Annotated in this window: 51 protein-coding genes (1 of these 51 only partly in view); 25 read left to right on the top strand and 26 right to left on the bottom strand. The window is 70.7% G+C overall.

What is annotated here, in order from left to right; all coding sequences use genetic code 11:
* Positions 1–161 precede the first annotated feature (161 nt).
* The 3 genes from ACN20J_RS30835 (at position 162) to ACN20J_RS30845 (ending at position 3,752) form a co-directional block, all read left to right on the top strand.
* On the top strand, positions 162–824 hold the full coding sequence (locus ACN20J_RS30835; protein ID WP_419667284.1) for a PH domain-containing protein: 663 nt from the start codon (positions 162–164) through the stop codon (positions 822–824).
* Positions 825–1,154: 330 nt separating this feature from the next.
* Complete coding sequence (locus tag ACN20J_RS30840) at positions 1,155–2,819, top strand: hypothetical protein (RefSeq protein ID WP_419667285.1); 1,665 nt, start codon at positions 1,155–1,157, stop codon at positions 2,817–2,819.
* A gap of 84 nt (positions 2,820–2,903) precedes the next feature.
* Positions 2,904–3,752 carry a hypothetical protein gene (locus ACN20J_RS30845; RefSeq protein ID WP_419667286.1) on the top strand — a complete coding sequence of 283 codons (849 nt, stop codon included), beginning with the start codon at positions 2,904–2,906 and terminating at the stop codon, positions 3,750–3,752.
* A gap of 81 nt (positions 3,753–3,833) precedes the next feature.
* On the opposite strand, the gene ACN20J_RS30850 is transcribed toward ACN20J_RS30845, so the two are convergent.
* From ACN20J_RS30850 to ACN20J_RS30860, 3 genes are all read right to left on the bottom strand, one after another.
* A complete protein-coding gene (locus ACN20J_RS30850; protein WP_419667287.1) occupies positions 3,834–5,465 on the bottom strand; it encodes a phospho-sugar mutase in 1,632 nt (543 codons plus the stop codon).
* Positions 5,466–5,706: 241 nt separating this feature from the next.
* Positions 5,707–6,531 (bottom strand): purine-nucleoside phosphorylase, encoded by an 825-nt coding sequence (locus tag ACN20J_RS30855; RefSeq protein ID WP_189837315.1) that lies wholly within the window; start codon positions 6,529–6,531, stop codon positions 5,707–5,709.
* Between the two features lie 148 nt (positions 6,532–6,679).
* Positions 6,680–7,117, bottom strand: a complete 438-nt coding sequence (locus tag ACN20J_RS30860) for a gamma-glutamylcyclotransferase (RefSeq protein WP_055615596.1) — start codon at positions 7,115–7,117, stop codon at positions 6,680–6,682.
* 152 nt (positions 7,118–7,269) lie between these two features.
* Here ACN20J_RS30860 and ACN20J_RS30865 point away from each other — a divergent pair, with 152 nt between their 5' ends.
* Positions 7,270–8,718, top strand: coding sequence for an NAD(P)H-quinone dehydrogenase (locus tag ACN20J_RS30865; protein ID WP_189837316.1), 1,449 nt, complete (start codon positions 7,270–7,272; stop codon positions 8,716–8,718).
* 191 nt (positions 8,719–8,909) lie between these two features.
* Positions 8,910–9,872, top strand: coding sequence for a DeoR/GlpR family DNA-binding transcription regulator (locus ACN20J_RS30870; protein WP_189837317.1), 963 nt, complete (start codon positions 8,910–8,912; stop codon positions 9,870–9,872).
* Between the two features lie 109 nt (positions 9,873–9,981).
* Here the strand turns inward: ACN20J_RS30870 and ACN20J_RS30875 are convergent, their stop codons facing one another.
* Both ACN20J_RS30875 and ACN20J_RS30880 read right to left on the bottom strand, forming a co-directional pair.
* Complete coding sequence (locus tag ACN20J_RS30875) at positions 9,982–10,548, bottom strand: TetR/AcrR family transcriptional regulator (RefSeq protein ID WP_259333317.1); 567 nt, start codon at positions 10,546–10,548, stop codon at positions 9,982–9,984.
* A 223-nt stretch (positions 10,549–10,771) separates the two neighbouring features.
* Positions 10,772–12,544 (bottom strand): acetyl/propionyl/methylcrotonyl-CoA carboxylase subunit alpha, encoded by a 1,773-nt coding sequence (locus ACN20J_RS30880; RefSeq protein ID WP_189837318.1) that lies wholly within the window; start codon positions 12,542–12,544, stop codon positions 10,772–10,774.
* Between the two features lie 373 nt (positions 12,545–12,917).
* On the opposite strand from ACN20J_RS30880, the gene ACN20J_RS30885 reads away from it, so the two are divergent.
* Positions 12,918–13,451: a hypothetical protein gene (locus tag ACN20J_RS30885; protein ID WP_190229617.1), complete on the top strand. Its 534-nt coding sequence runs from the start codon at positions 12,918–12,920 to the stop codon at positions 13,449–13,451.
* A gap of 45 nt (positions 13,452–13,496) precedes the next feature.
* On the opposite strand, the gene ACN20J_RS30890 is transcribed toward ACN20J_RS30885, so the two are convergent.
* Together ACN20J_RS30890 and mmpB are read right to left on the bottom strand one after the other, a co-directional pair.
* Positions 13,497–14,117 (bottom strand): Maf family protein, encoded by a 621-nt coding sequence (locus ACN20J_RS30890; RefSeq protein ID WP_361916849.1) that lies wholly within the window; start codon positions 14,115–14,117, stop codon positions 13,497–13,499.
* 31 nt (positions 14,118–14,148) lie between these two features.
* Entirely contained in the window at positions 14,149–14,277 is a 129-nt protein-coding gene (mmpB, locus tag ACN20J_RS30895; RefSeq protein ID WP_143636837.1) for a morphogenic membrane protein MmpB, read from the bottom strand.
* A 174-nt stretch (positions 14,278–14,451) separates the two neighbouring features.
* On the opposite strand from mmpB, the gene ACN20J_RS30900 reads away from it, so the two are divergent.
* Positions 14,452–15,627 (top strand): SGNH/GDSL hydrolase family protein, encoded by a 1,176-nt coding sequence (locus ACN20J_RS30900; protein WP_419667288.1) that lies wholly within the window; start codon positions 14,452–14,454, stop codon positions 15,625–15,627.
* Here ACN20J_RS30900 and ACN20J_RS30905 read toward each other — a convergent pair.
* Both ACN20J_RS30905 and ACN20J_RS30910 read right to left on the bottom strand, forming a co-directional pair.
* The gene (locus tag ACN20J_RS30905; protein WP_190229761.1) at positions 15,577–15,786 is read right to left on the bottom strand and encodes an acyl-CoA carboxylase epsilon subunit; all 210 of its coding nucleotides are present in this window, start codon (positions 15,784–15,786) and stop codon (positions 15,577–15,579) included. The two genes, ACN20J_RS30900 and ACN20J_RS30905, sit on opposite strands and share 51 nt — an antisense overlap.
* Before the next feature lie 46 nt (positions 15,787–15,832).
* Positions 15,833–17,431 carry an acyl-CoA carboxylase subunit beta gene (locus ACN20J_RS30910; protein WP_189837323.1) on the bottom strand — a complete coding sequence of 533 codons (1,599 nt, stop codon included), beginning with the start codon at positions 17,429–17,431 and terminating at the stop codon, positions 15,833–15,835.
* Positions 17,432–17,608: 177 nt separating this feature from the next.
* Between ACN20J_RS30910 and ACN20J_RS30915 the strand changes: the two genes are divergently transcribed.
* Positions 17,609–18,520 (top strand): biotin--[acetyl-CoA-carboxylase] ligase, encoded by a 912-nt coding sequence (locus tag ACN20J_RS30915; protein ID WP_419667289.1) that lies wholly within the window; start codon positions 17,609–17,611, stop codon positions 18,518–18,520.
* 597 nt (positions 18,521–19,117) lie between these two features.
* The gene (locus tag ACN20J_RS30920; RefSeq protein ID WP_246575285.1) at positions 19,118–20,218 is read left to right on the top strand and encodes an adenylate/guanylate cyclase domain-containing protein; all 1,101 of its coding nucleotides are present in this window, start codon (positions 19,118–19,120) and stop codon (positions 20,216–20,218) included.
* A gap of 33 nt (positions 20,219–20,251) precedes the next feature.
* Here the strand turns inward: ACN20J_RS30920 and ACN20J_RS30925 are convergent, their stop codons facing one another.
* Both ACN20J_RS30925 and ACN20J_RS30930 read right to left on the bottom strand, forming a co-directional pair.
* Positions 20,252–20,968, bottom strand: coding sequence for a hypothetical protein (locus ACN20J_RS30925; protein WP_419667290.1), 717 nt, complete (start codon positions 20,966–20,968; stop codon positions 20,252–20,254).
* A gap of 376 nt (positions 20,969–21,344) precedes the next feature.
* On the bottom strand, positions 21,345–22,169 hold the full coding sequence (locus tag ACN20J_RS30930) for an enoyl-CoA hydratase/isomerase family protein (protein ID WP_190229623.1): 825 nt from the start codon (positions 22,167–22,169) through the stop codon (positions 21,345–21,347).
* 152 nt (positions 22,170–22,321) lie between these two features.
* On the opposite strand from ACN20J_RS30930, the gene ACN20J_RS30935 reads away from it, so the two are divergent.
* The 4 genes from ACN20J_RS30935 (at position 22,322) to ACN20J_RS30950 (ending at position 27,223) form a co-directional block, all read left to right on the top strand.
* A complete protein-coding gene (locus ACN20J_RS30935; protein WP_246575247.1) occupies positions 22,322–23,464 on the top strand; it encodes a sensor domain-containing diguanylate cyclase in 1,143 nt (380 codons plus the stop codon).
* 116 nt (positions 23,465–23,580) lie between these two features.
* A complete protein-coding gene (gene hutH, locus ACN20J_RS30940) occupies positions 23,581–25,119 on the top strand; it encodes a histidine ammonia-lyase (protein ID WP_189838412.1) in 1,539 nt (512 codons plus the stop codon).
* 199 nt (positions 25,120–25,318) lie between these two features.
* Positions 25,319–25,522 (top strand): cold-shock protein, encoded by a 204-nt coding sequence (locus ACN20J_RS30945; protein WP_053661143.1) that lies wholly within the window; start codon positions 25,319–25,321, stop codon positions 25,520–25,522.
* A gap of 123 nt (positions 25,523–25,645) precedes the next feature.
* Complete coding sequence (locus tag ACN20J_RS30950) at positions 25,646–27,223, top strand: DEAD/DEAH box helicase (protein ID WP_190229624.1); 1,578 nt, start codon at positions 25,646–25,648, stop codon at positions 27,221–27,223.
* Positions 27,224–27,287: 64 nt separating this feature from the next.
* On the opposite strand, the gene ACN20J_RS30955 is transcribed toward ACN20J_RS30950, so the two are convergent.
* Both ACN20J_RS30955 and ACN20J_RS30960 read right to left on the bottom strand, forming a co-directional pair.
* Positions 27,288–29,375 carry a glycosyltransferase gene (locus ACN20J_RS30955; RefSeq protein WP_419667291.1) on the bottom strand — a complete coding sequence of 696 codons (2,088 nt, stop codon included), beginning with the start codon at positions 29,373–29,375 and terminating at the stop codon, positions 27,288–27,290.
* Positions 29,376–29,553: 178 nt separating this feature from the next.
* Positions 29,554–29,892 (bottom strand): LPXTG cell wall anchor domain-containing protein, encoded by a 339-nt coding sequence (locus tag ACN20J_RS30960; RefSeq protein ID WP_079053019.1) that lies wholly within the window; start codon positions 29,890–29,892, stop codon positions 29,554–29,556.
* Positions 29,893–30,002: 110 nt separating this feature from the next.
* On the opposite strand from ACN20J_RS30960, the gene ACN20J_RS30965 reads away from it, so the two are divergent.
* From ACN20J_RS30965 to ACN20J_RS30990, 6 genes are all read left to right on the top strand, one after another.
* Entirely contained in the window at positions 30,003–30,344 is a 342-nt protein-coding gene (locus ACN20J_RS30965) for a hypothetical protein (RefSeq protein ID WP_189837329.1), read from the top strand.
* A gap of 250 nt (positions 30,345–30,594) precedes the next feature.
* The gene (locus ACN20J_RS30970; protein ID WP_189837330.1) at positions 30,595–31,863 is read left to right on the top strand and encodes a L,D-transpeptidase; all 1,269 of its coding nucleotides are present in this window, start codon (positions 30,595–30,597) and stop codon (positions 31,861–31,863) included.
* A 161-nt stretch (positions 31,864–32,024) separates the two neighbouring features.
* The gene (locus ACN20J_RS30975; RefSeq protein ID WP_419667292.1) at positions 32,025–33,497 is read left to right on the top strand and encodes an ABC transporter permease; all 1,473 of its coding nucleotides are present in this window, start codon (positions 32,025–32,027) and stop codon (positions 33,495–33,497) included.
* 76 nt (positions 33,498–33,573) lie between these two features.
* Positions 33,574–34,257, top strand: a complete 684-nt coding sequence (locus ACN20J_RS30980; protein WP_419667293.1) for an ABC transporter ATP-binding protein — start codon at positions 33,574–33,576, stop codon at positions 34,255–34,257.
* A gap of 211 nt (positions 34,258–34,468) precedes the next feature.
* Entirely contained in the window at positions 34,469–37,723 is a 3,255-nt protein-coding gene (locus tag ACN20J_RS30985; RefSeq protein WP_189838413.1) for a S8 family peptidase, read from the top strand.
* Between the two features lie 124 nt (positions 37,724–37,847).
* Positions 37,848–38,618, top strand: coding sequence for a group II truncated hemoglobin (locus tag ACN20J_RS30990; protein ID WP_189837333.1), 771 nt, complete (start codon positions 37,848–37,850; stop codon positions 38,616–38,618).
* Positions 38,619–38,854: 236 nt separating this feature from the next.
* On the opposite strand, the gene ACN20J_RS30995 is transcribed toward ACN20J_RS30990, so the two are convergent.
* On the bottom strand, positions 38,855–39,763 hold the full coding sequence (locus tag ACN20J_RS30995) for a helix-turn-helix transcriptional regulator (protein WP_189837334.1): 909 nt from the start codon (positions 39,761–39,763) through the stop codon (positions 38,855–38,857).
* Between the two features lie 174 nt (positions 39,764–39,937).
* Here ACN20J_RS30995 and ACN20J_RS31000 point away from each other — a divergent pair, with 174 nt between their 5' ends.
* Positions 39,938–40,978, top strand: a complete 1,041-nt coding sequence (locus ACN20J_RS31000) for an NAD(P)-dependent alcohol dehydrogenase (RefSeq protein WP_361902713.1) — start codon at positions 39,938–39,940, stop codon at positions 40,976–40,978.
* Between the two features lie 94 nt (positions 40,979–41,072).
* Here ACN20J_RS31000 and ACN20J_RS31005 read toward each other — a convergent pair whose 3' ends face one another.
* From ACN20J_RS31005 to ACN20J_RS31015, 3 genes are all read right to left on the bottom strand, one after another.
* A complete protein-coding gene (locus ACN20J_RS31005) occupies positions 41,073–42,215 on the bottom strand; it encodes a FecCD family ABC transporter permease (RefSeq protein WP_419667294.1) in 1,143 nt (380 codons plus the stop codon).
* Positions 42,212–43,180, bottom strand: a complete 969-nt coding sequence (locus tag ACN20J_RS31010) for a FecCD family ABC transporter permease (protein WP_419668995.1) — start codon at positions 43,178–43,180, stop codon at positions 42,212–42,214. Before ACN20J_RS31010 ends, ACN20J_RS31005 begins: the two co-directional genes overlap by 4 nt.
* A gap of 90 nt (positions 43,181–43,270) precedes the next feature.
* Complete coding sequence (locus ACN20J_RS31015; protein ID WP_419667295.1) at positions 43,271–44,329, bottom strand: ABC transporter substrate-binding protein; 1,059 nt, start codon at positions 44,327–44,329, stop codon at positions 43,271–43,273.
* 136 nt (positions 44,330–44,465) lie between these two features.
* Between ACN20J_RS31015 and ACN20J_RS31020 the strand changes: the two genes are divergently transcribed.
* On the top strand, positions 44,466–44,855 hold the full coding sequence (locus tag ACN20J_RS31020; RefSeq protein ID WP_362000801.1) for a VOC family protein: 390 nt from the start codon (positions 44,466–44,468) through the stop codon (positions 44,853–44,855).
* 6 nt (positions 44,856–44,861) lie between these two features.
* Here ACN20J_RS31020 and ACN20J_RS31025 read toward each other — a convergent pair whose 3' ends face one another.
* Both ACN20J_RS31025 and ACN20J_RS31030 read right to left on the bottom strand, forming a co-directional pair.
* Positions 44,862–46,457 (bottom strand): protein kinase domain-containing protein, encoded by a 1,596-nt coding sequence (locus ACN20J_RS31025; protein ID WP_419667296.1) that lies wholly within the window; start codon positions 46,455–46,457, stop codon positions 44,862–44,864.
* 192 nt (positions 46,458–46,649) lie between these two features.
* Positions 46,650–47,210 (bottom strand): SAM-dependent methyltransferase, encoded by a 561-nt coding sequence (locus ACN20J_RS31030; protein ID WP_419667297.1) that lies wholly within the window; start codon positions 47,208–47,210, stop codon positions 46,650–46,652.
* 172 nt (positions 47,211–47,382) lie between these two features.
* On the opposite strand from ACN20J_RS31030, the gene ACN20J_RS31035 reads away from it, so the two are divergent.
* Positions 47,383–48,603: an FAD-dependent monooxygenase gene (locus ACN20J_RS31035; RefSeq protein ID WP_419667298.1), complete on the top strand. Its 1,221-nt coding sequence runs from the start codon at positions 47,383–47,385 to the stop codon at positions 48,601–48,603.
* 55 nt (positions 48,604–48,658) lie between these two features.
* Here ACN20J_RS31035 and ACN20J_RS31040 read toward each other — a convergent pair whose 3' ends face one another.
* Positions 48,659–49,648 (bottom strand): LLM class flavin-dependent oxidoreductase, encoded by a 990-nt coding sequence (locus ACN20J_RS31040; protein ID WP_364194941.1) that lies wholly within the window; start codon positions 49,646–49,648, stop codon positions 48,659–48,661.
* Between the two features lie 152 nt (positions 49,649–49,800).
* Complete coding sequence (locus ACN20J_RS31045) at positions 49,801–50,736, bottom strand: SDR family oxidoreductase (protein WP_419668996.1); 936 nt, start codon at positions 50,734–50,736, stop codon at positions 49,801–49,803.
* Positions 50,737–50,901: 165 nt separating this feature from the next.
* On the opposite strand from ACN20J_RS31045, the gene ACN20J_RS31050 reads away from it, so the two are divergent.
* Complete coding sequence (locus ACN20J_RS31050; protein ID WP_361916814.1) at positions 50,902–51,468, top strand: TetR/AcrR family transcriptional regulator; 567 nt, start codon at positions 50,902–50,904, stop codon at positions 51,466–51,468.
* A 12-nt stretch (positions 51,469–51,480) separates the two neighbouring features.
* On the opposite strand, the gene ACN20J_RS31055 is transcribed toward ACN20J_RS31050, so the two are convergent.
* From ACN20J_RS31055 to ACN20J_RS31075, 5 genes are all read right to left on the bottom strand, one after another.
* Positions 51,481–51,843: a hypothetical protein gene (locus ACN20J_RS31055; protein ID WP_419667299.1), complete on the bottom strand. Its 363-nt coding sequence runs from the start codon at positions 51,841–51,843 to the stop codon at positions 51,481–51,483.
* A gap of 468 nt (positions 51,844–52,311) precedes the next feature.
* Positions 52,312–53,235, bottom strand: a complete 924-nt coding sequence (locus tag ACN20J_RS31060; protein WP_361916808.1) for a DUF5829 family protein — start codon at positions 53,233–53,235, stop codon at positions 52,312–52,314.
* 278 nt (positions 53,236–53,513) lie between these two features.
* Positions 53,514–54,107, bottom strand: coding sequence for a DUF4291 domain-containing protein (locus ACN20J_RS31065; RefSeq protein WP_419667300.1), 594 nt, complete (start codon positions 54,105–54,107; stop codon positions 53,514–53,516).
* A 155-nt stretch (positions 54,108–54,262) separates the two neighbouring features.
* Complete coding sequence (locus ACN20J_RS31070) at positions 54,263–54,688, bottom strand: WD40/YVTN/BNR-like repeat-containing protein (RefSeq protein WP_419667301.1); 426 nt, start codon at positions 54,686–54,688, stop codon at positions 54,263–54,265.
* Positions 54,689–54,711: 23 nt separating this feature from the next.
* Positions 54,712–55,137 (bottom strand): hypothetical protein, encoded by a 426-nt coding sequence (locus tag ACN20J_RS31075; RefSeq protein WP_419667302.1) that lies wholly within the window; start codon positions 55,135–55,137, stop codon positions 54,712–54,714.
* A 208-nt stretch (positions 55,138–55,345) separates the two neighbouring features.
* On the opposite strand from ACN20J_RS31075, the gene ACN20J_RS31080 reads away from it, so the two are divergent.
* The gene (locus tag ACN20J_RS31080) at positions 55,346–55,633 is read left to right on the top strand and encodes a DUF1905 domain-containing protein (RefSeq protein ID WP_362000828.1); all 288 of its coding nucleotides are present in this window, start codon (positions 55,346–55,348) and stop codon (positions 55,631–55,633) included.
* Positions 55,634–55,873: 240 nt separating this feature from the next.
* Positions 55,874–57,054: the 5' portion of a hypothetical protein gene (locus ACN20J_RS31085; RefSeq protein ID WP_419667303.1), read on the top strand. Its footprint extends 214 nt past the window's final position; only the first 1,181 of its 1,395 coding nucleotides appear in the window; it begins with the start codon at positions 55,874–55,876; its stop codon lies beyond the right edge, outside the window.

A 57,054-nucleotide genomic window follows, 5' to 3' on the forward strand; every position in this document is an offset into this window, starting at 1 on the left:
CCCGAACCCCCGCTCCTCAAACGCCGGAGGGGCTGAAATACCCGGCGGAGGGGCTGAAAGGGCATGTGCCGACGGGGCTGGAAGCCGTGCGACGGAGCTGGGATGCCGAGTGTGGGAGGGGCTGGAAATCGATCCTCGGTGGCGTCGGGCAGAATCGGGGTATGACGACGCCCGACCAGCAGCCGACCGTGCCGGAGACGCCGGATCCTCAGTTCAAGGATCGGGTCTATCGGTCGCCCTCCGGTATCGCGGGTGGGGTGCTGTTGCTCGCGATCGCGGGGTGGCTCGGGATCGATGCGCTGGTCACGGGTGAGGGGCGGGCGCCGTGGGTGGCGCTGGCCGCGTTGCTTTTTCTGGTTCCGCTGGTGCTCGCGTTCACCGTGCGGCCGGCCGTGTACGCCAACGAGCAGCGGCTGCGCATCCGTAACCCCTTCCGGGTGATCGCGCTGCCCTGGGTGACGGTCGAGTCGTTCCGGTCGGGCTACTCGAACGAGGTGCTCGACAAGGCCGGCGCCAAGTACCAGGTGTGGGCCGTGCCCGTCTCGCTGCGGGGCCGCAAGCGGGCGGCGCGGCGAGAGGCGCGCGGGGAGGCCCGCGGGGCCGCGGCGGCGGCCCGTGGCGGTCAGCAGCATGCCGCGGCGGTGGCCACCGGACCTGTGCGCTCCGCGGGCGACCAGATCATGGAGGAGCTGCGCGAGCTGCTGGAGGCCCGGGGCAAGGATCCGCGGGCGCAGGGCGAGGTCTCGGTGCGGTGGGCGTACGAGATCGTGGCGCCCGCGGCGGCGGGGGCCGTCCTGCTGGCGATTCTGCTGGCCATCGGCTGAGGCAGGGTGAAGTCGGCTGACGTCGGCCGGCCCGGCGAGGTTGCCGGGGTGAGGCCGTCGAGATCGCGCTCCTGCTCTCTCCCGCTCTCTCGTGATCTCTCCGGCTCTCTCGTGATCTCTTGTGATTTCTTGAGCCTTCTCCTCGCTTTTCGTGGTCTGACGTCCCCGCCCGTTTGAGGCGATGGGCGCGTCCGGCCGTACGAGAGGGCGGCATTTCGGTGGGGGCGGAAGCGGTCCGGTGGCCCGGGCAGGGGCGTTCGGTCGCTACTGTCACCACCTGTGCCGGCGCCGGTGTCATCACCGGCGTTCCCACGCGATCCAGGAGTGCATGTGTCGTACGACGAGCCGCTGCGACTGCCCGTGGCCGCGATACCCAACGGCTGCCGGGACTGGACGGCCGGGCGGGCCGGTGTCTGGTCGGCCGCGCTGCCTCCGCGCTGGTCGTTCCTGGGGGTGCGCAGGTCGGTCGCGGCAGCCTTGTCCACCTTCGCGCTGTGCGCGGGCGCCTGGGCGGCGATGCTCGGCGGACTGTGGCCGTTCGTCGCGGCCGGGTTCGCGGTGTACGTCCTGTGGGTGCTCGCACGGCCCGAGCTGGTCTGGGCCGGGGCACCCGCCCTGCTGCTGGCGCTCGCGTTGGAGGCGCGGTCGCTGCCGTGGGTCGTGACCGCCGTCGTGGCGTTCGTCGTGGTGGTCACCTGGGCCGCCGTCGCCGTACGCCTTCGGGCCCGGAGCGGTCAGCTCGAACGGGCGCTGGAGGCCGCCGGGGACACCACGGCACGCACCCCGGACGCGGACGCAGTGCTCCGGCGTGGCCGTTTCCTGCTCCCGGTCGGCCTCACGGTGCTCGGGCTCGGCGTGCTCACCGGCGCCACCGCGGGCCTGTGGGGCACGCCCGACGACCAGCGGGGCTCCTGGGTCGTGGCCATCTACCTGGCCGGGCTCGCCGTGACCGCCCTGGCCTCGGCGTGGCTGGGCCGCCACCGGGCCCTCGCCCTGCGCCGGACCCCCGCGCCCGTACTGCGCGTCCTCGTGCGCGACGACGCGCAGGGCACCACGGAGGTGTACGCGGCGGACGACCTCGCCGCGGTGCGCCCGCTCTTCACGGTGGACCTGACGTCGTACGACGGTGAGGAGCCGGACGAGGACGAGGACGACGACGAGGACGACGCGGACGGCGAAGCGGGCGACGAGGAACTGGAGCGGCTCCTCGACGCGGTCGACGACGACACCCCCGGGCCGGTCCGCGAGGCCGTCCTCTACGGCGCCCCCTTCGACGGCGCCGAACTCGTGGTCGTCAGCGCCGACGAGGACCCGGACCAGCCGCCGCTCACGGAGTGGTCGACGGGACCGGTCCGGCCGCTGTCGCCGAGCGCGGGCATGAGACGGGCCGCCAAGGAGAAGGCCCGCGAGGAGCAGAGCCGCCAACTGGAGGAACAGGCGAGGGAGTTGGTCGTCGACCGGCCGCCCGTCCCGGTCCGCCGCTGGCGTGCGGGCTGGCTCGACTGGCTGGCCGCGGCGCTGCTCGTGCTCTGGGGTGCCTGGTTCGTCGGGCTGTGGCTCTCCGAGTCCGGAGCGCCCCTGTGGAAGCTGGCACTCCTCGGCGTACTCGGCCTCTACGGAGTCGTACGCGTCCCCATGAAGCTCGCCTGGCGCATCACCGCCGACCGCTCGGGGCTGTGGGTCACCGGGCTGCGCGGCCCCCGGCACGTCCCCTGGGACGACTTCCGCTCCGTACGCCGTCAGTCCTTCGAACTGAAGCTCCGCTGGCGGGGCGACAACTGGTCGGTCGCGGCGCCACGCTGGGCGTGGTTCGAGCGACGCCAGGGCCTGGTCCATCCCTACGACGCCCTGGCGGCCGAACTCACCGCCATGCGTACGGACCCCGCACTGCGGCCCACCGGAGAGAGCACCGCACCCGAACGGGGGCGCCCGCTCTGGCCGTTGGTGCTGGTGCTCGGAGTGGTGTGGGCGGCGGTACTGGTGGTGTGGGGCTGAGGCCGCGGTGACCGACCGGCAACCCTCGCGGGGGCCGGCGGCGACCTGAGGGTGAAATCCCGTCCCCCACCAAGGGAGTTCACCGTGCACAGACACTTGGCGCGTCTGGTCACCGTTCTCGCCGCCCTGGTCGCATTGGTCGCCTCGCCCCTCACGTCGGCGTCCCCGGCGAAGGCCGCCGACCAGTGGAACCCGCCCGCGAACCTCGTACAGCCGCTGGGCGAGGTGTGGAACCACGTCTCGACCACCTACCCGGACCTCTACGGCTTCCGCAACTACGGCTGGGACCAGGTCATGGCCAACCGGGGAAGCATCAACTACTGCGTCCGCTGGGAGTCCGACGCACCGGTCAGCACCGATCTGCGCGACCGGATCCACGCCGCCCTGAAGAAGCAGTTCGGCAAGTGGACGGCCGCCATGGTGGACAACGGCACGGGCCACAACGCCTGGCCGTACACCAGCGTGCCGGTCAACATCGTCGGCTGGGCGGTGAAGAACCGCTCGACCCTCCAGTGGACCGACAACTCCGTCGACATCTACACCGGCCTCGACGGCGGCGGCGCCCCGCAGTGCGCGCCCGACTGCGGCCGCTTCTTCCACCAGGACGGCAACTACTCCCGCTGTCCGGGCGGCGCGGCCCGCCACTACGACCAGTCCCTCTGGCTCACCAAGGGCTTCCAGGGCGGCGCCGGCGGCGACTGGGGCCAGCGCGTCGGCCAGGAGTACTTCACCGGCGCCCTGGCGCAGGAGAACATCCACATCTACCTGCACGAGGTCGGCCACACCTTCGGCCTCGACGACTTCTACGACTGGACCCCGACCGGCCAGTGCTGCTTCCTCATGAAGGCGGGCAGCGCCGCGCAGATCACGGAGTTCGACAAGTGGATGTACCGGGACTTCTGGCGCCACTTGAAGAGCAGGTACGGCCTGTGACGGCTGCTGCCTGAGAGAGGCGTCCCGACGGGTGCGCGCTCAACTGCGCACACCCGTCGGGTCGTTGGACCCCCTGGCCGTTCAGATGCCCGCGGCCACCGACAGGTCCCGCTTGATCGTCGTCAGGAGTTCCGTCGCCTTCGCGCGGGCCGCCGGGAGGTTGTCGTGGGTGCCGACCGGGACCACGACCTCCAGGTAGCACTTCAGCTTCGGCTCCGTACCGCTGGGGCGGACGATGACGCGGGCGCCGTCCAGCGTGTAGCGCAGGCCGTCGGTGGGCGGGAGCGTGTCCGTGCCCTTCGTCAGGTCCTCGGCCTTGGTGACTGACAGGCCCGCGAGCCGTGTGGGCGGCTGCTCGCGCAGACGGCGCATCGCGTCCGAGATGAGGGACAGGTCGTCCACGCGGACCGAGAGCTGGTCCGTGGCGTGCAGGCCGTGCTCGACCGCGAGGTCGTCGAGGAGATCGAGGAGCGTACGGCCCTCGGACCTGAGCCCCGAGGCCAGTTCCGTGATCAGCAGGGCGGCCGTGATGCCGTCCTTGTCCCGTACGCCCTCGGGGTCGACGCAGTAGCCCAGCGCCTCCTCGTAGCCGTACCGCAGGCCCTCCACGCGGGCGATCCACTTGAAGCCCGTCAGCGTCTCCTCGTACGGCAGTCCCGCCTTCTCGGCGATCCGGCCGAGCAGGGAGGACGAGACGATCGACTCCGCGAACGTGCCCCGCGCGCCCCGGCGGACGAGGTGCTCGGCGAGGAGCGCGCCCACCTCGTCGCCGCGCAGCATGCGCCAGGCCCCGCCGTCCTTGACGGCCGCCGCGCACCGGTCCGCGTCCGGGTCGTTCGCGATGATCAGGTCCGGGTCCGTCTCACGGGCCTTCGCGAAGGCCAGGTCCATCGCGCCGGGCTCTTCCGGGTTGGGGAAGGCGACGGTCGGGAAGTCCGGGTCGGGCTCGGCCTGTTCGGCGACGAGGACCGGCTCCGGGAAACCGGCCCGGGCGAACGCCGCCAGCAGTGTCTCCTTGCCGACGCCGTGCATCGCCGTGTAGACCGTGCGGGCCGTACGCGGGGAGCCGGCGGCCAGTACCTCGTCCGTACGGGCCAGATAGGCGTCCAGGACACCGTCGTCGAGGGTCTCCCAGCCGCTGTCCGGGCGGGGGACGTCGGCCAGGCTCGTGATCGCGGCGATCTCCGCGGCGATCTCTGCGTCCGCCGGGGGCACGATCTGGGAGCCGTCGCCGAGGTAGACCTTGTAGCCGTTGTCGCGCGGCGGGTTGTGGCTGGCCGTGACCTCCACGCCCGCCACCGCGCCCAAGTGCCTTATGGCGTACGCGAGTACGGGCGTGGGGAGGGGGCGGGGGAGTACGGCGGCGCGCAGGCCCGCGCCCGTCATGACCGCCGCCGTGTCGCGGGCGAAGTCGGCGGACTTGTGGCGGGCGTCGTAGCCGATGACGACGAGGCCGCCGGTCTGGCCCTTGGACTTGAGATACGCGGCGAGGCCCGCGGCGGCGCGGATGACGACCGCGCGGTTCATGCGCATCGGGCCGGCGCCGAGTTCGCCGCGCAGGCCGGCCGTGCCGAACTGGAGGGTGCCGCTGAAGCGTGCGGTGAGCTCCGCCGTGTCCTCGGCGTCGATCAGCTTGGCGAGTTCCTCACGGGTTTCCGCGTCGGGGTCCTCGGCCAGCCATGCCTTGGCCCGGGCGGTGAGTCCGTCCTGCACGTCGGGTCAACCTCTCTCTTTGCCTTTTGTCCTGTGGTGCCGCGTAGCCGTCCCGTCCCTGGGGGCTCCGCCCCCAGACCCCCTTATCGGCCTGAACGGCCTCGTCCTCAAACGCCGGACGGGCTGATGGTGGGCCCGGGCTGCGAAATCTTCAGCCCCTCCGGCGTTTGAGGAGCGGGGGTTCGGGGGCAGCGCCCCCGAAAGGGACGGGAATGGGTAGGGGCGGCGGGGGCGAAGAAACCTACAGGCGGTCCAGAACCTGGGTCAGCAGCGCACCCATGTGGGTGGCGGAGTCGCGGCCCGCCTGGAGGACCTCCTCGTGGTTGAGGGGCTCGCCGGTCATCCCGGCGGCGAGGTTGGTGACGAGGGAGATGCCGAGCACCTCCGCACCGGCCTCACGCGCCGCGATGGCCTCGAGGGTCGTCGACATCCCCACCAGGTCCGCCCCGATGACCCGCGCCATCCGAATCTCCGCAGGCGTCTCATAGTGCGGCCCGGGGAACTGCGCGTACACCCCCTCTTCGAGGGTCGCGTCGATCTCCTTGCACAGCGCGCGCAGCCGCGGCGAGTACAGATCCGTCAGATCGACGAAGTTCGCGCCGACGATCGGAGACGCCGCCGTCAGGTTGATGTGGTCGCTGATGAGGACCGGCTGCCCGGGCCGCATGCCCTCGCGGAGCCCCCCGCAGCCGTTGGTCAGCACGATCGTCTTGCAGCCGGCGGCCACGGCGGTACGGACGCCGTGCGCGACGGCGGCGACACCGCGGCCCTCGTAGAAGTGGGTGCGGCCCAGGAACACGAGCGCGCGCTTGTCGCCGATCTCGTACGAGCGGACCTTGCCGCCGTGTCCCTCGACCGCCGGCGGCGGGAAGCCGGGCAGCTCGGTGACCTGGAACTCGGCCGCGGGGTCGCCGAGGGCGTCCACGGCGGGTGCCCAGCCGGAGCCCATCACGAGGGCGACGTCGTGGGTCTCGGCGCCCGTCAGTTCCCGTACGCGCACGGCGGCGGCGTCGGCGGCGGCGTACGGGTCGCCCTGGATGTCGTCCGGAAGAAGAGATGCGTTCACGCGCACGAGGGTAGCCGGTCCGGGCCTACGCGCGTAGATGGTGATGGTCACGGGATTGCGATCGTTGTCTTGTTGTTTCCGCCGAAGATCCCGGAGGCCGTGCGAGGAAGGGGCGGGCGTGGGGCCCCGCCCGCGGGGAGCCCGTGCGTCAGCAGGGGCGCTTGCGCAGCTCCATCACATAGTCGTGCGGGGCGCCCGCGGATTCCGCCGCGTCGGCGATCTCGCCGAGGTAGCGGGCCGAGGGGAGCCCTCCCTCGTAGCCGTTGAGGACGTAGACCCATGCGGCCTCCTCGCCCTCCAGCGTGTGGATCCGTACCCGCATCCGCCGGTAGACGTCCAGGCCGACGCCCTCCCAGCGGTCCATGGACTCCTCGTCCGGGGGTGCGATGTCGTACAGGGCGACGAAGACCTGCGAGCGCGGGGCCTCCACGATGGTGGCCAGCGCGCCCTCCCAGCCCATGTGCTCGCCGCCGAACGTCAGCCGCCAGCCGTTCAGCCATCCCGTGGCGCGCAGCGGGGAGTGCGGAGCGCGGCGCGTCATGAGCCGCGGGTCGAGATTGCCGGCGTACGCGGCGTAGAGCGACATGGATCGAGGGTACGGCAGCGAACGCGTACGCCTCTCCCGTAACCGGAGCACCCGGATTCCGCACTCGGATTCCGTACCCGCGCCGCCCGGATCCGGTGATCCTCGCCCCGTCGGCGGCCCCCGGGCGGAAGCACCTTGAAGCGTGCGGGACAATGGAGTACGTGACTCGGATCGTGATCATTGGTGGCGGACCCGGCGGATACGAGGCGGCCCTGGTGGCAGCCCAGCTCGGCGCGGAGGTGACCGTCGTCGACTGCGACGGTCTGGGCGGGGCGTCGGTGCTCACCGACTGCGTCCCGTCGAAGACCCTGATCGCGACGGCGGAGGTGATGACCACCTTCGACTCGTCGTACGAGGAGCTGGGGATCATCGTCGCCGATGACACTCCTCACATCGACACGCCCGCGCGGGTCGTCGGTGTCGACCTCGGGAAGGTCAACCGCCGTGTGAAGCGGCTCGCGCTCGCCCAGTCGCACGACATCACCGCCTCCGTGACGCGCGCCGGTGCCCGTGTACTGCGGGGCCGCGGGCGGCTCGAAGGCATGCAGGCCCTGGACGGCTCGCGCAAGGTCGTCGTACGGGCCGCGGACGGCAGCGAGGAGACGCTCGTCGCCGACGCCGTGCTCATCGCCACCGGCGGACACCCCCGCGAGCTGCCCGACGCGCAGCCGGACGGGGAGCGGATCCTCAACTGGACGCAGGTCTACGACCTCGACGAGCTGCCCGAGGAGCTCATCGTCGTCGGCTCCGGTGTCACCGGTGCCGAGTTCGCCGGCGCCTACCAGGCCCTCGGCTCGCGCGTCACGCTCGTCTCCAGCCGCGACCGCGTGCTGCCGGGCGAGGACCCGGACGCGGCGGCCGTCCTGGAGGACGTGTTCCGGCGGCGCGGGATGAACGTCATGGCCCGCTCGCGCGCCGCGTCCGCCAAGCGCGTCGGCGACCGCGTCGAGGTGACGCTCGCCGACGGCCGGGTCATCACCGGCTCGCACTGTCTGATGGCCGTCGGAGCCATCCCGAACAGCGACGGCATGGGTCTCGAAGAGGCCGGGGTCAAGGTCCGGGAGTCCGGCCACATCTGGACCGACAAGGTCTCCAGGACCACCGCCCCCGGCGTGTACGCCGCCGGTGACGTGACCGGCATCTTCGCGCTGGCCTCCGTGGCCGCCATGCAGGGCCGTATCGCGATGTACCACTTCCTCGGCGACGCGGTCGCCCCGCTGAACCTCAAGACGGTCTCGTCGAACGTCTTCACCGACCCCGAGATCGCCACCGTCGGCTACTCCCAGGCGGACGTCGACGGCGGCGTGATCGACGCCCGGGTCGTCAAGCTGCCCCTGCTGCGCAATCCGCGCGCCAAGATGCAGGGCATCCGCGACGGCTTCGTCAAGATCTTCTGCCGTCCGGGCACCGGGATCGTCGTCGGCGGTGTGGTCGTCTCGCCGCGCGCCTCGGAACTCATCCATCCGATCTCGCTCGCGGTCGACAACAACCTGACCGTCGAACAGATCGCGAACGCCTTCACCGTGTACCCGTCCCTGTCGGGTTCGATCGCCGAGGTGGCCCGGCAGCTGCACACCCGGAAGACCGAGGGTGAATCCTGACGGTGAAGGACGGTTCCCCGCTGGTCACGGGGATCGTCGGGCCTTTGGTGACGGTGAGTCGCCGCCCATTCGTGCGGCATAGGCGCCGTGATTAGGCGCGTATACCACTTCGTGCCCTGCGGTGCGAACAACTTCTGTTATTCGGCGCAAACTGCTGAAAGCAGACGGTCGTTGGGGTTACTGTCAGTTTCGTGTTCGCTGCAGAACGTCGCCAATTGATCCTCGAAATGGTGCGAGCGAATGGGGCCGTGTCGCTCCGTGAGCTCGCCCGCGTCGTCCAGACCTCCGAAGTGACCGTACGGCGGGACGTGCGCGCACTGGAGGCAGAAGGACTCCTCGACCGCCGGCATGGCGGTGCGGTATTGCCGGGCGGGTTCACGCGGGAGTCCGGCTTTCCGCAGAAATCTCATCTCGCGACCGCCGAGAAGACGGCCATCGCCGATCTCGCCGCAAGTCTCGTCGAAGAGGGCGAGGCCATTGTGGTGGGGGCGGGAACCACGACACAGGAGCTGGCCCGCCGGCTCGCGCGGGTCCCCGGTCTGACCGTCGTCACCAACTCCCTGCTGGTGGCCCAGGCGCTGGCCCACGCCAACCGCGTGGAGGTCGTGATGACCGGCGGCACCCTGCGCGGTTCCAACTACGCCCTGGTCGGCAGCGGGGCCGAGCAGTCCCTCCAGGGGCTGCGGGTCTCCCGGGCCTTCCTGTCGGGGAGCGGACTGACCGCCGAGCGCGGCCTGTCCACCTCCAACATGCTGTCGGCGTCCGTCGACCGCGCGCTGGTGCAGGCGGCCGCCGAGGTCGTCGTCCTCGCCGACCACACCAAGCTCGGCACCGACACGATGTTCCAGACCGTGCCGACCGACGTGATCACCCGGCTCGTCACCGACGAGCCGCCCGCCCACGACGACCGCGCGGGCACCGAGCTGCAGGCCCTGGCGGATCAGGGCGTACAGATCGCGGTGGCCGGAGCCGGTGGTTCGGGCGGGGATACGGTCCCGGCGGGGCGTCAGCCGCCACGCCGGGACGTGCCGCTCCCCGGCCCCAGGCGTGGCCAGGTCCCCGGCGGAGGCCCGCAGTTGCGCAGCGCGGCCGCGGTTCTGGGGGAACAGCCCCAGAGCGAGCGGGCGCGGGTCGCGGACCTGCGCCGACGCTGACGGGCGGTCGGCCGCCCGGCCCGGATCCTGACGGACGACGGTCCAGTTCGTACGTCGGGAAGCGCGGCCACGGCAGAACGTAGGTCGGTGGTACGTACGTGTCGGGGCGTCAGGCCTTGAGGCCCCGTAGCGTCAGTGTCAGCAGGCGGTCGGCCAGCTCCGGATCGTCCGGGGTCTCCTCGGCCGCCAGCGCGATGGCGTTGGTCAGCTGGAGCAGGTCGCCGATGGAGACATCGGAGCGCACCGCGCCCGCCAGCTGCGCACGGGCGAGCAGGGCGCTGCCCGCCTCACGCATCGGACCACTGCACCGGGCGAGCTCCGACGCGTCGTCGTGCGAGGCCGCCATGAGCGCCCGCGCCAGACCGCGGTACTCACTCGCATGAGTGATGATGGCGCGCAGCCACGTCACGAGCGCCGTGCACGGCTGCGGGTCGTCCAGCAGTTCGCGTGAGAGGTCGAGGAGATCGCTCACCGCGTCCGAGAAGACCGAGCTCAGCAGTGCCTGGCGGTTCGGGAAGTGCCGGTACAGGGTGCCGATGCCCACTCCGGCCCTTCTGGCCACGTCCTCCAGAGAGGCGTCCGCGCCGAACTCGGCGAATGCCGTCCGGGCCTCGGAGATCAGTCGCTCGTGGTTGCGGCGGGCGTCGGCGCGCATGCCTGCCGGCGGCTTGGCCATGTGAATCACCTCGCCTCTCCTGCGTGCCGGGGGTGGGACGTGGTTGCCCGATCCCAACTCGTCTGCCCCATTGTTGTTGTTCGGGGGGTGCGGATGCGTTGTGGCTTTGCGCAGTTCCCCGCGCCCCTGACGGGGCGCTTGCCCTTGACCGGGCTCTCAAGCCGAGGCGCCCGGCGGACAGGGTGAACCTGTTCGTCGGGCGCCTTGAGGCTGTGCGGGCGGGTCAGTCCTTGATTTCGCAGATGAGGGCGCCGGAGGTGACCGAGGCGCCGACCTCGGCGGACAGGGCCTTGACCGTGCCGGAGCGGTGGGCGTTGAGGGGCTGTTCCATCTTCATGGCCTCCAGGACGACGACGAGGTCGCCCTCCTTGACCTCCTGGCCCTCCTCGACGGCGACCTTGACGATGGTGCCCTGCATCGGCGAGGCGAGGGTGTCGCCGGAGGCGGCCGGGCCGGACTTCTTGGCCGCGCGGCGCTTGGGCTTGGCGCCGGCCGCGAGGCCCGTGCGGGCCAGCGACATGCCGAGGGAGACCGGCAGGGAGACCTCCAGCCGCTTGCCGCCGACCTCGACGACGACCGTCTCGCGGCCCGGCTCGTCCTCCACCTCGGTGTCCGCGGGAGCCGCGAAGGGCTTGATCTCGTTGACGAACTCGGTCTCGATCCAGCGGGTGTGGACCGTGAACGCGTCGCTGGAGCCGGTCAGTTCGGGGGCGAACGCCGGGTCCTTCACGACCGCGCGGTGGAAGGGGATCGCGGTCGCCATGCCCTCGACGTTGAACTCGGCCAGCGCGCGGGCAGCCCGCTGCAGGGCCTGCTCACGGGTGGCGCCGGTGACGATCAGCTTGGCGAGCAGGGAGTCCCAGGCCGGGCCGATGACGCTGCCGGTCTCCACGCCCGCGTCCAGGCGCACACCCGGACCCGACGGCGGGGCGAACACGGTCACCGTGCCGGGAGCGGGCAGGAAGCCCCGGCCCGGGTCCTCGCCGTTGATGCGGAACTCGAAGGAGTGGCCGCGCAGTTCCGGGTCGCCGTAGCCGAGTTCCTCGCCGTCGGCGATGCGGAACATCTCGCGTACGAGGTCGATGCCGGCGACCTCCTCGGTGACCGGGTGCTCCACCTGGAGGCGGGTGTTGACCTCCAGGAAGGAGATCGTGCCGTCCGTGCCGACCAGGAACTCCACGGTCCCGGCGCCGACATAGCCGGCCTCCTTGAGGATGGCCTTCGAGGAGGAGTACAGCTCGGCGACCTGCTCGTCCGACAGGAAGGGCGCGGGCGCCTCCTCGACCAGCTTCTGGTGGCGGCGCTGCAGCGAGCAGTCACGCGTCGAGACGACGACCACGTTGCCGTGGGAGTCGGCCAGGCACTGGGTCTCCACGTGCCGCGGCTTGTCGAGGTAGCGCTCCACGAAGCACTCCCCGCGGCCGAACGCGGCCACCGCCTCGCGCACCGCCGAGTCGTACAGCTCGGGGACCTCTTCGAGGGTGCGGGCGACCTTCAGGCCGCGACCGCCGCCGCCGAAGGCCGCCTTGATGGCGATCGGCAGGCCGTGCTCCTCGGCGAAGGCGACGACCTCGTCCGAGCCCGAGACCGGGTCGGGCGTGCCGGCGACCAGCGGGGCACCGGCGCGCTGCGCGATGTGCCGGGCCGCCACCTTGTCGCCCAGGTCGCGAATCGCCTGCGGCGGCGGGCCGATCCAGATCAGCCCGGCGTCCAGGACGGCCTGGGCGAAGTCGGCGTTCTCGGAAAGGAAGCCGTAGCCGGGGTGGATGGCGTCAGCGCCGGAGTCCTTGGCGGCCTGCAGCACCTTGGCCATGTCGAGGTAGCTGGTCGCGGGGGTGTCACCGCCCAGCGCGAACGCCTCGTCCGCGGCCCGCACATGCAGTGCGTCCCGGTCCGGCTCGGCGTACACCGCCACGCTCGCGATACCGGCGTCTCGGCACGCCCGGGCGACACGAACAGCGATTTCGCCACGGTTGGCGATCAACACCTTGCGCACGTTGGCTCCCTCTCCTTGAAACAAGCCGAGTTTAGGGACTGCCGACACGACGTATCGACCCGTCCCCGGTGGTGAGCTTGCCCACACGGAGCGTGATACGAGGCCCGCTCGTCCGCGAAATCCCTTGTCGCACCGCGGTACGCAGGGGGCTTCCCAAGAACCCTAGCCCTCCGATGTGGTCAAGGTCTCTGTGAGAGCGTGCTGCGCCCCACTCCGTTTCTTTGTGGAGTCCCTACGAATGGCCCAACGAATCTTTGCCCTCCGTAGATCCCTTGTCCCGCGGTTTACCCGTTAGTAGCGTGCAGGCTGTCTCGAACGTACTTGAGGTAACAGCAGTTTTGGTCGAGCGGCAGTCGGAAGTGGGTGGGGACCGGTGGTGCGCAGACCGGTGGCATGGGTGACCGCGATCGTGCTCTTCGCGGAGGCGATAGGCATCGCGTTGGTCAACTGGTTCATGGGGATAGTTGTCGACCGGCAGGACATGTCCCTGGCCGGGCTCGACTCGGACGTGATGTCCACGTCCTCGAAGGTCGCCGGCCTGCTCTTCGGCCTCTACTTCGCGCTCTGCGGTGTCGTCGCGCTGCGCGTGGCCCTGCGCGACCGCGCCCCCGCGGGCGTCGGCCGCATCCTGCTGTTCAGCGCGGCGGTGGTGCACGCCCTGCTCGGCGCGTTCACGGTGGGCCTGGTGGGCTGGGGCGCGTTCGCCTTCATGATGGTCGTGCTCGGACTGATCGTGCTCATCTTCATGACGTACGACCGTCGCGAGGGCACCGTTTCCGACGCCGGGCCGGACGACGCCAAGCCGGACGGCGGAGCGACGGGCGGTGGCGCCGCGAACGGCGGTGCCGCGGGCGGGAGCAACGGCGGGACGCCGGTCATCCCGCCTCCGGCGCCCTCGGCTTCCTGACTCCCCTGTTCCCTTACTCCCCGACCGCTCGTCCCGCCCCGCGCGTCACTTCTCGCGCGGGGTCCACAACTCCGTGATGCCGACGCCCAGTTCGGCCAGCAGGCGGCGTACCAACGGCAGCGAGATCCCGATGACGTTGCCGTGGTCGCCGTCGATGCCGTCGATGAACGGGGCCGAGCGGCCGTCGAGCGTGAACGCCCCCGCGACATGGAGGGGCTCGCCCGAGGCGACGTACGCGGCGATCTCCGCGTCGCTCGGCTCGCCGAAGCGGACCACGGTGGAGGCGACCCCCGAGGTGTGGCGCCCGGCCGTCGTGTCCCATACGCAGTGCCCGGTCTGGAGCGTGCCGGCGCGGCCTCGCATGGCCTTCCAGCGCGCGGTCGCCTCCTCGGCGTCGGCGGGCTTGCCGAGCGCCTCGCCGTCCAGGTCGAGCACCGAGTCGCAGCCGATCACCAGGGCGCCCTTGACCTCCGGCCGCGCCGCGACCACGGAGGCCTTCGCCTCGGCCAGCGCGAGTGCCAGTTCGGCGGGGGTCGGGGCGGTCACGGCGTCCTCGTCGACCCCGCTGACGATGACCTCGGGGGTGAGTCCGGCCTGGCGCAGCAGTCCGAGCCGGGCGGGGGACTGGGAGGCGAGGACGAGTCGGCGGCGTGGCTGATCAGTCATGCGGCCAGGGTATCGGCGGGGCCGGGGCGGCTCACATCACGCCGAGCACGATCATCGCGAGCACCGCGGCCAGCGCCAGGAGAACGCCCAGCCGCCGCAACATGTCCTGCATGTCACGCAGTTCCTTGGGCGGCTCGTTCTCCGGGTCGGACCACAACATTCCACGATCGTGACTCCGCCGCGGGCGCGGGCGCCTGAGTACGCGTACTCATTTTGAGTAAAAGGGTCTGGGGTTCCATTAGGGCCTGCCTCCCTGCTACCGTTCGGGGCATCACTAAAGGGACTCCGATTCCATTAGGGAACGGGTCCTGATCCCCTCAGGGAGGGATGTGCCGTGTTCACCACCGCCTGGACCGCCTCGCCCCAGCTGCCCAGCACGGGCTTCACGCCCAACTGGTCGCAGGAGGGCTTCTGGCGTCAGTCCCTGCGTCAGGTCGTCCGCCTCGGCGCGGGCGGCGACCGGGTCCGTATCCGCCTCTCGAACGCGTACGGGACCTCGCCGCTCCGGATCGCGGGCGCGACCCTCGCTCGTACGGCCCGGGGAGCCGCCGTGCGGCCGGACTCGGTCCGGCGGCTCACCTTCGCGGGGGCCGCCTCCGCCGAGGTGCCCGCGCGCGGGGAGATCATCGGCGACACGGCCGAACTCGCCCTGGAATCAGGCGAATCGGTGACGGTCACCCTCCATCTGGACGCCGTCACCGGGCCCGCCACCTTCCACGCGCAGGCCTTCACCACCAGCTACCGGGGCGCGGGAGACCTCCTGGAGGACACCGGGGGCGAGGCCTTCGACGAGGTCAGCGAGTCCTGGTACTTCCTGTCCGGCGTCGACGTCTCGGCGGGCCGTACGGACGCCGTGGCCTTGTTCGGCGACTCGATCACCGACGGGTTCGGGTCCACGCCCGGCGCGAACCGGCGCTGGTCCGACGCCCTCGCCGAGCGCACGGGACGGCCCGTCCTCAACGCCGGCATCGGCGGGAACCTGCTGCTCAACGACTCGGCCTGGTACGGGGAGAAGGGCGTCCGGCGCGTGGAGCGGGACGTGTTCGCGCTCGTGGGCGTCGACACACTCGTCGTTCTGCTGGGGCTCAACGACATCGGCTTCAGCGAGACGGACGAACAGCCCACGTATCGGCCCGCGCCGCTCGTGGAGGTGGGTGAACTCGTCGCGGGGCACCGGGAGTTGATACGGCAGGCCCGGGAGCGGGGGGTGCGGGCCGTGGGCGCGACCCTGCTTCCCTTCGGCGGGTCCGATCACTGGGGGGAGCGGGCGGCGAAGGTGAGTCACGAGCTGAACGAGTGGATTCGTTGCTCGGGCGAGTACGACGCGGTCGTCGATCTCCACCGGGCGCTGGGGGATCCCGACTCGCCTGATGTGCTGCGTGGGGCGTACGACTTCGGCGATCACCTGCACCCGAACGATGCCGGGTACGTGGTGATGGCCGAAGCCGTCGCCGCCGTGCTAACCGGGCCAGAAGGTGCGGGCCCATGCCTGCGGGCCCGGCTGGGGTAGGCGCCTCTGGGCCACTCGGGACGGGTCGGACCAGGCCGGCCGGTCCTGGGGTGCGCCGGGCGGGGATGTCGCCGCCGCCGCGGCGCGGGCCTGGACCACCGCCAGTGCGGCGGCCAGCTCCTCGGGGGTCGGATTGCCCCGTACGACCTTGATCATGATCGTTCCCGCTCTCGGCTCTTGATTTTGGACACTCTCGACCGGCGTCCTACAGGGGGATGTTGCCGTGCTTCTTCGGCGGCAGGGACTCCCGCTTCGTACGCAGCGAGCGCAGGCCGCGTACGACGTGGGAGCGGGTGTCGGACGGCAGGATCACGCCGTCGATGTATCCGCGCTCGGCTGCCGTGTAGGGGTTGAGGAGCGTGTCCTCGTACTCCTGGATCAGGCGGGCCCGGGTGGCCTCCTGCTCGTCGGCGGGGGCCGCGGCGATGGTGCGGCGGTGCAGGATGTTCACCGCGCCCTGCGCGCCCATCACGGCGATCTGGGCCGTCGGCCAGGCGAGGTTGAGGTCGGCGCCCAGGTGCTTGGAGCCCATGACGTCGTACGCGCCGCCGAAGGCCTTGCGGGTGATGACCGTGATCAGCGGGACGGTGGCCTCCGCGTACGCGTAGATCAGCTTCGCGCCGCGGCGGATGATGCCGTAGTGCTCCTGGTCCACGCCCGGGAGGAAGCCGGGGACGTCCACGAACGTGATGACGGGGACGTTGAAGGCGTCGCAGGTGCGGACGAAGCGGGCCGCCTTCTCGCTCGCGTCGATGTCGAGGCAGCCCGCGAACTGCATCGGCTGGTTGGCGACGATGCCCACCGGATGGCCCTCGACCCGGCCGAAGCCGGTGAGGATGTTCGGCGCGAACAGCGGCTGGGTCTCGAAGAACTCGGCGTCGTCCAGGACGTGTTCGATCACCGTGTGCATGTCGTACGGCTGGTTCGCGCTGTCCGGGATCAGCGTGTCCAGCTCGCGGTCCTCGTCCGTCAGGGCCAGGTCCGCCTCCTCCGGGAAGGCGGGCGGCTCACTGAGGTTGTTCGACGGGAGGTAGGACAGCAGCGACTTGACGTACTCGATCGCGTCCTTCTCGTCGCCCGCCATGTGATGGGCCACGCCCGACACCGCGTTGTGGGTGCGCGCGCCGCCCAGTTCCTCGAAGCCGACGTCCTCGCCGGTGACCGTCTTGATGACGTCCGGGCCGGTGATGAACATGTGCGAGGTCTGGTCGACCATCACCGTGAAGTCGGTGATCGCGGGGGAGTAGACCGCGCCGCCCGCGCACGGGCCGACGACCAGGCTGATCTGCGGGATGACCCCCGAGGCATGGGTGTTGCGGCGGAAGATCTCGCCGTACATGCCGAGCGCCGACACGCCCTCCTGGATGCGGGCGCCGCCCGAGTCGTTGATGCCGATGACCGGACAGCCGGTCTTCAGCGCGAAGTCCATCACCTTCATGATCTTCTGGCCGTAGACCTCACCGAGCGCGCCGCCGAAGACCGTGAAGTCCTGGGAGAACACGGCCACCGGGCGGCCGTCCACCGTGCCGTAGCCGGTCACGACCCCGTCGCCGTACGGGCGGTTGTCCGCCAGGCCGAAGTCCGTCGAGCGGTGCTGCGCGAACTCGTCGAACTCCACGAAGGAGCCCTCGTCCAGCAGCAGCTCGATCCGCTCACGAGCCGTCAACTTGCCCTTGGCGTGCTGCTTTTCGACGGCACGTGCCGAGCCGGCGTGCGTCGCCTCGTCGATGCGGCGCCGCAGATCCGCGAGCTTGCCCGCGGTGGTGTGGATGTCGATCTCATGCTGCTGTTCCGGCTCGGACATCGGGATGCGGCTCCCTGCGTGCTCAGTGGGGACGTGAGGGTGAGGTGACACGAGGTGTTTCGGACGTGCTGAACGGTGCTGGGCGGTGCTCAGCAGGGGGGTTGGCTACTCATCCGTAGCGTAGTGGCGTGCCTACCGTTCGGCAGTGCGGCGTTTACCACACCTAGGGTGGGTTGCATGACGCCGCGAGACGACTCAGACGCGAACAGCAATCGGTGGTCCGACCTGGACCGTCCCCCGCTCAACGCCGTGGCCCTGCGCCGCGCGCTCGTGCGCAACGGGGGGCACGAGGGGCTCTGGCGCGCTGTCGACGTCGTGCAGCACACCGGCTCCACCAACTCCGACCTGGTCGCCCTCGCCACGGAGGGAAAGGCGGAGGAGGGGGCGATCCTCGTCGCCGAGGAGCAGGACGCCGGGCGCGGGCGCCTGGACCGCCGGTGGACGGCACCTCCCCGCTCGGGCCTCTTCTTCTCCGTCCTGCTGAAACCGACCGGGGTGCCGGTCGAGCGCTGGGGCTGGCTCCCGCTGCTCGCCGGGGTCGCGACGGCCACCGCGCTGTCCCGCGCCGCCGGGGTCGACACAGCACTCAAGTGGCCCAACGACCTGCTGGTCACGGTGGACGGCCAGGAACGCAAGACCGGCGGCATCCTCGCCGAGCGCGCCGGGCCCGACGCGGTCGTCGTCGGCATCGGCATCAACGTCACGCTCCGCGAGGACGAGCTGCCCGTGCCGGGCGCGGGTTCGCTGATCCTCGCGGGAGCGACGACCACGGACCGTGACACGATCCTGCGGGCCGTCCTCCGGTCCCTCGGCCAGTGGTACGAGAAGTGGCGCAGCGTGGGCGGCGACCCGGCCAGGTCCGGCCTCCAGGACACGTACGCCGCCGGCTGCGCCACGCTCGGCCGGGTCGTACGGGCCGAACTGCCCGGCGACAAGTCGATCACCGGGGAGGCGGTGGCCGTGGACGGCGACGGACGGCTCGTCCTCGCCACGGCGGAGGGCGTGCAGCAGCCCGTGGGGGCGGGGGACATCGTGCATCTGCGTCCGGCGGGGGACACGGGCGGCACGGGAGACGCGGGGGACCGGTGACGGACGTGCCCACAGGGGCGCGCGGGACACTTCGTGCCTGTCGTGCCTGGTGGTGAGCAAGGAGCGCGTACGAGCCGTACGAGTGGGGGCGGGCCGCCGGACCTACGCGGGAGGAGTGGGCCTCGGGCCGTCCGGCCTCGGCGGTCGGGAGTGAGCCAGAGCACACCTGCCGTAGAGTTGAGGCCGGTCGATACCTGACCGCGGCAGATCGGAAGGGCAGCAGGCGTGACCGTCGACGACACGGGCTCCGGCACGGGTGACACCGCCTCCGACGGTGAGCCGGGGCGTACCACCGGGTCTGTCGCCGACACGGCGGCCGCACGCATCGATCGGGCCGAGGCGCACGCGCGGGTGGAGGAACAGAACCGAGTGGACGCGCAGGACGGCCGAACGGACCGGGCGGAAACGCCGGACCGGACGGAGACGCCGGATGGGGCGTCGAGGGCGCCCGAGGCGTCGGATCAGGCAGATCAGCAGGCAGGTCACCGGGCGGATCAGGTAGAGGCGTCGGGCGGGACGTCGGCTGCGGGCCGGGCGGAGAACTCGGGCCGGGTGGAGACCTCCGGTCGGACGGACGGTGGCGGCCGGGGTGAGGTTGTGGGCCGGGGTGACGGGGCCGACCGTGCGGAGGCGCAGGCTGCTGCCTCCGAGGAGGATCCGCTGGCCCTGCGTCTCGAACAGCTCATCCTCGGCGCCGAGCGCCGCTACACCCCCTTCCAGGCCGCCCGCAGCGCGGGCGTCTCCGTGGAGCTGGCCACCCGTTTCTGGCGGGCCATGGGCTTCGCGGACATCGGCCAGGCCAAGGCGCTCACGGAGGCCGACGTACTGGCTCTGCGCCGCCTCTCCGGTCTGGTCGAGGCGGGGCTGCTCAGCGAGGCGATGGCGGTCCAGGTCGCCCGTTCGACCGGGCAGACCACCGCGCGGCTGGCCGAGTGGCAGATCGACTCCTTCCTGGAGGGCCTGACCGAGCCCCCGGAACCGGGCATGACGCGCACCGAGGTCACGTACCCCCTCGTCGAGCTGCTCCTGCCCGAGCTGGAGGAGTTCCTCGTCTACGTCTGGCGGCGCCAGCTCGCCGCCGCGACCGGCCGTGTCGTGCAGGCCGCGGACGACGAGGAGATGGTCGACCGGCGGCTGGCCGTCGGCTTCGCCGACCTCGTCGGCTTCACACGGCTGACCCGGCGCATGGAGGAGGAGGAACTCGGCGAACTCGTCGAGGCCTTCGAGACCACCGCGGCGGACCTGGTGGCCGCGCACGGCGGGCGTCTGATCAAGACCCTGGGCGACGAGGTGCTGTACGCGGCCGACGACGCGGGCCTCGCCGCCGAGATCGCGCTGCGTCTGATCGAGACCATGGCCGGCGACGAGACGATGCCCGAGCTGCGCGTCGGTATCGCCTTCGGCACGGTGACGACCCGTATGGGCGATGTCTTCGGTACGACCGTCAACCTCGCGTCCCGGCTGACCTCGATAGCGCCGAAGGACGCCGTCCTGGTCGACGGGGCGTTCGCCGAGGAACTGACCCGGACCGGCGACGCGCCCGTCTCCGAGGCCGCTGCCGCCGACGAGGCCGCCGCCGCGGAGAAGGAGGGCGAGGAGCCGCCGTCGTACCGCTTCGCGCTTCAGCCGATGTGGCAGCGGGCGGTGCGGGGGCTGGGTGTGGTCGAGCCGTGGCAGCTCAGGCGTCGGAGCAGCTAGCCGCTGCCGGCCCGTCCCTTCTTACCTTCCTTCCTACCTGTTGTTTCCGTCGAAGCACAGGCCCACGACCGGGACGCACAGGCCCTTGCCCGGGCGGGCGGGGTCCTGTGGTGCGCCCGGGGACGTCGGATTCGGTGCCGGGGCCGAAGGCGTGGCGGCGGGGGGTCGAGGTGCCGCCGGTTGCTGTCCTGCTCGGGTCGGCGGGGTGGCGGTGATGGGGCGGCGGGTGTCCTGGAGGGCGTCGGAGGGGTTGGGGGCCGCGTTGCGGGGGCCGCCGCCTGCCGGTCCTGGGATTCCGGCTGGTCCTGGGGCTTGGTTTTGCGCTCCTGGGGTGGACCGCCCGTTGGGCCCGTAGGGCTGGTTTGGCTTGCTCTGCCCGTCCAGCCCGTTCTGTTCGGGAGTTGACGTGGCCCCCGAGGGCCCCATCGCGGCCGTGCCTGAAGGGGACGCGCCTGCGATGGGTGGTGCGGCTACGGGTACCGCCCCCGCGTCGTCCTGAGCCGGGTTGTCCGTCGAGCTGGCCCCGCTCGGGTCGATGTCCGTGGCCTCCACGCCGGTGTCTCCGCCGGTGGGCTGGGGTGCCATGCGGAGGAGGCTCAGGGCTCCTGCGGCCAGGGCGAGGCCGCCCACCGCGAAGAGGATGCGGCGGGGGCGGGGTTTGCGGTGGCGGCCCCGGGGGCGGGCGAGGACCGGTTCCGGTGGTGCCGTCTCCGGTGTGACCGTTCCTGGCTTCGTTGCCGTGTCCGGCATGTGTTTCCCCTCCCCGACGCGAGGGCGCTCCCCGGCGCGCTGTCGCGGTGCGCAGGTTATGCGCGGCCTGGGGTGGTTGGGGGTGGGTTGGGCGGGCCATCACCCGAACGGGGAGTCTCCGACGGTTGGGGGGTGGTTGTGGGTCGCCGGGGGTTTGTTTCGCCCCCGCCGCCCCTACCCATTCCCGTCCCTTACTCAGGGGCTCCGCCCCCGAACCCCCGCTCCTCAAACGCCGGAGGGGCTGGATTGTTCGCGGCCCGGGCCGACAACTTCAGCCCGTCCGGCGTTTGAGGACGAGGCCGTTCAGGCCGATCGCGGGGGTCTGGGGGCGGCAGCCCCCAGGGACGGGACGGGTAGGGGAGGCGGGGGCGAGGAACTACTCCCCAGGCCACTCCGGTCGGCGCTTCTCGTTGAAGGCCGCGACCCCCTCCGCCCGGTCGCCCGAGAAGGCGACCGAGCGCCACGCGGCGTCCTCGATCTCCAGACCGGCGCGGAGATCGAGCCCGTGCCCGAGCCGAAGCGCCCGCTTGGCGGCCCGCAGCCCGACGGGCGAGTTGACGGCGATACGGCCCGCAAGAGCCAGCCCCTCCGCACGGGCCTCCCCCGCGGGGACCAGGACGTCGATCAGACCGAGGTCCGCCGCCTCCGCCGCCTCCACCCGCCGCGCCGAGAAGATCAGCTCAGCAGCCCGCGCCGCACCGACCCGCCGCGGCAGCAACTGCGTACCCCCGCCCCCGGGAATGACCCCGACGGACACCTCGGGCAGTCCGACCACCGCCGTACCGTCCGCCACGATCAGATCGCAGGCCAGGGCCAGCTCGAAACCGCCGCCCAGCGCGAACCCGTGCACGGCGGCGACGGTGGGCATCGGCAGATCGAGTACGCCGGTGTACGCGGCACGCGCGAGCGGGCGCTGACGGACCAGCTCGGCGTCCGTGAGGGAGTTGCGCTCCTTGAGGTCGGCGCCGACGCAGAAGGCCCGCTCGTGGGTAGAGGTGAGGACGACCGCCCGGACGTCCCGGTCGGCGGCCAGCGCCTCGCACGCGGCGGCGATCGAGCGGGCCATGTCCGTCGACACGGCGTTCATGGCCTTGGGCCGGTCCAGGACGAGCTCGGCGACGTACGACGACGTATGGCGTCGCACCACGACGTACTCCCCGAACCGCTGATCCGCGCCTTGCTCGGAGCCTTGCTCGGACATGAGACTCTCCCGGTTCACGATCCACGTTAACGGCGGTTAACTTCCTGCGTCCCGATCATTCCAGCCGCCCGCCCCGAGGGAAAGTCCCGCCCCGGACCCCTGTTCGCCGCATCAATGTCCCAAATCATTACAAACATACCTAACCTGGAGTGATGGGCGGTGACGATGTGCGGTTGAGGGCCGTGGTGACGCTGGCGCAGGGCATGGCCGCCGCGCACGCCCCACGGGAGTCGTGGCGCGCGGCGGCGGCCGGAGCCTGCCGGGCGCTGGGCGGGAGCTTCGCCGCGCTGTCCGTGTGGGAGCGGGAGCTCGGGCGGCTGCGGGTCCTGGCGAACGTGGGGGACCGGGCCCGGGACGAGGAGGAGTTCCCGGAGGACGAGGCCTATCCCGTGAACCAGTTCCCGGAGATCACGGAGTTCCTGCACGAGCGCTGGGTCGGCGGCGGCGGACCCAACGCCTGGGTGGAGACGGCCGACGGACCGGCCGCGGGGCACGCCGAGTACTGCCATCAGCGCGTCGCCGCCCTGCGCAGGCGTGGCCGCGGGTGCTGTGTCGTCGCGCCGATCGTGATGCACGGGCGCGCCTGGGGCGAGTTGTACGTCGCCCGGCCGGCCGGAGCCCCCGTCTTCGACCGCGCCGACGCCGATTTCGCGACCGTCCTCGCCTCCGTGGTCGCCGCCGGGATCGCGCAGACCGAACGCCTGGAGGAGGCCCGCCGCCTCGCCTTCACCGACGCCCTCACCGGGCTCGCGAACCGCCGTGCCGTGGACATGCGGCTTGACGAGGCCATCGAACGCCACCGCGCCGAGGGCGTGGTCGTGAGCCTCGTCGTCTGCGACCTCAACGGCCTCAAGCGCGTCAACGACACCCGGGGCCACGCCGTCGGCGACCGGCTCCTGGAGCGCTTCGGGTCCGTTCTCTCGCTGTGCGGCGCGATGCTGCCCGGCACGCTCGCCGCCCGCCTCGGCGGCGACGAGTTCTGCCTGCTGGCCGTGGGCCCGGCCGCCGACGAGGTCGTCCGCGTCGCCGACGAACTGTGCCGCCGCGCCGCCGAGTTGGAGCTCGGCGAGGGGGTCGCGTGCGGTGTCGCGTCGACCGAGGACCCGCTCGGTCCCGTCCGCTCCGCCCGGCGGCTCTTCCGGCTCGCCGACGCGGCCCAGTACCGCGCCAAGGCCGTACGCTCCGCGAAGCCCGTCGTCGCGGGCCGCGAGGGGCCGGACGATCCGGTTGTCCGCCTCGCCGACGCGCCCCCGCCCGCGGCGGCCGAGCGACGGCGGTTCCGTGGTCGTCGGTAGGGCCGCCCTCGTCCGTCCGGCCTTGTGAAGCCCTGCGGGGCCCTGTGTGTAAGGACCCAACCCGCCACCCACTAGTGACACCAAGGCATTCACTGCGTACGCTCCTGAATATGGATATGCACACTGTGGTGGTGGGGACGACGGGTGTCACCGCGTCCGACGTTCTCGCCGTGGCGCGCGGCGGCGCCCGGGTCGAGCTCTCCGACGAGGCGGTGTCCGCGCTCGCCGCGGCCCGCGAGATCGTGGAAGCGCTGGCGGCCAAACCGGAGCCCGTGTACGGGGTCTCCACCGGCTTCGGAGCCCTCGCGACCCGGCACATCAGCCCGGAACTGCGGGCCCAGCTGCAGCGCAACATCGTGCGGTCGCACGCCGCCGGAATGGGCCCGCACGTCGAGCGCGAGGTCGTCCGCGCCCTGATGTTCCTGCGGCTCAAGACCGTCTGCTCGGGCCATACCGGCGTCCGCCCGTCCGTTGCGCAGACCATGGCCGACATCCTGAACGCCGGTATCACCCCGGTCGTCCACGAGTTCGGCTCCCTCGGCTGCTCCGGCGACCTCGCGCCGCTCTCCCACTGCGCCCTGACGCTCATGGGTGAGGGGGACGCCGAGGGTCCGGACGGAACGATTCGCCCCGCCGGTGAACTCCTCGCCGCGCACGGCATCGAGCCCGTCGAGCTGCGCGAGAAGGAGGGCCTGGCGCTTCTCAACGGCACCGACGGCATGCTCGGCATGCTGGTCATGGCGCTCGCCGACCTCGACACCCTCTACAAGTCCGCCGACATCACCGCGGCCCTCTCCCTCGAAGCCCTCCTCGGCACCGACCGGGTCCTCGCCCCCGAACTGCACGCCATCCGCCCCCACCCGGGCCAGGGCGCCAGCGCCGCCAACATGCTGGCCGTGCTGAAGGGTTCGGAGCTGACCGGGCACCACCAGGACGACGCCCCCCGCGTCCAGGACGCTTACTCCGTGCGCTGCGCCCCGCAGGTCGCGGGCGCCGGCCGCGACACCATGACCCACGCCCGGCTGGTCGCCGACCGCGAACTCGCCTCCGCGGTCGACAACCCCGTCGTCCTGCCCGACGGCCGGGTCGAGTCGAACGGCAACTTCCACGGCGCTCCGGTCGCGTACGTGCTGGACTTCCTCGCCATCGCCGCCGCCGACCTCGGTTCGATCACCGAGCGCCGCACGGACCGGCTCCTCGACAAGAACCGCTCGCACGGCCTGCCGCCGTTCCTCGCGGACGACGCCGGGGTCGACTCCGGCCTGATGATCGCCCAGTACACGCAGGCCGCCCTGGTCAGCGAGATGAAGCGGCTCGCCGTCCCGGCCTCCGCCGACTCCATCCCGTCCTCCGCCATGCAGGAGGACCACGTCTCGATGGGCTGGTCGGCCGCCCGCAAGCTCCGTACGGCCGTCGACAACCTGACCCGGATCGTCGCCATCGAGCTGTACGCCGCCACGCGCGCCATCGAGCTGCGCGCCGGTCTCACCCCCGCCCCCGCCTCGCAGGCCGCGATCGCCGCCGCCCGTGCCGCCGGAGTCGCGGGCCCGGGCCCCGACCGCTTCCTCTCGCCGGACCTGGCGGCCGCGGACGCGTTCGTGCGCGGCGGCCACCTGGTCGAGGCCGTCGAACCCGTGACGGGCCCGCTGGCATAGGGATTTCCGGGGTTCCATCAGTTGTACGAGGTGGGGGCGCCGGGGCGTCGCGACGCCCCCACCGAAAACTGTGCTAGGGTTCCTAACGAAACGTTTTTGGTACCCATTAACTTTGTGCGCCTGAAAGGAATCCTCTCTCAGGCGCGTTTTGTTTTTCCGGTCATTTCCGGATGGGAGCCACCTATCTTGGAGAAATGACATGGCTACTGGCACCGTGAAGTGGTTCAACGCGGAAAAGGGCTTCGGCTTCATCGAGCAGGACGGCGGCGGCGCCGACGTCTTCGCCCACTACTCGAACATCGCCACCTCGGGCTTCCGTGAGCTGCAGGAGGGCCAGAAGGTCTCCTTCGACGTCACGCAGGGTCAGAAGGGCCCGCAGGCGGAGAACATCGTCCCCGCCTAATTCCGGGACGCGTAACACGCGAGCCGGGGCCCGCACCTTCGGGTGCGGGCCCCGGCTTGTGCTGTCCGTGTGTCCTTGAACACGGAATACCCGTGAGGCCCAGGAAGGAATTCCAGATCCAGCATGACTCGATCCGAACGTCCTGAACGACCCGCCGGCCAACGCCCGGCGAATTCCCGGGGTTCCCGTGGCTCTCGTGGCACACGCGGCGGAGCCCCTGCGGCTTCCGCCAACGGCGGCGCAAGGAACGTACGCAAGAAGCCGTCCCAGCAGTCGACGGCGCCGCGGGAGTTCACCCTGCCGCAGACGCTGACGCCCGCGCTGCCCGCCGTCGAGTCCTTCGACGCGCTGGACATGCCGGCCGCGCTGACCAAGACCCTCACCGCGCAGGGGGTCATCGAGCCGTTCCCGATCCAGGGCGCGACGCTCCCCAACTCCCTCGCCGGGCGCGACATCCTCGGCCGGGGCCGCACCGGCTCCGGCAAGACCCTCGCCTTCGGCCTCGCGCTGCTCGCCCGCACGGCCGGCCGGCGTGCCGAGCCCAAGGCGCCGCTCGCGCTCGTCCTCGTGCCCACGCGCGAGCTCGCGCAGCAGGTCACCGACGCGCTCACGCCGTACGCCACGGCCGTGAACCTGCGGCTCGCGACCGTCGTCGGCGGGCTCTCCATCGGCAAGCAGTCCGGTCTGCTGAGGCGCGGCGCCGAGGTGCTCGTGGCCACGCCCGGGCGTCTCAAGGACCTGATAGACCGGGGCGACTGCACCCTCGCCCAGGTCGGCATCACCGTCCTCGACGAGGCCGACCAGATGGCCGACATGGGCTTCATGCCCCAGGTCACGGCGCTCCTCAACCAGGTCGAGCCGGACGGGCAGCGCATGCTGTTCTCGGCGACCCTGGACAAGAACATCGACAAGCTCGTGCGGATGTTCCTCACGGACCCCGTCGTGCACTCCGTCGACCCCTCCGCGGGCGCGGTGACGACGATGGAGCACCACGTGCTGCACGTCGCCGACGAGACCGACAAGAAGGCCGTCGCCATGCGGATCGCCGCGCGCGACGGGCGCGTGATCCTCTTCGTCGACACCAAGCGCGCCGCCGACCGCTTCGCCAAGCGGCTGCTGGCGAGTGGTGTGCGGGCCTCCGCGCTGCACGGCGGGCGCTCGCAGCCGCAGCGGAACCGGACGCTCGACCAGTTCAAGACCGGGCTGGTGACCGCGCTCGTCGCCACGAACGTCGCGGCCCGCGGGATCCACGTCGACGATCTCGATCTCGTCGTCAACGTCGACCCGCCGGTCGACCACAAGGACTATCTCCACCGGGGCGGGCGCACCGCTCGCGCGGGGGAGTCCGGGAGCGTCGTCACGCTCGTCCTGCCCGAGCAGAAGCGGGAGATGACCCGGCTGATGGCCGACGCCGGCATCAGCCCGCGGACGGCCCGGATCAAGTCGAGCGACGAAGAGCTCGTACGGATCACGGGGGCCCGGGAGCCGTCCGGGGTTCCTGTCGTCATTCCCGTGCCGGAGCCGGTTGCCGCGCAGGCGAAGTCGCCGTCCCGGCCTCGGCGGGGTGGCAGCGGGCGTGGGGCGCCCGCCGGAGCGCGCTCCGGCGCCGGCGCAGGCACCGGTGGGGGTTCGCGGGGGCGCGGCGGTGCGGGTTCGCGGGCGCGTGGAGGCCAGGGCGGCGGCGGGCGTCGGTCCGCCTGACAGCCCGGGCCCTTACGGGGCCTGGCTCCCTGCGCCCCTTGAAGGCGCAGCTCACGCGCGCCCCTTAAAGCGCGCTGATCGCCACGTCGTTGGTGATCGTGAAGAAGAAGCGGGCCTCCGTCGGAGGGCCTGAGCTCGTGGGCAGGGTTGTGCTCGGGTGTTTGTCCGTGGCCTTGCGCTCGACGATGTCGCCGAGGATCCGGCCGACGCGTACGGGCTCGTCGGCCGCGGAAGGGCGCAGGAAGAGGTCCCACAGCGGCTTGTCGGCGTCCGTGGGGCGGGGCAGGGACGTGATGACGGCCCGGAAGCTCCGCTCCCCCATGGGCGTCGCCGAGGTTTCGAAGTCGTACGGCCTCCCGTCGCGGGAGACACCGAGCAGAGCCGCGCCCTCGCCGAGTACGGCCCCGTGGAGGGTGCCCTCCACGGTCAGGGAGCCGGTGTCGGTCCGCAGGGCGGTGGCTTCCGCGTGGGCCGGGCGGCGGAAGGTCCGCAGGGCCAGGTAGCCGTCCTTGGTCGCGTACGGAATCCACCAGGCGAAGGCCCCGCCCGGTGTGGACGGTGTGGGTCTCGCCGTCAGCAGACCGCGCTGCTCGACCAGTCCTGCCTTGAGCCGACGGCGTGCGCCGTCCTCCGTGCGTTCGACATGCAGGTCCCAACGGCCTTCCGCCAGGGTGACCCGGCGATGGGACAGGTTGGCCGTCCAGGGCGACTTCGGGTCGGCCGGGCGCTCCAGCGGGACGCGCGTCTCGTCGTCGCCGTGCCGGTGACGCAGTACCAGCGTCAGGTCCTCGCCGGACACCCCCGACGCGTTCACCTTGATCCGTACGCCACCGTCGGCGTCGGTCGTGCAGCGGCCCTTCGGGCGCAGGGCGCGTGGGCGGGCGTCCGCGGACGGTGGGGCGGCGGGCGGGGTCGTGGGGGGCGCTTCCAAAGGGCGTGAGCTCTGGGGCAGCAGCGCCCCGAGCGCGCGGCGTACGCGGCGCGTGACCTTCGTCGCCGTCGAGGTGCGGGCCTCGCGCAGTTCGGCGAACAGTCGCTCGTACTGGTCCGCGATCCGGCGGGGAGCGAACCGCTGGACGGACTCCCTGGCGGCCTCGCCCATGAGCCGGCGCTGGTCCGTGTCCTCGATCAGCTTCAGCAGGCCGGCCGCGAACGCGTCCGCGTCTCCCCGCGGTACGAGCAGTCCGTCGGAGCCGTCGGTGATGATCTCGCCCGGGCCGTGCGGACAGTCGGTCGCCACCACCGGGACACCGGCGTGCATGGCCTCCAGGATCGTCATGCCGAAGGACTCCCAGTCCGAACTCACGGCGGCGACGGAGGCCTTGGCCCACTCCGTCTCCATCGTCGTGTGGGGTCCCATGAGGAAGACGTGGTCGTTCAGGCGGTGGGCGTCGACGGCCGCGCGGAGGGTGGCGCGTTCCGGGCCCTGGCCGTAGATCCGCAGCTGCCACTCCGGGCGTACCGCGACGACCTTGGCGAAGGCCTCGATGAGCAGGTCGTAGCGCTTGACCGGCATCAGCCGGCCCGCGGCGACCACCAACGGGGCCTGTACGTCGGAGCGTTCGGCCTTCGGGCGGGGCGCGGCGTTCGGGATGTCGGTGATCCGTGTCCGCAGGCGGGGCAGACGTTCGCGGTGGTCGACCGCGTCCTGGGCGGAGACGGTGACGAACGCGTCCAGGTGCGGGAAGGCCTCGTTCTGCGCGGTGCGTACGTCCGGGACGTGGTTGTCGTACGACAGGTGCTCCTGTCCGACGCGCAGATAGCGGCGTGAGCCGTGCCGGGCCAGGAAGACCACCAGTGCCGGGCGGGTCGCGACGACGACGTCCGCGTCCGTGCCTTCGAGGAAGTCGCGCAGCCGCTCGTCCGAGAGCTCGGTGTAGCGGTGGGCGAGGACCTCGGCGGGAGGTACGACCGTGGAGGGGCGCGCCATGAGCGGGTTCTTGCCGTCGTACGTCGGCGCGTCCGAGCGCTCGTCGACGAGCGGGACGAGGCGGACCTTGCGGTTCACCCCGAGCAGGGGGCTGTCCTCGCTGCGGAAGACCGAGACGATCTCCACCTCGTGCCGTGCGGCCAGCGCACCGGCGAGGTTGAGCGTCGAGCGCACCGTGCCGCCGATGGCATAGGCGTTGTGCAGCAGGAAGACGATCTTCACGTGGGCCACTCCCTGTTCACGCGGTATGGAGACGCGACAGGGAGTGCGTACGTGAACCCCACGGACTGTAAACGGGTCCGCCCCTCTCTCGCCGGTCTTCCTTCGAGGATGCCGCGAAATGGCTGAAAGGGGGCGGATATCGCTGTGCCGGGGCGTGTGACCCCGGGCGGCGGGGCCCTCAGTACAAGGTCATACGTTCCCTGCGCACCGAATACACCACGAACCCGGCGCCCAGGCTGAGGAACAGGGTGCCGCCGACCACGTACGGCGTCGTGTCGAAGCTTCCCGTGTCGGCCAGTTGGGTGCGGACGGCGGCCTCGGCCGCGCTCTCCTCGGACGCCTCGGCCTCGGCCTTGGCCTCGTCCCCGGCCTTGGTCTGCAGGGCCGTGGTCGTCGCTGTCTGTGTTCTGTGTTCTGCCGTCCCGTCCCCGGTCGCATTGGCGGACGGGACGAACCACAGGGCGCCCAGCAGGGTCCCCGCGGCGGTGGCGGTCAGCAACGATCGACGTGCGGACACGGAATATCGATCCCCTTGTGACGCTGGCGAATTGGCCGTGTGGGGAGATGTTAGTGAAAGGTGCGGGTCACGGGAAAGTCACGGTGGTGAAGAGCCTTACGCTCCGACCTATGAGCACTCCTGAGACATCACGTTATGTACGGTTGCGCGTCGAATTGGTCGTCGAGGTCGACGACGAGGGCGCGCTCACCAAGGCGGCGCTGGGGCGCATCGCCGAGGATCCAGAGATCCCGGGCGACGAGCGGGCGCACGCCGAGAGCACAGTGACGGAAGACACTGCCGAGGCCCTGGCGTACCTCGTCGACCCGTTCGACCTGGTCAGCGGTGTGGCCGGGGTCGAGCTCGCGCAGGCCTCCTGGAGCACCGAACAGATCGACTACGACCCCGATTCGCCGGACTGGGACCTCGACGAGGATGATGAGGCCGGAGACGAGGAAGAAGTGGTCGGCTGAGGCGGCTTGGGAGAATCGTGACCCCGGGCGGCAACCGCCACCCGGGGTTCTGTCGTCTCAAGGGGCGCAGTGACCGACACCCGCACCAGTCGTAACGGCCGCACTCGGTCGGATCGAGGACGATCCGACGTGGGCCGAAAACGATCGACGTGGTGTGCCCCACACCTGGGAAGGGTGTGGAACGGGACGAACCGGTCGTAGCGTTTACAGGTGTTACGGGGACTCTCGGGGTTTTGGGGATTCGGCAACGATGGAGAAGCGTGTGATGACGGACAGTAAGCGGCGCAAGGGCCTCACGGTCGCGTCCGCACTGCTCGGCGGGGTGCTGGTGCTCTCTGCGTGCAGCGGAGGCGGCAGCGACGACCCCAAGGGCGAAGGCGGTGACAGCACCTCGCAGGCCAAGGTCGACGAGGCGGCGGCCAAGAAGTCCTCCGAGGCCCAGATCAAGATCACGCCCAAGGACGGCTCCGACAACGCCTCCATCAACAGCGCCGCGGCCGTCACTGTGACCAAGGGCACGCTGACCGACGTGACCATGAAGACGGCGGCCGGCGCGGCTGTCGCGGGTGAGATATCCGCGGACAAGAAGAGCTGGAAGCCCAGCGCCCAGCTCGAGCGCGCCACCGCCTACAAGATCGCCGCGACGGCCAAGGACTCCGACGGCCGCGCCGCCCACGAGAACGCGTCGTTCACGACGGTCTCGCCGGCCAACAGCTTCATCGGCAACTTCACGCCCGAGGACGGTTCCACCGTCGGCGTCGGCATGCCGGTCTCGATCAACTTCGACAAGGCCATCACCAACAAGGCCGACGTCCAGAAGGGGATCACCGTCTCCTCCAGCAGCGGCCAGGAGGTCGTCGGCCACTGGTTCAACGCCAACCGGCTCGACTTCCGCCCCGAGGAGTACTGGAAGGGCAACTCGACCGTCACGCTCAAGCTGAACCTCGACGGTGTCGAGGGCGCCGACGGCGTCTACGGCGTGCAGCAGAAGACGGTCACCTTCAAGATCGGCCGCAACCAGGTCTCGATCGTCGACGCGCAGACCAAGACGATGAAGGTCACGCAGGACGGCAAGACCATCCGGACGATCCCGATCTCCGCGGGTTCGCCCGAGAACAAGACGTACCAGGGCCAGATGGTGATCTCCGAGAAGTTCAAGGAGACCCGGATGAACGGCGCGACCGTGGGCTTCACGGACGACGACGGCAAGGGCGAGTACGACATCAAGGACGTCCCGAACGCGATGCGTCTGTCGAACTCCGGCACCTTCATCCACGGCAACTACTGGGGCGCCAAGTCCATCTTCGGCAGCGTCAACACCAGCCACGGCTGCGTCGGCCTGTCGGACACGAAGGGCGCCAACGACCCGAACACGCCGGGCGGCTGGTTCTTCAGCCACTCGATCGTCGGTGACGTCGTGGACGTGCGGAACACCGGTGACAAGACCATCGCCCCGGACAACGGCCTCAACGGCTGGAACCTGGACTGGGCGGCGTGGAAGGCCGGTTCGGCCGTCTGACCGACCCGAACGTTCTCCGTCCCGAGGGCGGTTGTCCGTACGACTCGTACGGGCAACCGCCCTCGGCGTTCTCACAGGGTTCCGCGGCGGCGCACAGTGTTCTCATCCTTCTCTTATGCGGGCCTTATCCCGCCATCACGCGGTGTCCCTAGCTTTCGGCCATGTTCTTCACCTACCTGAGGCGCGAACTGCGCCGCCGCAGAAAGGCGGCGCTCGTCGTCGCCTCCGGACTCGCCCTGGGCATCGCCCTGGTCATCGTGGTCAGTTCCGTGTCGTCCGGCATGGAGAAGGCGCAGGGCAAGGTCCTCCAGTCGCTCTACGGGCTGGGCACGGACATGACGGTCACCAAGGCGGCCCAGGCACAGTCGAGCACGGGCGAGCGCCCGCGCTTCCAGTTCGACGCCCGGGGCAGCGACTCCGACGAAGAACAGAGCAGCGACCGCGTCATGGTGCAGGGCTTCCAGACCCTGGCCACGAGCACGGTCTCCAAGGTCGGCGACCAGAAGGGTGTCTCGGACGTCGTCGGGGGGCTCAGCCTCCAAGTCGTCAAGGTCAGCGGCCAGTTCCGCCAGGGCCAGTTCCAGCAGGACCAGCAGAGCGGCGGCGGCAACCAGCAGGGCGGCGGCCAGCCCGGCGCCCAGCAGTCGCCGGAGGGCCGGGTCGAGGGCGGCGGCGCCGACTTCGACGTCAACAACTACTCCGTCTACGGCACGGACGTCACCAAGCCCGCGCTCGGCCCGCTGACCTCCTCGAAGATCACCAGCGGCCGGACCTTCAAGTCCTCCGAGACCAACGCCAAGGTCGTCGTCGCCGACAAGTCGTACGCCAAGGAGAAGAAGCTCGTCCTCGGTGACACGGTCACCATCAAGAGCGTCAAGTACAAGGTCATCGGCATCGCGACGCCGGACAGCGGTGACGCGGCGGCCAACCTCTACATCCCGCTCAAGCAGGCGCAGACGCTCAGCGACTCCAAGAACAAGGTCACCACGATCTACGTCAAGGCGTCCGACTCGCAGCAGATCAGCGCGGTCAAGTCGACCATCCAGAAGAACATCTCGGGTACGACCGTCACGACCTCCGCCGACCTCGCCGACACGGTCTCCGGCTCCCTCTCCACGGCCTCCGACCTCGCCTCCAACGTCGGCAAGTGGCTCTCGATCGCGGTGCTCGTGGCCGCGTTCCTGGTCGCGGGCCTGCTCACCTCCTCGGCCGTCTCCCGCCGCGTGAGGGAGTTCGGCACCCTCAAGGCGCTCGGCTGGAAGTCCGGCCGCGTCACCCGGCAGGTCGTCGGCGAGGCCGTCGTCAACGGTCTGGTCGGCGGCACCCTCGGTATCGCGCTCGGCCTCGGCGGCGCCTACGTCGTCACCGCGATCAGCCCGACGCTCCAGGCCGAGGTCGGCTCCACGAGCGGGGCGGCCGGTCCCGGCGGCGGTGGCCCGGGCGGCGGCATGGGCGGACCCGCCCGCGAGACGGCGTCCAAGGCCCTCGACGTGGCGCTCACCGCGCCCGTCGCCCTCAGCACGATCGCCCTCGCGGTCGGCCTCGCCGTCACCGGCGGCCTGATCGCGGGCGCCTTCGGCGGCTGGCGCGCCTCCCGGCTGCGACCGGCGGACGCCCTGCGCCGCGTCGAATAGCCGGCCGCCTCGGGCGCCCGCCCGGCCGCGCGTCGCGGCGGGCGCCAACCCCCTTACGCATCCCAGGAGTTGCACCATGTACGAACTCAGAGGCGTCACCAAGCGCTACAAGCGGGGCAAGGAGTCCGTCGACGCGCTCGACGGGGTCGACCTGACGATCGGGGACGGTGACCGGCTCGTCATCCAGGGCCCCACCGGCGGCGGCAAGTCCACCCTGCTGCAGATGCTCGGCGGACTCGACCGGCCCACCTCCGGAAGCGTCGAACTCGACGGTACGGATCTCGCCAGGCTGTCCGAGAGCAAGCTCACCAAGGTACGCAGCGAGAACATCGGATTCGTCTTCCAGAGCTTCAACCTCATTCCCACGCTCACCGCCCAGGAGAACGTGGAAACCGCCCTCGTACCCCTGAAGCTGAAGGTGAAGGACCGGCGCGAACGGGCCGCCGCGGCACTGGATTCCGTGGGGCTCGCCGAGCGGCTCGGGCATCTGCCGGCCGAACTGTCCGGCGGTCAGCAGCAGCGCGTCGCGATCGCCCGTGCCCTGGTCAAGCAGCCCAAGGTGCTCCTCGCCGACGAACCGACCGGAAACCTCGACGAGTCCATGCGCGACGAGATCATGGACGTACTCGAAACCATGTGGAAGGAGCACGGGCTCACTTTCATCATGGTTACGCACGATTCGGCGATCGCGAAAAAGGCCCCCCGGCTCGCCACGATCCGCAAGGGAAAGATCACCGTGAAGGAAAACGCGAACTCATAACAGCCGTCTCACTATTGAGCGCCTGTTCACCCCCCGGCATACTGAGTATTCCGGGGGGTTACGCGCGAGCATGCGTACGGGACATCCCCTGGCCGGATGAACGGGGATTCATCCCGGACCTGCATCTCCAGGGGGAGACTTGCGCAGACAAGTGAAAAGAGCGTGCGTGGCCACGATCGCCGCGGCGGCAGCCGTGGCCCTGGCGGCGGGCATGACCAGCCCGGCGTCGGCGGAGGCCGGGCCCACGGCCGCCGACTCGGCCGTGCCGACCACGCCCAAGCACCGCATCACCCTGATCACCGGCGACCGTGTGGTCGTCGACGCCAAGGGCCGCGTCGTCGGCCTGGAGCGCGCCAAGGGCCGCGAGGGGATACCCGTCCAGATCCGCACGACCGGCGGGCACACGCTCGTCGTGCCGGCCGACGCCGCGCGGCTGATCGCCTCCGGCAAGCTCGACCAGCGGCTCTTCGACGTCACCGAGCTCAACAAGTCGGCCAACCGCAAGGCCCAGAAGCAGGGCCTCAAGCTGATCGTCGGCTACCGCGGCGCGGCAGCGGCGGCCAAGGCCGACGTCCGTGACGCCGGCGACACCAAGGTCCGCCGGACCCTCAAGTCACTGAACGCGGACGCGGTCCTGACGCCGAAGACCGACGCGAGCGACCTCTGGGACGCGGTCACCGACAAGCAGGGCGGCAACGCGCGCACCGCGTCCGGCATCGCCCATGTGTGGCTCGACGGCGTCCGCAAGGCCAGCCTCGACAAGTCCGTCAAGCAGATCGGCGCCGACAAGGCCTGGGCCGCCGGGTTCGACGGCAAGGGCGTCAAGATCGCCGTCCTCGACACGGGTGTCGACACGACCCACCCGGACCTCAAGGACCAGGTCGTCGCCGAGAAGAACTTCTCCGCCGCTCCGGACGCGACCGACAAGTACGGCCACGGCACGCACGTCGCGTCCATCGCGGCCGGTACGGGCGCCAAGTCCGCGGGCAAGTACAAGGGCGTCGCACCGGGCGCCCAGCTGCTCAACGGCAAGGTCCTCGACGACAACGGTTTCGGCGACGACTCCGGCATCCTCGCCGGCATGGACTGGGCGGCCGAGCAGGGCGCCGACGTCGTGAACCTCAGCCTGGGCGGCGGTGACACCGCGGAGATCGACCCGCTCGAGGCCCAGGTGAACAAGCTGTCGGCCGAGAAGGGCATCCTCTTCGCGATAGCCGCCGGCAACTCCGGCCAGTTCGGCGAGCAGACGGTCGGCTCCCCGGGCAGCGCGGCGGCCGCACTCACCGTCGGCGCCGTGAACGACAGCGACAAGCTGGCCGACTTCTCCAGCACCGGACCCGGCCTCGACGGCGCCATCAAGCCCGATGTGACCGCACCCGGCGTGGACACCACCGCCGCCTCGGCCAAGGGCAGCATCATCGCCCAGGAGGTCGGCGAGAACCCCGCCGGCTACGTCACCATCTCGGGTACGTCGATGGCGACCCCGCATGTCGCGGGCGCCGCCGCCATCCTCAAGCAGCAGCACCCGGACTGGAAGTACACCGAGCTCAAGGCCGCGCTGACCGGCTCCGCCAAGGGCGGCAAGTACACGCCGTTCCAGCAGGGTTCGGGCCGCATCCAGGTCGACAAGGCCATCAAGCAGACCGTGATCGCCGAACCGTCGTCCGTGAGCTTCGGCATCCAGCAGTGGCCGCACACCGACGACACCCCGGTCACCGAGAAGATCACGTACAGGAACCTCGGCACGGCCGACGTCACGCTGAGCCTCTCCGCGACCGCCACCAACCCGAAGGGCCAGGCCGCTCCGGCCGGCTTCTTCACCCTCGGCGCCAAGACGGTGACCGTCCCGGCGGGCGGCGGCACGGCCTCCGTCGACCTCACGGTCAACTCCAAGCTGGGCGGCACGGTCGACGGCGCCTACTCCGCGTACGTGACCGCGACCGGCGGCGGCCAGAGCGTCCGCACGGCGGCTGCGGTGCAGCGGGAGGTGGAATCGTACGACGTCAAGCTCACGCACATCGGCAAGGACGGCCAGCCCGCGCCGAACTACCTCACCGACCTGATCGGCTACTCGGGCCTGGGCAAGGACCGGGGCTTCCCCGCGCCGGAGAGCTCCGGCACGGTGACCGTGCGGGTACCCAAGGGCACGTACCTGCTGGACTCCTGGCTGGCGAAGGACTTCGTCACCCTCGAAGGCGGCCTCGACTGGCTGCTCCAGCCGAAGCTGAACGTCACCAAGAACCTCTCGGTGACCCTCGACGCCCGTAAGACCAAGGCGGCCGACATCACGGTGCCGGACGCGAACGCGAAGCCGCTGTCCGCGATGGTCTCGTACATGTACGCGCCTGCCGGGTTCGGTCTCGGCGTGGGCCTCGAATCGTTCGCCGACCTGCGCCTGGCGCACGTCGGCGGGGACGTCACGGGTCTGACCCAGACCTGGGGCGGCCAGTGGGCCAAGGGAGCCGACGCCGAGTACGACGTGGCGACCACGGCCAAGGTCAAGCGGTTCCAGGGCGACAAGGTCCGGCACTTCAAGGCCGGCGAGTTCGCCACGGTCAAGAACAACCTCGGTGCCTCCACCTCCGGCAAGACCGGTGCGCTCATCCCGGTCGGCGAGCTGCCCGAGGACTTCACCGTGGGCGTCCCCGTCGAGCAGAAGCTCCAGGCACCCCGGACGGTGTACGTCTCGACGGGCGAGAAGATCAAGTGGGGCTTCGAGTTCGAGCAGTACGGCGCCAAGGACGAGAACGGCGACCCGACCCTCGAAGCCTTCTACACGCTGGGCAACCCGCAGACCTTCAAGGCCGGCAAGAAGTACGAGAAGACGTTCAACACGGCCGTCTTCGGGCCGCGCGTCAGCTCGTCCTACGGTCTCTTCCGCGACGGCAACGACATCTACGGCTACCTGCCGCTGTTCGCCGACGGCCAGACGCACGCGGGCCAGTCGCTCTTCTCCTCGGTGTCCACCACGCTGTACCGCAACGGCACCAAGGTCGGCTCGCACGACGACCCGCTGCTCGGTTCGAAGGCGTTCACGGTCCCGTCCGCGGAGGCCGAGTACAAGCTGACCACCTCGGTCAAGCGGAGCGTCAAGGTTGCGGCGGCCTCCACCCGCATCGACGCCAGCTGGACCTTCCGCTCCAAGAAGGTCACCAGCGCCAAGCTGCCCACCTCCTCCGTCCGCTTCAACGCGGCCGTCGGACTGGACAGCAAGGCACCGGCCGACAAGAAGGTCTCCGTCCCGGTGACCGTCCAGGGCTCGGCCGCCGGCAAGAACCTCAAGTCGCTGTCGGTGTACGTGTCCTACGACTACGGCCAGACCTGGAAGAAGGTCACCGTCAAGAACGGCAAGATCGGCGTGACGAACCCGGCCAAGGGCAAGGGCATCTCGTTCCACGCGAAGATCACCGACAAGAAGAACAACAAGTCGACGATCTCGATCTACAACGCGTACTACGGGAAGTGAGCCGGCGGGGTCGGTCCTCAGGACCGACCCTCAAGGCTGGTCCTGAGGTTCGCTGAACGCTGACTGATGCGAACGGCCCGTCGGAAGTGCAGCTTCCGCGGGCCGTCCGTGTTTGTGTGGGGGCATGACAGCGCACACCGTTGAGTACATCCGGTACCGCATTCCCGAGCAGCAGTCGGCGGGGTTCCTCGCCGCCTACACCCGGGCCGCCGCCCAGCTCGCCGCGGCCCCGCAGTGTGTCGACTACGAACTGGCGCGCTGCGAGGAGGACTTCGAGCACTTCGTGCTGCGCATCACCTGGACCTCCACCGAGGACCACATCGAGGGCTTCCGCAAGTCCGAGCTCTTCGAGGAGTTCCTCGCCGAGATCCGGCCGTACATCAGCTCCATCGAGGAGATGCGGCACTACAAACCGACGACGGTACGGGGTACGGGGGCGTCCGTGCCCACCCTGTACGTCTGGGCCGGGGGTGCCGAGGCCTTCGACCGGCTCACCGAGGTCTTCTACGACAAGGTCCTCAAGGACGACGTCCTCGCGCCCGTCTTCGAGGGGCTCGCTCCCGAGCACGCGGCGCATGTCGCGCTGTGGCTCGGGGAGGTGTTCGGGGGGCCGGCCGGGTACTCCGAGACGCAGGGTGGGCACGGGCACATGGTCGCGAAGCATCTCGGGAAGGGGATCACGGAGGTGCAGCGGCGGCGGTGGGTGAACCTTCTTCAGGACGCGGCGGATGATGCGGGGCTTCCGTCCGACGCCGAGTTCCGCTCGGCGTTCGTGGCGTACGCGGAGTGGGGGACTCGGCTTGCCGTCTACTTCTCGGGCCCGGACGCGGTGCCTCCGGCGGAGCAGCCGGTTCCCAAGTGGACGTGGGGCTCGGCACCGCCGTACCAGGGCTGACATCCGACCGGGTTTTTCTCGCCCCCGCCGCCCCTACCCATTCCCGTCCCTTACTCGGGGGCTCCGCCCCCGAACCCCCGCTCCTCAAACGCCGGAGAGGCTGGATTTTCGTGGCCTGGGTCGACACCTTCAGCCCGTCCGGCGTTTGAGGACGAGGCCGTTCAGGCCGAAAGCGGGGGTCTGGGGGCGGCAGCCCCCAGGGACGGGACGGGTAGGGGCGGCGGGGGCGAAAAAACCTACGACTGGGGCGTCGACGTGCCCGCGCGGGTCGCGTCCGTGCCCCAGCTTGCCAGGAGGCGGAGGGCGTCGGCGGAGGGGGAACCCGGTTCGGCGTGGTAGGTGATCATGGATTGTTCGTCGTCGTCGACGAGTCGGAAGGACTCGAAGGAGAGGGTCAGCTCGCCCACCAGGGGGTGATGCAGACGCTTCACGCCGTGGCTCTTCTCCTTGACGTCGTGCGTAGCCCAGAGCCGACGGAACTCCTCGCTCTTCACGGACAGCTCACCCACCAGCGCGGACAGCCGCGGATCGTCAGGGTGGCACCCCGCGTCCATCCGCAGAAAACTCACCATGTCGGAAGCCTTCTGCTCCCACTCCACGAACAGCTCGCGATACTCGGGCTTGAGGAACACCATCCGCGCCCAGTTCCGCTCCTGCGGCGGCACCTCCGCCCAGTCCCCGAAGACGGCCGCGGCCATCCGGTTCCAGACGAGAATCTCCGACCGCCGCCCCACGACATACGCGGGCACCCCGTCGAACGTGTCGATCAGCTCCCGCAGAGCGACCCGCACCTGCTGCGGCCGGACCGACGGCTTCTTCTTGTGCTGCTTCGGCTTCGCGAGATGCGTGAGATGCGCGTGCTCGGCCCCGGTCAGCCGCAGAGCGCGCGCGATCGAGTCGAGCACCTCCGCGGACACGTTCCGCCCGTTGCCCTGCTCAAGCCGTGTGTAGTACGCCACGGACACCCCGGCCAGCTGCGCCAGCTCCTCGCGGCGCAGCCCGGGCACCCGGCGATGCCGCCCGAAGTCCGGCAGCCCCACGTCCTCCGGCTTCAGCCGGGCCCGGCGCGTGCGCAGGAACTCGCTGAGCTCGGCACGCCGGTCCAGCGGCCGCCCCGCGGGCTCCTGAGAGGGCTGTTCATCCATACGTCCAGTATTCATGGTCGTACGCATACGAACCTGCCCCCATCAGTAGTAGGACCAGCGAACGTACGCAAAGCCGTGGTCTGGGTGACTTCCCGGACGAGGAGCAGGCTGGAGGCCGTGCCCGGCCGGAAGGCAGGCCGGGCGCAGAAACCCCTCCTTAGGAGAACCCCCGGCATGACCACTGTCGCCGCATACGCCGCTCCCGCCGCCAAGGCTCCGCTGGAGCGCACGACCATCGAGCGTCGCCCGGTCGGCGAGCACGACGTTCTGATCGAGATCAAGTTCGCCGGCATCTGTCACTCCGACATCCACCAGGCCCGCGAGGGCTGGGGCGAGGCCATCTTCCCGATGGTCCCCGGCCACGAGATCGCCGGCATCGTCACCGAGGTCGGCACGGGCGTCACCAAGTTCGCCGTCGGCGACCGCGTGGGCGTGGGCTGCATGGTCGACTCCTGCCGCGAGTGCGAGAACTGCAAGGCGGGCCTGGAGCAGTACTGCACCCAGGGCAACGTCGGCACGTACAACGCCGTCGGCAAGGACGGCGAGCCCACCTACGGCGGCTACTCGACGCACATCGTCGTCGACGAGGCCTTCACCGTCCGTATCCCCGAGGGCCTGGCCCTCGACGAGGCCGCGCCGCTGCTGTGCGCCGGCATCACCACGTACTCCCCGCTCAAGCACTGGAACGCCGGTCCCGGCAAGAAGGTCGCCGTCCTCGGCATGGGCGGTCTCGGCCACATGGGCGTCAAGATCGCGCACGCCCTCGGTGCCGAGGTGACCGTTCTCTCGCAGTCCCTGCGCAAGAAGGACGACGGGCTGAAGCTGGGCGCCGACCACTACTACGCGACCAGCGACCCGAAGACCTTCCAGGAGCTGCGCGGTTCCTTCGACCTGATCCTGTCCACCGTGTCCGCCCCGCTGGACCTGGACACCTTCCTGTCCCTCCTCAAGACGGACGGCGCCTTCGTGAACGTGGGCGCGCCCGAGGAGCCGGTCTCCCTGAACCTCTTCTCGGTGATCGGTGGCCGTAAGACCCTTGCGGGCTCCGGGATCGGTGGCATTCAGGAGACCCAGGAGATGCTGGACTTCTGTGCCGAGCACGGGTTCGGGGCGGAGATCGAGCTGATCAGCGCGAGCGAGATCAACGAGGCGTACGAGCGGGTGCTCAACAGTGATGTGCGGTATCGGTTCGTGATCGACGCCGCGACGATCTAGCGCTGCGTTTTAGCTCCGCGTTTTAGCTCCGCTGGGGTGGGGGTGGGGTTCGGGTGCGGGTTTGTTGTGGCTGGGCGCGCAGTTCCCCGCGCCCCTAGAGGACGGGGCTTCGCCCCTGTCCCCGGCCCTTTCCTCCGGCCAGGAGCCATAGCAAGTACGGGCCCCCCACCAACGCCGTCAATGCCCCCACTGGGATCTCCAGCGGGGGCATCAGCGTGCGGGCCGCCACGTCGGCCGCTACCAGGATCACCGAACCCGTCAACGCCGATGCCGCCAGCGGGAGTTGGGGGGTGCGGGTCAGGCGGCGGGCCAGTTGGGGGGCCGTCAGGGCTACGAAGCCGATGGGGCCCGCCGCTCCCGTGGCGGTTGCCGCGAGGATCACGCCGAGGACGGTCAGGGCGAGCTGGGTCCGGTGTACGCGGACGCCCAGTGCGGAGGCCGTGTCGGGGTCGAGGCCGAGCGGTCGCAGGGCTCGGTTCGCCCACACCAGGGCGGGCAGGGAGAGGAGGAGTACCCCGGCGAGGGGTACCGCCTGTTCCCAGCCGCGGCCGTTGAGGCTGCCGGTCAGCCACAGCTTGACCTGCTCGGCCGCGCCCAGCTCGCTCTCCGTGAGATACAGCTGGACGACCGCGGAGAGGGCCACCCCGATGCCGACCCCGGTCAGCACGAACCGGCTGGGCTGCATGCCGTGCCGCCAGGCCAGTACGTACACGAGCGCCGCGGCCCCCAGACCGCCCGCGACGGAGACCGCCGGGAGCGCGCCGGGGGAGGCGACCGTTCCCGTGGCGAGCGCCAGGACCGTCGCGGCGGCGGCCCCGTGACCGACGCCGATGACGTCCGGGCTGGCCAGCGGATTGCGGGTCACGGTCTGGACGAGTGCCCCGGAGAGCCCGTACGCGGCGCCGACCAGCGCGCCGAGCACGATCCGCGGGACGCGCAGCTCCCCGACGATCAGGTCGTACGGGCCACCGTGGCCGCGCAGGACCCGCCAGACCTCGCCCGGCGACACGTACGTCTGCCCGACGCACGCCGCGAGCACCATCACGCCGGCCAGTACGAGCAGGAGTACGGCGACGACTGCCGCCGAGCGGCGGTGCAGGAGCAGGGAGAAGGAGCGGCGGCGGAGGACCGACAGGCCTGCCGAGTGGGGGTAGATGGGGTCCGAGGACGGGTCCGGGGACGGGGACTGTTTTGGGGGCGTCGGCTGTTCGGACGGGCGCCGCGATGCCGTTGTCATGAAGCCGCCCCCTTTCGGCGTACGAGAACGACCAGGACCGGCACGCCCACGAGGGCCGTCATCACTCCGGCCGGTACCTCCGTGGGGGCGCGGACCACCCGTCCCGCGACGTCCGCCGCGAGCAGCAGGGCCGCCCCGAGCAGGGCGGAGAGCGGCAGGGTCCAGCGGTGGCCGCCCGAGACGAGGCGGCGGGCCAGGTGCGGTACGGCGAGGCCGATGAAGGCGATCGGCCCGGCGGCGGCCACGGCGGCGGCGGTCAGGACGGTCGCGCCGAGTGCCGCGCAGACCCGTACGCGCTGGACCTTGTGGCCCAGCGCACGCGCGGTGTCGTCGCCGAGGGCGAGCGCGTCCAGGCCGCGGGCGCAGCCGAGCACCAGCAGCGCGCCCGCGACGAGGAAGGGCAGCATCTGCTCGACCGTCCCCGCGTCGCGTCCGCTGAGCGCGCCCACCTGCCAGAACCTGAACTGGTCCAGCGTCGCCGAACTCGACGTCAGGACCACGGTGGTGGCCCCGCCGACCATCGCGGACAGCGCGGTCCCGGCGAGCGCGAGCTTGACCGGCGAGGCGCCGCCCCGGCCGCGCGAGGCGACGGCGTACACCAGGCAGGCGGCGACGACCGCGCCCACGAAGGCGAACCAGACGTAGCCGCCGAAGCCGTTCGCCAGTCCGCCCGTGATCGCGAACACCACGCCGGCCGCGGCGCCCTGGCTCAGCCCGAGGATTCCGGGGTCGGCCAGCGGATTGCGGGTGACGGCCTGCAGCGCCGCCCCCGCGACGCCGAGCGCGGCCCCCGCGGTGAGCCCGACGGCGGTTCGGGGCAGCCGCAGCGACCGTACGACCAACGCGTCCCGCGAGCCTCCGCCGTGAAGCAGCGCGTCGAGCACGGCGGACAGCGGAACCTGCCGGGTGCCGACGGCGAGGCTGAGGGCCACCGCGACGAGGGTGAGGAGGAGGGCGACCACCAGCCAGGAGGCGCGTACGGAGGCGCGGGAGCTGCGTACGGAGGCGCCGGAGGTGCGTACGGTCGCGGTGCGCGCGGTCACTTGCTCTCGGACCTACTTGCCGAGTGACTCGGTGAGCTGCTTCACGACCAGATCGGCCGCCGTGGGGCCCGCGTTGAGGTACCAGGGGTCGTCGTCGACCTTGACGGCGTGTCCGGCCTCGACGGCCTTCATCGACTTCCAGAGGGGCCCGGCGAGGACGCTGCCGGCGTCGGTCTTGTCCTGCGCGCCCTGCACGGAGTAGAAGATCCAGTCGCCGTCCGCCACATCGATGCTCTCGGCGCCGATGTCCTCCGAAATGGCCTTGAACTGCTGGGACTTGGGCCGCCCGATCCCCATGTCGACGGCGATCGAACCGGTGAAGGAGGAGACGCCGAACATCCGGGTCCGGTCGGGCGTGAACCGCAGCATGGAGACGGCGGTGTTCTTCCCGTCGACCTTCGTGCCCGCCGCGGCTGCCTCGTCCGCGTGCTCGTCGAGGAGCTTCTGCGCCTGCTCGCCCTTGCCGACCGCGTCGCCGACGAGCAGCAGGTCCCGCTTCCAGTTGATGCCGTTGCCCGCGGTGATCACGGTCGGGGCGATCTTCGACAGCTTGGGGTAGAGGTCGCCGAGCGAGTCGTTGGCGAGGATGAGATCGGGCTTGGCGGTGGCCAGCGTTTCGAGGTTGGGCGCGGCCCGGGTCCCCGCGTCGGTCATCTTCGCGAGCTGCTTCTTGTACTGGGGGAAGGCGTCGGCGAGGTAGTCCGGTACGAGTCCGGCGTTGTCGGCGCGGGTGGTGGCGGTCGGCAGGACCCCCAGGGTGAGTACGTCGTCCAGCTGCCCGGTGCTGAGCACGGCTATCCGCTTCGGCGCGGCCTCGATCTCCGTCTTGCCCTTGAAGTGGCTGACGGTACGGGGGAATTCGCCGTCGGCCGCCTTCGTACCCATGCCGTCGGCGAGGGCGCTGGGCGCGGCGGAGGGGCCCTCGGAGGCGCCGGCGACGGGGTTGCGGGCGCCCTTGCCGCCGGCCGCGTCGCCCGCACTGTTCTTGCCGCTGTCCGACGACGCGCATCCGGCCATCAGTCCGCCGACCACGGTCACTGCCAGGACGGCGTTCAATCCCGATGTGCGCACGACTCTCTCCGATTTTTCGATCTATAAGGCAAGGCTTACCTTATCCCGCCTTCCGGAGTGGCCACTTCCGGGGCTGCGCGTGCGTCGCGGGGGCGCCTAGCGTGGAAGGGATACGCGAGGAAAGGTTGTACGCACGATGACTGTCGAGCTGAACCACACGATCGTCGCCGCCCACGACAAGAAGACCTCGGCCCGGTTCCTCGCCGGCATCCTCGGCCTGGAGGTGAGCCCGCAGTACGGCCCGTTCATCCCGGTCCGGATCCCGAACGGCGTGACCCTCGACTACATGGACGCGACCGGGCCCATCCCGCCCCAGCACTACGCGTTCCTGGTCTCGGAGGACGACTTCGACACGATCTTCGCCCGCATCCGGGACGCGGGTCTGACCTACTGGGCGGACCCCTTCCACCGCCACGTCGACGAGATCAACACGAACGACGGTGGCCGCGGCACGTACTTCGACGACCCGAACGGCCACAACCTGGAGATTCTTACGCGGCCTTATGGGAGTGGGGGGCTGGGGTAGGGGACGTCAGTGGACGGTCTTCGCCGCCCACAGCACGGCCTCGCCGGACTTGATCACGACGTTGCCGTCGGCCTGGAGGACCAGGACCGCTCCCGGGTGGCCGAACGTCTGCGAGGCCCACACGGGTTTCCCGGCGCTGTTGTGGACCACCAGATTGCCGTCGTCCTGGAAGCGGGCGGTGTTGCCGGTGCCGGAGGTCGCGGCGGCCCAGAGGGGGCGGTCCTGCTTGTCGGTGATCACGAGGTTGCCGTCCCGCTGCATGACCAGCTTCGTCTTGGTGGTCTGCACGGACTCTCCGACGCCCAGGTCGTACACGGCCTCCAGGATCCTGCGTACCGGGCTCGCCGGCTTCACCGGCTTCGTGGCCTCGGCCGACGCCGAGGGTCGTGTCTTCGCGCCGCCGGAGGAGTCGTCCGACGCGTCGGAACCCGAACCGGAGCCGCGCATACCGGCGTACGCGGCGACCGAGACGGCAGCCACGGCGACGACGGCCGCCGCGGTGACGGCGACGACCTGCCAGAGGGGGCGCCGGCGTCTCTCGGGCGTGCCGGGGGCGGCCGCCAGGACGGTGCTGCCCCGGGTCGGCCCGCCTGCCGGGTGACCGGGGCCGGGAGCCATGAGGGGCTGGGTCTGCTGGTGGTGCGGGAGGTATGGCTGCGGGTGGGTCTGTGAGCCGGGCGTGAGGTCGGGGCGCGGGTCGACGAGGGTGTGTGTCGGCTGCTCGTGCGCCGTCAGCTCCGTGGCGAGGGCCGGTGGGCGGACGTCCGGCCAGTCGCCGGTACGGGCGCCGATCTGCTCCAGGCGCTTGCCCAGCTCGGCCGCGGTGGGGCGGTCGCCCGGGGCCTTGGCCAGACATGAGGCGAGTACGGGGACCAGGGTCGGCGGAACGCCCTGGAGGTCGGGCGCCTCGTGGACGGCCCGGTAGACCAGGGCGGCCATGGCCACGTTCTCCTGCGGGCGTGCGAACGGGCCGTGGCCGGTGGCGGCGTACACCAGGACGGCGGCCAGCGAGAACACGTCGGCGGGCTCGGCCGGCACACCACCGACGGCCTGGTCCGGCGCGAGAAAGCCGGGCGAACCGAGCACTCCGCCGACCTGGGTGTGCCGGGGGTCGTCGGCGGCCCGGGCGATGCCGAAGTCGATCAGCCGCGGACGGTCGCGGGCCAGCAGGACGTTGCCCGGCTTCACGTCCCGGTGCGTGAGGTCGGCCTGGTGCACCGACTGCAGCGCGCCGCACAGTTCGGCGGCGAGCGAGAGGACCGCGGCCTCGGGCAGCGGCCCGTGCCGTGCCACCCATTCGTCGAGCGACGGCGCCGGTACGTACTCGGTGGCCAGCCACTGCGGACGCTGGCCCGGCGGGCTGTAGTCCACGACGGTCACCGTCCACGGCGAGCGCACCCGGTCGCTGTTGCGTATCTCGCGCGCGAACCGCTCCTCGAACCCCGGATCACTGCTGAGATCCTCACGGATCGTCTTCAGCGCCAGCAGACGCCCGGACGGCGTACGGGACAGGAACACCTGCCCCATGCCTCCCGCTCCGAGCCGGCTCAGTAGCGGGTAGCCGCCGATGGACGACGGATCCGAAGGCTGAAGGTTCTTCATGAAAGCTGCACCCCAGGGATCGGCCTCGCCGCTCCAACAACGCGTCGCGGCCTGGTAGTTGAATCGAGGAGCAGCGTAGTTGGCGGGGCGCGCGGAGGTGGGCCGAGTGAGCGTGTTGGGCCGGGTCTGTGCCGCGTTTGTGTCGGGCTTGTGGCGTGTCGGGGCGTGGCCGCCGTCCGGTGGGCGGGCTGCTCAGGGGTGGCCCACGATGCCCACGACCGCTGCCGACAGCCGCAGCACCTCCGCAGTGAGGCCGCCCGCTTCGAACGTACCGGTGACCTTCGCGGCGAGTTCGTCGAGACGTTCGTCGATGCGTTTGTCGATGCGTTCGTCGAGGCGCTCGCCCGGCGGCTCGTAGAACGCGTAGAGGGCGCCGCCCGGGGTCAAGAGGTGGGTGGCGAGGGCCAGTTCGGCGCGGGCGGGGCCGGTCCAGAACAGGTTGACGTTGATCGCGAAGATCTTGTCGAAGCGCCGGCCGGCGAGACCCGCGGCCGTCAGGCCGGGCTCGGTGAAGGCGGCCGTGGCGATCGTGGCCCGCCCGTCCCTGACCGAGTCCGCGTTGCGCCGTACGGCTCGTGCCGTGGCCGTCGCGGAACGGTCGACGGCCGTGATCGTGCCGGCGGTGAGCAGCGGACAGACCAGCCCGACCGCGACCCCGCCACCACAGCCGATCTCCAACAGCCGGTCGTCGGCCCGCACATCCAGCGCGGCAACCGCCTGCCTGATCCGCTCCGGTACTGCTGTGCCTGTCACGGGCGACGAGTGTAGGTCCACAACTTGGGCCGAAATGCCCCGTACGGGAGGGGAGTTGTGTTCGATAGCCTGCCCGGGCCGACGGCCGGGTGCTCGGGTCCTTGGGCGCGTGATCGTGTCGAAGTATCGATGTGCGGCCGTGGCAGCTGAGCGGTCGTCATGGGGGCGTGGCATGCGAGCGGTCGTCGTGGGAGCGGGTATCGGGGGACTGGCGGCGACGTTGAGCCTGCGCCGGGCCGGTCACGAGGTCACGCTGGTCGAGCAGGCGGCACGGTTCACCGAGATCGGTGCCGGGATCCAGCTCGCGCCCAACGCCACGCGTCTGCTGCGCCGGCTGGGCCTCCTCGACGCGATCGCCGCACAGGCCGCCCGCCCCTCCCACGTGAGCTTCCGCACCTGGTCCGACGGGGCCGAGATCTGCCGTTACGCGCTGGGCCGTGCGGCCGAGGACGCGTTCGGAGCGCCCTACCTGCTGCTCCACCGGGCCGATCTGCATCAGGCCCTGGCCGCCGCGGTGCCGCCGGCGTCGGTGCGCCTGAACAGCGTCGTCGTGGGCATCGACCAGGACGACGAGTCCGCCACCGTGACCACGGCGAGCGGCGAGCGCCTGCGCGCGGACCTGGTCGTGGCCGCCGACGGGATACGGTCGGCGGCCCGTCAGTGGCTCTTCGGCGCGGACGAGGCGGTCTTCTCCGGGACCGCCGCCTACCGGGCGCTGCTCCCGGCCCACGAGGTGGCCGATCTGGACCTGCCCGACCTCGGCATCTGGCTCGGTCCGGGCCGGCACTTCGTCCACTACTGGGTGCGTCGTGGGGAGCTGCTCAACGTCGTGGCCGTCGTCACGGCGGAGGCCAGGGCGGAGGCCAGGACGGAGGCCAAGGCGGAGGCCGAGACGGCGGCGGCCGAGTCGTGGACGGCTCGGGCGGAACCGGGCGAGCAGCTGCGCGAGTTCGACGGCTGGGACTCGCGGGTGCTCGACGTCCTCGAACGCGCGGGGCAGGTGTTCCGCTACGGCATCCATACGCGGGTGCCGCTCGCGCGGTGGAACATCGGCAGGGTGACCCTGCTGGGCGACAGCGCCCACGCGATGGTCCCGTTCCAGGCCCAGGGCGCGGCGCAGGCGATCATGGACGCGGCCGTACTCGGCGACGTCCTCACGGGCGCGACCCCGGCCGAGGTGCCCGACGCGCTCGACCGATACGTACGCCGGCGCCTGGCCACCGCCACCACCATGCAGGCCAACTCCGCGCGGGCGGGCGACGACTTCCACCTGCCGGACGGCCCCGAGGCCCAGGCACGGAACGCCCGCATGTCGGCGTACGCGGCCGAGCACGTCTTCCTGCCCCAGGCGACGGGGTGGGCGGTGGACGTCCTTGACGATCGGCGTTCTTGAGGATCGGCGATCGGCGTCCTTGACGAGCGACCACTATCGCGGGGTTGGGCCGGGGCTAGGCCGTCGTCGTCGGCATCATGACGTGCTGCTTGACGAGTTCGTACGACCTCAGCCGGTCGGCCAGTGAGTAGACGGGCGTTACGAGCATGAGTTCGTCCGCGCCGGTCAGGTCCACCAGGTCTGTCAGCTGTTTCGCGACGGTCTCGGGTGAGCCCTGGGCCTGGTGGGCGCGGAAGCCGGCCAGGAGCTGTGCCTCTTCCGCGGTGAACGAGTGGGCCGCTGCCTCCTCGCGCGTGGGGAAGGGGATGCCGCCTCGTCCCTTGAGGAGTCCGGCCTTGATGACGTCCATCGGGCCGACGAGCCGCGCCGCCTCCTCGTCCGTCTCGGCGCACACCGTCTCCACGCAGACCAGCACGCGCGGGCTCGCGCACCAGCGGGACGGGGAGAAGTGCTCGCGGTAGTGGGCGAGCGCGGCCAGGGTGTTGTCGGGACGGATGTGATGGGCGAAGGCGATCGGCAGTCCGAGTTCCGCGGCGAGCGCGGCACCGGCCGTGCTGGAGGACAGCAGCCATGGCTCCGGGAGCGGGTCCAGCCCGACCTCGTCCACCAGGAGACGCAGCGTCGACGACACGTCGTCGCGGTACTCGTCGTCCGTCGCCGGACCGGCCCCGCGCCGCAGGGCCCGCGCCGTGGATTCGTCGAACGTACCCGGGCCCCGGCCGATGCCCAGGTCGATCCGGCCCCCGTGCAGCGCGGCCAGCGTGCCGAACTGCTCCGCCAGCATGATCGGGGCGTGGTTCGGTGCGAGGACACCCCCGGAGCCGAGCCGGATGGACGCCGTCAACGCGGCGGCGTGGGCGGTCAGTACGACGGGCGGGAACGCTCCGATGGCCGGGGAATGGTGGTGCTCGGCGTACCAGAGCCGCAGATAACCGAGTTCTTCGACGCGTCGGGCGAACTCGGTGGTGTCTCGCAACGTGTCCTCGGCCGGAGTACCCGTCTGAACCATGGCCACTTCGAGCGCGCTGAGCGGAACGGTGATCATTGGGCCAGTATAGAAATCGTCCGTCACCTCCAACTTCCTTTGTACGTACGGTGGATCGGCCGCGTTGCCGACGGCTGCTGTGCCGACGGCCGACAGCCGACGGCCGGTGGGGTCGGTGGCCGGCGGGTTCGGCCGGTGAGGCCGTGGGGCGGTCAGACGGACGGGGCGGCGAAGTAGTGGCCCTTGTCGAGGTCGTCGAGGAGCCCGGGTCCGGTCGGCTGCCACCCCAGCAGTTCGCGGGTGTACGCACTGGAGACGGGGCTGTCCATGGCGAGGAAGGCGGCCAGCCAGGTGAAGTGCCCGGCCGCGTCGTCGGGGGAGACCGAGGCCACGGGCAGCCCGAGGTGCCGCCCGATCATCTCGGCGACGGCTCGTATCGGCACGCCCTGGTCCGCGATCGCGTGCAGCGTGGAGCCGGCCGGGGCGCTCTCCAGCGCGAGGCGGAAGAGGTGCGCGGCGTCGGACCGGTGCACGGCGGGCCAGCGGTTGGCGCCGTCGCCGATGTAGCCCGAGACGCCCTTCTCGCGGGCGATGCTCACCACGGTGGCCATGAAGCCGTGGTCCCCGTCGCCGTGCACGGTCGGAGGAAGCCGTACGACGGACGAGCGGACGCCGCGGTCCGCGAGGGCGGCCGTGGCGTGCGCGTTGGCCAGCCGCTTGGCGGGACCGGCGGCCCAGTGGCCGCCTACCGGGCCGGACGCCTGACCGTCCTGCTCGGTGGCGACCTGCCCCGGCGCCAGCCCGAGCGTCCCGGACGCGATGACGAACGGGCGGTCGGATCCGGATAGCACCTCGCCGAACGTGTCGATGGCGCGCCGGTCCGCGTCGGCCGCGTCCTCGAAGCCGCCGCTGAACGCGATGTCGTGCTTGAAGGCGAGGTGGATGACGCCGTCGGACTCGGCAGCCGCCTCGCGCAGGGTGTCGAGATCGTCGAGCGTGCCGCGGCGCACCTCGGCGCCGGCCTCGGCGAGAGCGGCGGCCGAGGCGTCCGAGCGGGCGAGCCCGACGACCTGGTGGCCGGCCCCGATGAGCTCCGGAACAACGGCCGAACCGATCCAGCCGGACGCGCCGGTGACGAACACACGCATGAGGAGAACCTCCGGGTAGGTCGACAGCCCTGGCCGCGAGCACACGGAATGCGCGGGATGCGCGGGATGTGCGCCCTGTGCGGCGACGAACGAGCCGACGATGTCAGTGACTGACATCAACCGTACACCTGATGTCAGTCACTGTCATCGCGTACGATCGGGGGTATGAGTCGATGGCAGCCGGACGCGCGCGGGCGGCTTGAGAAGGCGGCGCTGGACCTCTACAGCGAGCGCGGGTACGAGCAGACGACCGCCGCGCAGATCGCCGAGCGGGCCGGGCTGACCGAGCGGACGTTCTTCCGGCACTACGCCGACAAGCGCGAGGTCCTCTTCGGGGGGTCGCAGGCGCTGGAGCAGGCCTTCGTGGACACGCTCGCCGACATCCCGCACGTGGCCGCACCGATCGACGCGATGGCCACGACGCTGGAAACCGTCGCCGCCTTCTTCCTGGAGCGCCACGAGCACTCCCGGCGGCGCCAGGCCGTCATCGTGGCCAACGCGGAACTGCGCGAGCGCGAACTGATCAAGCTCGCGTCCCTGTCCGCGGCACTCGCCACCACACTCCGCCACCGCGGCGTCAAGGACCCGGCCGCGACCCTCACCGCGGAGGCGGGCATAACCGTCTTCAAGGTCGGCTTCGAACGCTGGGTCGCCGACGACGGGGACCGCCCCCTGGCGGACTTCCTGCGCGAATCACTCGACGAACTCAAGGTGGTGACGGGGGGCGGGTGAGCGTGGGCGGTCCTACTCCGCTTCGCCCGAAGGCTCAGGCGCTTCTGCCTGCTCGGGCTCGCCACGGCCGATCGTCATGGACCACCGCACCGACGAGGGCGCCTGAACGGAGACGGTGCCCTTCTTCTCCACTCCCGCGACGCTGACCTGGTTGTAAGTGCTGGTGCTGGTGCTGGTGCTGGTGCTTGCTTCGCTGTCGACGCATTCCAGCGTGAAGCCGACATTCACCGGCTTCACGGAGACCTCGATCTCCCCTTTGCCCTGGCACCGGACGGCGATGATCAGGGCATCACCTTTCTCGCCCTCGCCGAACTCGAAGGTGCCGCCACCACGGGTCTCACCGTGACGGGCGACGACGGTCTCGGAGTCGTCCAACTCGGGTGTCTTCACCGGGTCGGAGTCCGCGTCCGCGCTCGCGTTCGGGTCCGAGTCCGCGTTCGGGTCCGAGTCTCGTTCAGGGCTGGGGGAGGAGGCGGTTGCCGTTGTGCCGGGAGGAGCAGGCTCCGGAGTACTTGCGACGTCCGTCTCCTGATCGGACGTACAGGCAACTGCAAGCGCCAGCACGGCCATTGCGAGGCTCGATGCGATCAGCGGCGAGGCCGCTCTCGGAATTCGTATGACGGTTCCCCCCTGGTCGGACGAGCGGGGGCAACCGGTCGCGATGCCGCCGCCCGCGGTCACCTGATCTTGCAGCGCGTCACGTCGGCGAACAAGATCCCAGCGAAAACGCTGAGGGGAACGTGAGGTTCAGCTTCTGTCCGAGGCGGCCCACGCCACGTTCCAGGCGTGAGGGGGCGCGCCCTGGTCAAGGGCGCGCCCCCTGCGCACGGCTGGACCCGCTGCCTACTTGGCGCCGTTGGCGGCGAACGTCCAAACGGCACGGCTGCCCGGGCCGACGACGAGGTTCGAGTGGCCGATCTGTTCCACGTGCCGGTCCTTCACGGGCCGGTTGAGCGAGAACTCGAACTGCCGCAGCCCCGCCTGATCGCGTGGGACGGTGGTGAACCGGATCGTGGTGCCGCCACGCGACGCGACGACGCCACCGTCGCCCAGGGTCCGGACGGCGAACCCGCCGGCCCGCAGCAGCGGCACGTTGTCGGCGAGGTCGCCTTCGGTGACCGCGAGGTGGACGGAGGTCACGTCACGCATCAGATGGGTGCGGTAGTCGTCGGACAGGTAGCGCTCCCGGCCGACGTCACCGGGGAAGCTCGCCGGCTCGGTCTTGCCGCGCGGGTCGGCGAAGTACTCCGGCCGGTACTCCATCGCCCAGGCCCCGAACGCGTCGTACTCCGTGGTGGTGAGGATGGCGTCGAACCACGGCACGGGAACACCGTCACCGAAGTCACGCGTCTGGAGGAACTCGACCGGGTCGGCGACGCCCTCGTCCTTCAGCCGCTCGGTGACCGTCGCCAGGTCTCCCGCCCGCTCGGTCGAGAGGCCGAGCCCGGCGGAGCCGAGGGTGCCGTCCTGGCCGGCGATGTCACCGACTCCGAACAGTTCGAGGTAGGTCTCGCGACCCATCAGATAGCGGCCGGTCCAGGTCTGTCCGCCGGTACCGGTCGTCGTACGGACCTGGAAGTTGGCGAAGTCCCGCAGGTAGTCGGAGTGCTCGATGGCGTCGGCGGTCTCCCGGTCGAAGACTCCGTAGGAGTGGTTGTAGAACAGCAACTGCCGATCGCGCGCCGACGGGCCGTTCCCCTCGGCCTGCGCGATCCCCACACCACCCCCGACCGCACCGGCGAGGGCCACAGCGAACACGATGATCAACCGTAATGTCCGACGAATCAGCATGCGGGGGATCGTAGGGCGGGGAGTACACGGCTGCCGCCCATTTCGGACGAGGCCGAAATGACCGAAGCGTGACGTGGGCCGAGGCGCCGCTTCCCTGGCATCTGGCATGTATCTGGCATCTTGCGGCCGGCATCGGTGGCACCCCGAGTGGGCTGGAGACTGGAGACCGGAAACGCCGCTACCGGCGGGCCTGCGCTGCCGGCTGACCCATGGGCGGCCGTTCGGCCGCCGTCGACCGCTTGGCAAGTGCCTGGTCACGTACGCAGGTTGGCCAGTAGCTCGTCAGCGGCAGGGTAGGGGCGCTCCTGGGGCAGCAGCCGGGCCGCGGAGTCCAGGTCGCCGCCACTGACGAGCGCGTGGATCTCGTGGGCGAGCGGAGTCACGTCGCTGATACCGACCGTCCACTCGTCCGCGTAACGCCGCACGGCCTCACCGCAGAGCCCGAGTTGGAGCGAACGGTACGCCAGGGGCCGCAGGTGCAGATCACGCTCGGGGTCCCACTGGACGCGGGCCGGGGCCTGCTTGACCTGTCGCTGCCAGGTGGCACGGTCGGCGTGCACTCCACGTACGTAACTCGACAGGCACGCGTGCCGCAGCGCCCACTCGAAGCCGTCGCGGGTGATCTCGACCGCCAGAACGGTCTCCTGATCCGCCTTTGCGCCCCAGCCGCAGCGGTACATCATCCACAGGAACGACGGCTTGATCCACGTCATCCGATCCCGTTTCCACACCGGAGGGAAACGCCCCTCCCGGGCAGCGGGTTGGCCGATGTGCGGGGAGTACGCCTGGTAGACGGTGACCGTGGATGCTGTGTGGACCGCCCGGATTCTGCGGTGGGGTTCTTCCATGGCCTACAGCGTGGGGTCGGCTGGTGCGGAAGGCCAACGGTTTTCGACCGCCGGTCCCTTGGGGGAGAGCCGGTCGCAGTGTGGCCTGAGCTACTGGTGCGACCGGCCGCCTGAAGGCGCGGGGCGCGTCGCCGGCTTGAGGGCGCAACCTCGGTTCAGCGACGTGGGATTACGAGCCGAGCCGCCAGTCCGTCCTTCCCCACGGCCCAACAGCGCGCATCGGCCGAGCAGTTGATACCCAGCAGGAGGGTGCGGTCGAAGCGGGACCAGGTTCGGCCGCCGTCGGTTGTGACGTCGCTTCCGTCCGGACCGACCGCGATCGCGGTGTTCCTGTGGCCGGGTATCCACGTGACGCCGTTCTTGAACCCGGTGGGAGTGCCGCCGAGCGCCCACGAGGCGCCGCCGTCGGACGTACGGGCGACCGCACCCACGTCGATGTTGTTGCGGGGGTCGAAGTTGCCACCCGCGGCCAGGCCGTCCCTGAGGTTCCGGAAGGACAGGGAGGCGATGTTTGTCGCAGCGCCGGGTAGGGGCGTTTTGGAGGCCGTCCAGGTCCTGCCGCCGTCGCGAGTATGGAACACATGCGGATTGTCGCCGCCACCGCTCACGCCGGTCGTCCCGAACCAGGCGTCATGTCGGCCCCTAGTGACCAGACACGTGCCCGTCGCCAGGGCGCCCGTGCCAGGCGCGGTGTCGGGCATCCCGCCCGCCGGCGCCGGGTGCCAACTGCGACCGCCGTCAACCGTTTCCAGCAGGGGAACTTGGTGCCTATGGCATCGCCCACGGCCAGACCGCGACGGTGGTCGAAGAAGGCCATGCAGGAGAAGAACGCCTCCGGATCCGCGGCACGGAACACCTGCCGCCAGGTGGCCCCGCCGTCAGCCGTGCGGTAGATGCGTACGGGTTCTCCCGTGGCTTGGTTGTTCAGCGCCAGCACAAGCGCGTGGTCGCGGTCGATTGCCTCGACGTCGCGGAACTCCTCGATCTCTCCCCCTGGAGGAGTCTCGTGGCGGTCTGAACGAAGCGCCACGAGGGCGACGTCGCCGGGTGGCCTGTCACTGGAGGGGTACTGGTCCTGCCGAGTCGAGGTCGCTGCTGCTCGCGAGTGTGTGGATCCCGCTGCGAGGGGATGGCATCCTTCCTCCGCGGGTGTCTGCCGGTCGCTCTCAAGGAGGAGTGGTCGCACGGCACGTACGCCTGGCACGACTTGGCCGAACTCGCGAAAGGAGACCGGCAGAGTGGAGTTCGCCTTCGCGGGCCGGGTGATGGAATGGCGCGGGCCGTCGCCGTACTACTTCGTTCCTGTGCCGGATGAGGAGTCCGCCGACATCCGCGAGGTGGCCGCGATGGCTTCGTACGGCTGGGGCGTGATTCCTGTTGAGGCACGGATCGGTGAAGTCGTCTTCGGTACGTCGCTCTTCCCCAAGGACGGCCACTACCTGCTGCCGCTCAAGGCCGCTGTCCGCAAGGGGCAGGGCATCTCGGCAGGGGACCACGTTGCCGTGGAGATCTCGGTCCGCCTCTAGCCCCGAACGCCGAGCCTGAAGACTGACGGCGCGGCACCGTCGAAGGCAGCCGCACTGTCCGGACCCCGGACCGCCCCGAACCATCCCGGACCGTCCGGTCCCCCGGATCGCCACCCCGGAAAGCCGCTTGCCATTCTCCGGACGCGCGGCGAAGCATGATCACCACCGTTGACCTCGTACACGTGCCATGCGCACAATCTGCGGGCCCGCGAAGGCCGTTGGCGAACGGGGAGGCCCATCATGTGTGGAGATCGCGGGCACCGCGAGACCATCGCTGCGATCGCGCGAAATCCCGCCGCGCCTGCCGACGTCCTGACCCGGCTCCTGTCCGAGGAGGCCGACGCGGCCCGGAACGCGTTCGCCTGGCGCGCTCTGCCAGACGAGGTGGTCGACGCCATCGTCGCGCACCCCGACCGAAGGCTGCGGGCCCTGCTCACCGAGAACATCTCGGTACCGGCGGAACAGCGCGCCAGACTCGTGGACGATCCCGATCCACGCGTCCGTCTCTGTCTGGCCGTCGGACCCAACTGGTTCCGAGTCCCCACGCCGCCGCTGCCCCTGTCCACCCAGCAGCGCCTGCTCGCCGATCCGGATCCGAAGGTCCGCCGAAACGCGGCCTTCTGCCGCGACACGGCTCCGAGCCTGGTCGCAGGGCTCGCCGACCACCAGGACGCGGACTTTCGACGGGCGGCCTGCCGCGAGTGGGCCCTGCTGTCCGAGGGCACCCGAAGCCGTCTGCTCCACGACGCCGATGACACCGTCCGCCGGGCGGCCATGATCGAGGCCTGCCGCGAGGACGCGGCCTGCACGGATTTTCTTCTCGACGTGGGAATCGAGAGCCTCGACAGGTGGGAGGTGATCCGTTACGGCGCCATGAGCGCAGCGACCGCCGAACAACTCGCAGCAAGCACCAACGAGTGGGACAAGCAGGAGCTGGCGGCCAACCTCAATGTCCCCATCGACATCGTCCGGTCGTTGGCGAACGACGACGCGCACGGCGTACGGCTGGCGGTGTCGGTACGCCCCGAACTGACGGAGACCGAACGCGCCGCCATCGACGTCACCATCAGCTCGTCCGACCGGCTCGACCCCGTCGAATGGGTTCGCCTCTGCACCGATCCCGATGTCCTGCGCCAATGCGCCAACTCGGCCAACACCCTCCTACGGCGCAGCGCCACCTACAGCCCGCGCCTGCCTGCCGACGCCATCGACCTGCTCTCCAAGGACGACGACCACCCCGTACGACTCCTGCTGTGCGAGAACCAACCGACCGTCGACGGCGAAGTGGTGCTGCAGACCTATCTGGACTGCAAGGTCATCACCAGGGGCGCCCTGCAAGCCCACCGGAACTTTCCGCGCGCGGGCAACGCGCAACGTTTCGCCGACGACCCGGATCCGGAGAAACGACGGCTGGTGGGGCT

It is taken from the genome of Streptomyces sp. 2-1 (genome assembly GCF_048564895.1).
Classification (GTDB): domain Bacteria; phylum Actinomycetota; class Actinomycetes; order Streptomycetales; family Streptomycetaceae; genus Streptomyces; species Streptomyces phaeochromogenes.

Excerpts from the sequence above, each read along its gene's own strand:
- ACN20J_RS30835 (WP_419667284.1), top strand. The coding sequence starts at position 162 with ATGACGACGCCCGACCAGCAGCCGACCGTGCCGGAGACGCCGGATCCT.
- ACN20J_RS30995 (WP_189837334.1), bottom strand. The coding sequence starts at position 39,763 with ATGGATGAACAGCCCTCTCAGGAGCCCGCGGGGCGGCCGCTGGACCGG.
- ACN20J_RS30930 (WP_190229623.1), bottom strand. The coding sequence starts at position 22,169 with ATGTCCGAGCAAGGCTCCGAGCAAGGCGCGGATCAGCGGTTCGGGGAG.
- ACN20J_RS31025 (WP_419667296.1), bottom strand. The coding sequence starts at position 46,457 with ATGAAGAACCTTCAGCCTTCGGATCCGTCGTCCATCGGCGGCTACCCG.
- ACN20J_RS31005 (WP_419667294.1), bottom strand. The coding sequence starts at position 42,215 with ATGACAACGGCATCGCGGCGCCCGTCCGAACAGCCGACGCCCCCAAAA.
- ACN20J_RS30970 (WP_189837330.1), top strand. The coding sequence starts at position 30,595 with ATGGAGAAGCGTGTGATGACGGACAGTAAGCGGCGCAAGGGCCTCACG.
- ACN20J_RS30985 (WP_189838413.1), top strand. The coding sequence starts at position 34,469 with ATGACCAGCCCGGCGTCGGCGGAGGCCGGGCCCACGGCCGCCGACTCG.
- ACN20J_RS31000 (WP_361902713.1), top strand. The coding sequence starts at position 39,938 with ATGACCACTGTCGCCGCATACGCCGCTCCCGCCGCCAAGGCTCCGCTG.
- ACN20J_RS30890 (WP_361916849.1), bottom strand. The coding sequence starts at position 14,117 with ATGACTGATCAGCCACGCCGCCGACTCGTCCTCGCCTCCCAGTCCCCC.
- ACN20J_RS31065 (WP_419667300.1), bottom strand. The coding sequence starts at position 54,107 with ATGGAAGAACCCCACCGCAGAATCCGGGCGGTCCACACAGCATCCACG.
- ACN20J_RS31035 (WP_419667298.1), top strand. The coding sequence starts at position 47,383 with ATGCGAGCGGTCGTCGTGGGAGCGGGTATCGGGGGACTGGCGGCGACG.
- ACN20J_RS30975 (WP_419667292.1), top strand. The coding sequence starts at position 32,025 with ATGTTCTTCACCTACCTGAGGCGCGAACTGCGCCGCCGCAGAAAGGCG.
- ACN20J_RS30945 (WP_053661143.1), top strand. The coding sequence starts at position 25,319 with ATGGCTACTGGCACCGTGAAGTGGTTCAACGCGGAAAAGGGCTTCGGC.
- ACN20J_RS30910 (WP_189837323.1), bottom strand. The coding sequence starts at position 17,431 with ATGTCCGAGCCGGAACAGCAGCATGAGATCGACATCCACACCACCGCG.
- ACN20J_RS30915 (WP_419667289.1), top strand. The coding sequence starts at position 17,609 with ATGACGCCGCGAGACGACTCAGACGCGAACAGCAATCGGTGGTCCGAC.
- mmpB (WP_143636837.1), bottom strand. The coding sequence starts at position 14,277 with ATGTTGTGGTCCGACCCGGAGAACGAGCCGCCCAAGGAACTGCGTGAC.
- ACN20J_RS31020 (WP_362000801.1), top strand. The coding sequence starts at position 44,466 with ATGACTGTCGAGCTGAACCACACGATCGTCGCCGCCCACGACAAGAAG.
- ACN20J_RS31040 (WP_364194941.1), bottom strand. The coding sequence starts at position 49,648 with ATGATCACCGTTCCGCTCAGCGCGCTCGAAGTGGCCATGGTTCAGACG.
- ACN20J_RS30875 (WP_259333317.1), bottom strand. The coding sequence starts at position 10,548 with ATGGCCAAGCCGCCGGCAGGCATGCGCGCCGACGCCCGCCGCAACCAC.
- hutH (WP_189838412.1), top strand. The coding sequence starts at position 23,581 with ATGCACACTGTGGTGGTGGGGACGACGGGTGTCACCGCGTCCGACGTT.
- ACN20J_RS30990 (WP_189837333.1), top strand. The coding sequence starts at position 37,848 with ATGACAGCGCACACCGTTGAGTACATCCGGTACCGCATTCCCGAGCAG.
- ACN20J_RS30925 (WP_419667290.1), bottom strand. The coding sequence starts at position 20,968 with ATGCCGGACACGGCAACGAAGCCAGGAACGGTCACACCGGAGACGGCA.
- ACN20J_RS30860 (WP_055615596.1), bottom strand. The coding sequence starts at position 7,117 with ATGTCGCTCTACGCCGCGTACGCCGGCAATCTCGACCCGCGGCTCATG.
- ACN20J_RS30950 (WP_190229624.1), top strand. The coding sequence starts at position 25,646 with ATGACTCGATCCGAACGTCCTGAACGACCCGCCGGCCAACGCCCGGCG.
- ACN20J_RS30935 (WP_246575247.1), top strand. The coding sequence starts at position 22,322 with ATGGGCGGTGACGATGTGCGGTTGAGGGCCGTGGTGACGCTGGCGCAG.
- ACN20J_RS31050 (WP_361916814.1), top strand. The coding sequence starts at position 50,902 with ATGAGTCGATGGCAGCCGGACGCGCGCGGGCGGCTTGAGAAGGCGGCG.
- ACN20J_RS30865 (WP_189837316.1), top strand. The coding sequence starts at position 7,270 with ATGGAGTACGTGACTCGGATCGTGATCATTGGTGGCGGACCCGGCGGA.
- ACN20J_RS31045 (WP_419668996.1), bottom strand. The coding sequence starts at position 50,736 with ATGCGTGTGTTCGTCACCGGCGCGTCCGGCTGGATCGGTTCGGCCGTT.
- ACN20J_RS30965 (WP_189837329.1), top strand. The coding sequence starts at position 30,003 with ATGAGCACTCCTGAGACATCACGTTATGTACGGTTGCGCGTCGAATTG.
- ACN20J_RS30980 (WP_419667293.1), top strand. The coding sequence starts at position 33,574 with ATGTACGAACTCAGAGGCGTCACCAAGCGCTACAAGCGGGGCAAGGAG.